Here is a 57360-nt window from a genome sequence, read left to right on the forward strand (position 1 = left end):
ACAACTGGAACAAGACGCTGTTCAATTCGGGGCCGCAGGCATCGACCTTCACCCTGGCGGCGGATAATGCCTATCTGATCCAGGCGCTGGGCAGCGCGGCGCTCGCTGGCGTCAGGTCGGTGACGCTCGGCACGTCGGCGGCCGATCTGCCCTATCGCAAGAACAACAGCAGCCGCGAGGTGCAGCGCTATGCGATCGGCGCGGGCGGGGAGTTCCAGATGTTCGGCAACAAGGCCGTGTGGGACGCCTATGGCCAATATGGCCAGACCGACACGCATGAGTTGTTGCGCGACATCATGAACACGTCGCGCATGGCGCTGGCGACCGATGCGGTGTTCGCGGGCGACGGGTCGATCGTCTGCCGGTCGACCCTGACCGATCCGACCAATGGCTGTATCCCGCTCAACCGCCTGGGCGTCGGCGTTGCCGATCCCGCCGCGGTCGAATGGGTGCTGGGCGATCCCTATCGCGACCAGCGCTTCAAGCAGACGGTCGCCGGCATCAACCTGTCGGTGACGCCCTTCGCCACCTGGGCGGGCGATGTCAGCGTCGCGCTCGGCGGGGAATATCGCAAGGAAGAAGTATCGGGCTATGTGCCCGAGGAATATCAGAGCGGCTGGTCGGTCGGCAATTTCCGGGCGACCTTCGGCAGCTACAATGTCAAGGAAGCCTATGTCGAGACGGTGGTGCCGCTGGGGCTGGGCGCCGAGTTCAACGGCGCGGCGCGCCTCACGGACTATTCCACATCAGGGACGGTCACGACCTGGAAGGCGGGCCTGACCTGGCAACCGATCGAGGACATCCGCCTGCGCGGGACGCGGTCGCGCGACATTCGCGCGCCCAATCTGAACGAGCTGTTCCAGTCGGGCACATCGCGCACCAATACGTTCAGCACCAGCACGGCGGTCGGCGAATATGCCGGCGCGACCTTCCGCGAGCTGACCACGGGCAACCTTTCGCTGCGGCCGGAGAAGGCGGACACGCTGACGCTGGGCGCGGTGTTGCAGCCGCGCTTCCTGCCAGGCTTTTCCTTCTCGATCGACTGGTTCCGCACCAAGGTGTCGGACGCGATCAGCCAGTTCTACGCCGACGACATCGCGCAGCGCTGCACCGAGGGCTATCAGGATTTCTGCGCGGCGATCATCCCCGATCCCGAAGGGGTGCGCGACTATTTCGTGTCGGCGAGCCCGTTCAACTTCGCCCGGGTGAAGGTGCGCGGCATCGACTATGAAGCCAATTATCGCGTGCCGCTGGACCAGATCTTCAACAGCAGCGCCAGCACTCTGACGCTGCGCGGGACGGCAACCAACTATCTGGAAAATCTGGTCGACAATGGCATTTCCGTGCCGGTGGACACGGTCGGCCAGAATAGCGGCCAGTCAAGCACGCCGGACTGGATCTTCCGCCTGTCGGCGACCTTCGACACGCCGACCTATTCCATCACCGCTGTGGGCCGTGGGGTGAGTTCGGGCACCTACAGCAACACCTATATCGTCTGCACGACCGACTGCCCGACGAGCACGGCGACCAACCCGACGACCAACAGCAACCATATCGACGGCACCTTCTACACCGACCTCAACTTCACCGCGAAGATCAACGTCGGCGGGTCGGACGGGCAGCTGTTCTTCAACATCACCAACCTGTTCGACAAGGACCCGATCCTGCTGCCGGAAACCGGCCTGTCGGCCAATTCGACCTACAGCGACCTGCTGGGCCGCGCCTTCCGGGTGGGTGTGCGGTTCAAGACCAACTGAGCCGACGCGCTGGCGCGACGGAAAAGGGGCGGAAAACCAGCGGTTTTCCGCCCCTTTTCCTGTTCAGGCGACGTGCCGAATATGGACAGCGAACGCGACACGCATAAAATATGAGAGGTCGTTAGTTAGCTAACTAAGCTTTAGCGCGGTGGACAATGGGCCGGCGTGGGGCGCAGCAGCGCGCGGCCGGCGGTGGCGCCGGTGGTCTGGCTATCACGGACCGCGAGCGCACCGTTGACGAACAGCCGGGTCACGCCGACGCTGAGTTCGCGCGGATGCATATAGTCGGCGCGCGGCGCATAGCGGGCGGGGTCGATGACGACGACATCGGCATAATAGCCGGGGCGCAGATAGCCGCGATGGTCGATCTTGTAGATGTCCGCCGTCCGCCCCGTCGACTGGCGCACGAAGGTCACAAGGTCGATGACCGGCCGGTCGCGGACATAGCGGACATATTTTTCGGGGAAGGTCGCGAACATGCGGGGGTGGCCGTCCGACCCGTCCGACGAGGTCACGATCCAGGGCTGCCGCATCAGCAGGTCGACATCGGCCTGCGCCATGTTGAAGGAGGCGACGGCGGTCCCCCGGCCCTTTTCCTTCTCGATGCTCTGGCGGATGATCCGCAGCGCGGCGTCGCGCGGGTCGAGGCGCCACTGGGCTGCAACCTCCTCCAGCGTCTTGCCGGTCCAGGGAAAGCCCTGGGCGATCAGCAGCAGCGACTGGGGGCCGCCGCGCCGGCGCATATTTTCGCTCATCTCGGTGCGGATCCGCGCCAGGGTCGCCGGATCGTCCAGCCGCCTGAGCAGCGCCACGCCGCCGCCATCCACCGCCCAGCGGGGCAGCAGCGACGCGTCGAGGCTGGAGCCGGAGGCGAGCCAGGGATATTGATCGGCCGTGACGTCCTGGCCCGCTTTACGCGCGGCCTCGATTTCCGCGATCACGGCCGGCGCCTGTCCCTGCACATCGACGCCCAGCGCCTTCAGATGCGCGAAATGAACGGGCATGCCGGCCTGGCGGCCGATCGCAATCGCTTCGCGGACCGAGCCGAGCAGGCCGATCGAATAGCTGGATTCGTCGCGCTGATGCGTGTCGTACAGCCCGCCGCGGATGGCGGCTTCGCGCGCAACGGCGACGACCTCGTCGGTCTTGGCGAAACTTTGCGGCGCGTAGAAGAGACCGGCGGAAAAGCCGGTCGCGCCTTCGCACATGCCTTTGGCCACCAGCGCCTTCATCGCATCCAGTTCCTGCGGATTGGGGGCACGGGCATCCTGACCCAGGACTTGCTGGCGCACCGCGCCGAAGCCGACGAAGGGGATGAAATTGGTGCCGACGCGCGAAGCTTCGATTTTGGCGGCATCGGCGCCGACATCGGGCGTGCCATAGCCATCGACGCCGATGACGACGGTGCTGACGCCCTGGTCGAGCCAGGCGGCATTGACGCGCTGGGCCGGGTCGGGCGAGCGCAGGAAGCCATCGGCATGCGTGTGGGCGTCGATGAAGCCGGGCGCGACGATCATCCCGCGCGCGTCGATCCGCTGCGCCGCCTGCATCGGCGCGGCGCGGCCGACATAGACGATCCGGTCGCCCTTCAGCGCGACATCGCCGACATAGGGCTTGCCTGTGCCGCCATCATAGATGGTGCCGCCGGCGATCAGGACGTCGGCCTGCGGCGCCGGGGCAGCGCCACCCGCCGCGGCCGCGCCGGCCAGGCCGCCCGACAGCAGCAAAGCGCGGACCGCGCGGCGAAAGGAACGGCGGGCGAGCGAATGCGGCATGAGCGGGGTCCCTTGCTGGGTAAACCAAAGCGGCACCATGGCGCGGACAGGCGCGCGCCGTCCAGAGGCGCTCGGTTGCGCGGGCCATAACCCGATGGCATAGGGGTAAGATGCCGCCGGGTCGTTGAACCAGAAATACAGGCCGCAGCCAGAGGGGACCGACCGATGAACCTGCGCCAGATCGAGATTTTCCACGCCGTCTACCTGCACGGCACGGTCAGCGCCGCCGCCCGCGCGCTCAACGTGTCGCAGCCCGCGGTGACCAAGGTGCTGCGCCATGCCGAGCGCTCCATCGGCCTGCCGCTGTTCGAGCGGGCCAAGGGGCGGCTGATCCCGACGCAGGATGCCCGCACCCTGTTCGACGAGGTCGCCGACATTCAGGAGCGCGTCCGGTCGCTGCGCCAGGCGACGCAGAATATGCGGCACGGGCGCGGCGGACTGCTGCGCATATCGGCCCTCCCTTCGCTGGGGCTGGGCGCCATTCCCGATGCCGTCGCGCGCTTCCTGCAGGGGCATGAAGACATCATGTTCGACCTGCAGACGCTGCATCATGATGAAATGGTGCGCAAATTATATGAGCGCGAGACCGACATCGCGATCAGTTTCGAAGTGCCGCTGTCCGCGCCGGTGGCGCATCAGGTAGTGGGCGAGGGCGAGCTGGTCGTGCTCTATCGCGAGGAGGATATGCCCGATGCGCCGAGCCGGCTGCATCTGGAGGAACTGCGCGATCACAAGTTCATCAGCCCGGTGCAGAGCGGGCCGATCGGTCGGATGCTGTCGAGCGAATTGAAGCGCCAGGACGTCGAGCTGAACGAAGTGGTGTCGGCGCGGACCTATTATATCGCCGCCGCGCTGGTGCGGGCGGGCGTGGGCATGGCGATCGTCGACAATTTCACCGCCCATGCCGCGCCCGCGCCGGGCCTATCCAATCGCCCGCTGCAGCCGGCCATCACCTTTGACATCAACGCGGTCTATCTGCAGAACCGGCCGCCGTCGCGGACGGCGTCGGAGTTTCTGGACCTGCTGTCCGAAGTTATAGAGAGCCTATAGCGCCAGGCTATAGCCTATGCGGACATGGATATTGGGGCGGCGGGCGGTCGGGCGATAAGGTCCGCTTCCCATCATCATCCAGGTTCGCACATTCATGATCGCCACCCCCTATCTCCTCTATCTCGGCCACAGCAATGACGAGATCGGCATCAAGACGTCGCGCGGGCTGGCGGTGTTCCGTCCCGACATCTGCGTCGGCGAGTTCCGCCATGACGATTGCGGGCTGACGCTGGGGCTGCCGCGGCTGGACTTCGCCGCCGCTCATGACGCGGGCGCGCGCACGCTGGTGCTGGGCATCGCCAATGCCGGCGGGCGGCTGGGCAACGACCTGGTCGAGGATGCGCTGGCGGCGATGGAGGCGGGGCTGGACATCGCATCGGGCCTGCACCAGCGGCTGAAGGACGAGCCGAGGCTGGCGGCGGCGGCGGCGCGGCTGGGCCGCACGCTGCACGATGTGCGCGATCCGCGCCCCGACATTCCGGTCGGCACGGGCCGGCGGCGCGCGGGCAAGCGATTGCTGACCGTGGGCACCGATTGTTCGGTGGGCAAGATGTACACGACCCTGTGCCTGGCCCGCGCGCTGCAGGCGCGGGGCGTCAAGGCAGACTTCCGCGCCACGGGACAGACCGGCATCCTGATCGCGGGCGATGGCGTGCCGCTGGACGCGGTGGTGGCGGACTTCATTTCCGGCGCGATCGAGCAGATTTCGCCCGAGCGGACCGACGGCGGCTGGGACCTTATCGAAGGACAGGGATCCTTGTTCCATCCGTCCTTCGCAGGCGTGTCCACCGGCCTGCTGCATGGCGCGCAGCCCGACGCGCTGGTGCTGTGCCACGACCCGATGCGCCGCACCATGCGCGGCCTGCCCCATTATCAGCCGCCGCGCCTGGACGATTGCCTGGAAGCGAATCTGCGCGCGGCGCGGCTGACCAACCCGCAGGTGCGGGCGGTGGGCATCGCGCTCAACACGTCGGCGATGGACGCGGCGCAAGCGGCGGACCTGTGCGCGCGCACCGCCGACATGTTCGGCTTGCCCTGTTCCGATCCCTATCGCATGGGGGTGGACGCGATGGTCGACCTGCTGCTGGCCATGGACGCGCCCGCCGCCACGGAGACGATCTGATCCTCATGCGCCGCACCCTGACCGTGATGGGCGAGACATTCCCCCTCGCCACCCCCTTCCGCATTTCGCGCGGCGTCAAGACGGCGGCCGAGGTCGTGACCGTGACGCTGGCGCAGGGCGACGTCGTCGGCCGGGGCGAATGCGTCCCCTATCCCCGCTATGGCGAAAGCGTCGCCGCCAGCATCGCCGAGATCGAAGCAGTGCGCGTGGCGATCGAGACGGGGGTCAGCCGGCGCGGGCTGTTGGAGATCTTGCCCGCCGGCGCGGCGCGCAACGCGGTGGATTGCGCGCTATGGGACCTGGAGCTGCGGCTGGCCGACAGCAGCCTGGCCGAAGCGACCGGGATCGAGAGGCCGCTGCGCCCCATCGCCACGGCGATGACGGTGGGGCTGGACACGCCCGAGCGGATGGGCCAGGCCGCCGCCGCGCTGGCCGACGCGCCGTTGATCAAGGTCAAGGTCGACGCCAATGACCCGGTCGCGCAGCTGCGCGCCGTGCGCGCCGCCGCGCCCGCGCCGCGCATGATCGTCGATCCCAATGAAAGCTGGACGATCGCACAGGTGGAGGCGATGCAAGGGTTGGCCGAGGCCCTGCGCATCGACCTGCTGGAGCAGCCGCTGCCCGCGCAGGAGGATGCGGCGCTGCGCGGATACCGCTCCGTCATTCCGATCGCGGCCGATGAATCGGTGCACGTCGCCGCCGATCTCGACACGCTGCCCGACGGCTATGGCGTGGTGAACATCAAGCTGGACAAGGCGGGCGGGCTGACCGCCGCGCTGGCGCTGGCCGAGGCTGCGCGGGCGCGGGGGCTGGGCGTCATGACCGGCTGCATGATCTGTTCGTCGCTGTCGATCGCACCCGCCTGGGCGATCGCGGCGCGGAGCGATTTCGTCGATCTGGACGGTCCCTTGTGGCTGGCGGCCGACCGGGCCGGCGGCGTCACCGGCGCGGCGGGCTATCTGATGCCGGCGCAGGCGGGCTTCTGGGGCGGGCTTTGACGATGGGGCCGGCGCGCCGCTGGTTCGCCATTCCGCTGTGGCGGCGCGTGGTCGGCGGGCTGGTCATCGGCGTGCTGCTGGGGCTGTTCTGGCCGGCCGCCGCGCCGGGAATCGCGTTCATCGGCGAGCTGTTCGTGCGGCTGATCCGCATGCTGGTGGTGCCGATCGTGTTCGTGTCGATCGCATCGGGCGTGACGGCCCTTGCGGACCCGCGCCGGCTGGGGTCGGTGGGCGGGCGCACCGTCCTGCTGTTCGCCGCGACCACCGCCTGCGCGGTGTCGATCGGCATGGCGCTGGGGTTGCTGGTGGAGCCGGGGACCGGCGCCGCGCTGGGCGGGGCGACGCCCCATGCGCTGGGCGAGGCCAAGTCGCTGCACGACCAGCTGGTCGGCATCGTGCCGGTCAACATCGTGACGGCCCTGGTCGAAGGCGACATGCTGGCGATCATCTTCTTCGCGATGCTGTTCGGCTTCGGCGTCATCCTGGCGGGCGAGGAAGGCCGGCCGATGGCGGCGGTGCTGCAATCGGCCGGGCGCGTGCTGTTCCACCTGGTGCGGATCGTGATGGAAGTGACGCCCTTCGGCGTGCTGGCGCTGATCGCGCAGGCGGTGGCGGACAATGGCGTCGCGGTCTTCACGAACATCGGCTGGCTGGCGCTGTGCGTCGTGCTGGGCGTGGCGGCGCAGATCATGCTGGTGCACCTGCCGCTGATCCGGCTGGTCGCGCGGCGATCGGTGCGGCGCTTCTTCCGCGCGGCGGTGGACCCGCTGGTTGTCGCCTTTTCCACCGCATCCTCGGCCGCGACGCTGCCGGTCGCGCTGCGGGTGGCGCAGGAGCAACTGGCGATCGAGCCCGCCATCGCGTCCACCGTGCTGCCGATCGGGGCGAGCATCGGCAAGGATGGAACGGCCATGTATGTGGGGCTGCTCAGCGTCTTCAGCCTGCAGGCGCTGGGCGTGGCGCCCGACCGGGCGATGCTGGCGATCATGCTCCTGACGGGATCGCTCGCCGCCTTCGGGACCGCGCCGATCCCGTCGGCTTCGCTCTTCATGCTGGCGGCGGTGCTTTCGACGGTCGGCGTCGCGCCGGAACAGACGGCGCTGGTGGTCGGCTTCGTGCTGCCGTTCGACCGGCTGCTCGACATGACACGAACGGTCGCGAGCGCCAGCGCGAACCTGACCGTCACCGTCGTGGTGGCGGGGCAGGACAAGACGCCGCCGGCCGGGACGGACGATGCCATCCTGGCCGACGACGGGTCGATCAGTCGAGCGCCTTGACGATTTCCTCCACCATCTTCTTGGCGTCGGCCAGCAGCATCATCGTATTGTCCATGTAGAAGACGTCATTGTCGACGCCGGCATAGCCAGCGCCGCCCATGGAGCGCTTCACGAACAGCACCGATTTGGCGTTGGCGACATCGAGGATCGGCATGCCGTAGATGGGCGAGCTCTTGTCGGTCTTGGCCGCCGGGTTGGTGACGTCATTTGCACCGATGACGAAGGCGACATCGGCCTGGCCGAATTCGCTGTTGATGTCCTCCAGTTCGAACACCTCGTCATAGGGGACATTCGCTTCGGCCAGCAGCACGTTCATATGGCCGGGCATGCGGCCCGCCACGGGGTGGATCGCATATTTGACGCTGACCCCTTCCTTCTTGAGCATGTCGCCCATTTCGCGCAGGGCGTGCTGCGCCTGGCTGACGGCCATGCCATAGCCCGGCACGATGATGACGCTGTCCGCCTGGCTCATCAGGAAGGCCGCGTCCTCCGCGCTGCCGCGCTTGTAGGGGCGGTCGACCGCCGCCGCGCCGCTGGCCCCGCCGCCGCTTTCCGCGCCGAAGCCGCCGGCGATGACGCTGAGGAAGCTGCGGTTCATGGCGCGGCACATGATGTAGCTGAGGATCGCGCCCGACGAGCCGACCAGCGCGCCAGTGATGATCATCGCGCTGTTGCCCAGCGTGAAGCCCATGGCAGCGGCAGCCCAGCCCGAATAGCTGTTGAGCATCGACACGACCACGGGCATGTCCGCGCCGCCGATCGGGATGATCAGCAGGAAGCCGATGACGAAGCTCAGGGCCGTCACCGTCCAGAAGATCCAGGGCGACTGATCGGTCGTGAAATAGGCGACGAGACCCAGGATCGCGGCCAATGTGCCAAGGTTGATGAGGTGGCGGGCGGGCAGCAGGATCGGCTTGCCCGACATGTTGCCGTTCAGTTTCAGGAAGGCGATGACGGAGCCGGAAAAGGTGATCGCGCCGATCGCGACGCCCAGGCCCATTTCGACGCGGCTTGCCGGATGGATCTGGCCGGTGAGCACGTCGAGAATGCCGAAGGCGCCGGGATTGAGGAAGGCGGCCGCGCCCACCAGCACCGCGGCGAGGCCGACAAGGCTGTGGAAGGCGGCGACCAGCTGCGGCATTGCGGTCATGGCGATGCGCCGGGCGATGACGAAGCCGATGCCGCCGCCGATCAGGATCGCGCCGATGATTTCCGGCAGGCTGGCGATGTCATGGGTGTAGAGCGTGGTGACGACTGCGATCGCCATGCCGATCATGCCCATGCGGTTGCCGCGCCGGCTGGTCGCCGGGCTCGACAGGCCGCGCAGGGCCAGGATGAAGAGGATGCCCGCGATCAGATAGGCGAGCGCGACGAAGGGGGAGACGGGCGCGAGTTCGTGCATCACTTGCGTTCCTTCTTCTTGTACATGGCGAGCATGCGTTCGGTGACCGCGAAGCCGCCGAAGATGTTCACCGACGCCAGCACCACGGCGAGCAGGCCGAGATATTTGGCGGCCGCGCTGCCCGCCTCCGCCGAAGCGACCAGCGCGCCGACGATGATGACCGAGGAAATGGCGTTGGTGACCGCCATCAGCGGCGTATGCAGCGCCGGCGTCACCGACCAGACGACATAATAGCCGACGAAGCACGCCAGCACGAAAATCGACAGGATGGAGATGAAGTCCATTCTAGTCCTCCCCTATGAAATCATTTGCCCGCACCTCGATCGCGGTCACAACATTGTTCAATTCGTTCAATATTTCCCCAGCCGGGATACGCAGGATCGCGACACCCCGAGCTGCGAACCAAGCGTCTCGCACGGCATCCCGCCGAGGCGCATCGCCCCTGTCATGGGATTCGCCATCCACTTCGACGACGAGGCGGGCCTCATGACAGTAGAAATCCGCGATATAGGGGCCAGCAGGATGCTGGCGGCGGAATTTCAAGCCGCTGGGCCGTTGCCTGAGCGCCTGCCACAGCAGCACTTCGGGCAAGGACATTTTCCTGCGCAGCATCTTCGCGCGGCCGCCCGCCCCTTGCAGCACAATCATCCTCCCCTGGAAGGGGAGGGGGACCAGCCGCAGGCTGGTGGAGGGGTGTCGCGCCATCGACAGGCTGACACCCCTCCGTCAGGCTTCGCCTGCCACCTCCCCTGACAGGGGAGGAACGGCGGGATCCGAAGCCGGCTCACCCCAAAAGCCGTTCGTTGACGATCTTGCCGCCCTGGGTGAGGCGGATGGCGGTGCCGATTTCGTCGTCCAGCACCGGCGCGTTCTTTTCCTTGTCCCAGAAGGCGGAGAGGAAATTATAGAGGTTGCGCGCGAACAGGGCCGAGGTGTCGGCGGCGAGGCGCGAGGGCATGTTGCGATGGCCGACAATCTTCACGCCGTGGCGTTCCACAATCTCGCCCGCGACCGCGCCTTCGACATTGCCGCCCTGCTCGACCGCCAAGTCGACGATGACGCTGCCGGGCTTCATCGTGGCGATCTGCGCGTCGGATATGAGACGCGGCGCGGGCCGGCCCGGGATCAACGCGGTGGTGATGACGATGTCCTGCTTTGCAATATGACCCGAGACGAGTTCGGCCTGCGCCGCCTTATATTCGTCCGACATTTCGGTAGCGTAGCCGCCCGCGCCCTCGCCTTCGATGCCGGCGACCTTTTCCACGAAGATCGCCTTGGCCCCGAGCGATTCGATTTGTTCCTTCGTCGCGGCGCGCACATCGGTGGCGCTGACCTGCGCGCCCAGACGCCGGGCGGTCGCAATCGCCTGAAGCCCGGCGACACCCACGCCCATGACGAAGAGCTTCGCCGCCGACACGGTGCCGGCGGCCGTCATCATCATCGGGAAGGCACGGCCATATTCGGCAGCCGCGTCCAGCACCGCCTTGTAGCCCGACAGGTTGGATTGGGACGAGAGAATGTCCATCGACTGGGCGCGGGTGATGCGGGGCATGAATTCCATCGCCAGCGCCTCGAAGCCAGCGGCGGCATAAGAGGCGATCCTCCCCCGATCGCCAAAGGGGTTGAGGCCCGCGACGATCCAGGCGCCCGGCTTCGCGCCAGCAATGCTGTGGGGCGCTGGCCCCTGGACGCCCAGGATGATGTCGGCGCTCGCCACCGTTGCCGCGCGGTCCGCGACGGTCGCGCCGGCGGCGGCATAGTCGGCATCCGCGATCGAGGCGTTGAGGCCCGCGCCCGCCTCTATCGCCACGTCGGCGCCGAGCGCCCCGAATTTTTTGACGGTTTCCGGCGTCGCAGCGACGCGGCGTTCGCCGTCCGCCTGTTCCCGCACGATCGCGATCTTCACTGGCCCCTCTCCCTCTTCCTGCCCAACAGGCACGCCGGGCGATCCAGCAGGGCAACCGGGGCCCATGATCCCATCATGCGCCCATCGCCCCGCTCCTCCGCCGCCGCCTCTATTTCTGTCCTTTTGAGACGGCAAGACGCATCATGCGTATCCTTTCTATCCACCGCCAAGCAATATCTTTATGCAGGGAGGTGGATCGACACGCCTGTCCGGCGAGGGAGACAGGGGATCAGCGCGGCGCCATGCGGATCGCGCCATCGAGGCGGATGACTTCGCCGTTCAACATCGGATTGCGGATGATCGATTCCACCAGCTGCGCATATTCGGCCGGATCGCCGAGACGACTGGGGTGCGGCACCTGCGCGCCGAGCGCGTCCTGCACATGCTGCGGGAAGCCCTCCACCATCGGCGTGCGGAAGATGCCCGGCGCGATGGTCATGACGCGGATATGGTGCTGGGCCAGATCGCGCGCGACCGGCAGGGTCATGCCGACGACGCCGCCCTTCGACGCGGCATAGGCGGCCTGGCCGACCTGGCCATCATAGGCGGCGACCGACGCGGTGTTGACGATGACGCCGCGTTCGCCCGACACATCGTCCGCAGCCACGGCGCGGGCGGCGAATTGCGAGATGAGGTTGAAGCTGCCGATCAGATTGACCTCCACCGTGCGGCGGAACAGGTCGAGCGCGTGCGGCACATTGTCCTTGCCCACGGTCTTGGCCGCAGGCGCGACGCCGGCGCAGTTGACGAGGATGCGAGCGATGCCATGCGCCCGCTCGGCCGCATCGAGCGCAGCGGCGACGGCCGCATCGTCCGCCACGTTGAGCGCGAAGGCCAAGCCGCCCAAATCCTGCGCGGCGGCGCTGGCGGCCGCTTCGTTGAGGTCGAGGATGGCGACGCGCGCACCATGGGCGGCGAGCATCGTCGCCGTCGCCTTGCCCAGGCCCGATGCGCCGCCGGTGACGATGGCGGCGATATTGTGCATGTCCATGGATCAGCCCTTCCTGTTCAGACCAGTTCGACGGCCATGGCGGTGGCTTCGCCGCCACCGATGCACAGGCTGGCGATCCCCTTCCTGAGCCCGCGATGCTCCAGCGCGGCGATCAGCGTCGCGAGGATGCGCGCGCCCGACGCTCCGATGGGATGGCCGAGCGCGGTCGCGCCGCCATTGACGTTGAGCTTGTCGGCCGGGATAGCGAGATCGCGCGCGGCGATCATGGCGACGACGGCGAAGGCTTCATTGACTTCGAACAGGTCGACATCCTCGACCGACCAGCCGGCCTTGTCCAGCGCCTTGCGGATCGCGGGCACCGGCGCGCTGGTGAACTTCGCGGGCTCCTGCGCATGGGCGGCGGTGGCGACGACCTGGGCGACGATCGGCAGGCCCAGCCGCTCGGCCACGCTGCGGCGCGTCATGACCAGCGCGGCGGCGCCGTCGGAGATGGAGGAGGCGTTGGCCGCGGTGATGGTGCCGTCCTTCGCGAAGGCGGGGCGCAGCGACGGGATCTTGTCGGGCCGGGCCTTGCCGGGCTGTTCGTCGGTGTCGATCAGCGTGTCGCCGCCGCGGCCCGGCACGGTGACCGGCGTGATCTCGCGCTGGAAGGCGCCCGACGCGATCGCGTCATTGGCGCGGGAGAGCGAGCGGATGGCATAATCATCCTGATCGGCGCGGCTGAACTGATAGTCGCGCACCGCCTCCTCGGCGAAGACGCCCATCGCCTTGCCGGGTTCATAGGCGTCCTCCAGCCCGTCCATCATCATCGTGTCGATGATGCGATCATGGCCGATGCGCGCGCCGGCGCGATGCTTGGGGAGCGCATAGGGGGCATTGGTCATGCTTTCCATGCCACCCGCGACGATAATGTCCGCCGCGCCGGCGGCCAGCGCCTCATGCGCCATGATGGCGGCCTGCATGCCCGATCCGCACATCTTGTTGACGGTGGTCGCTTGCGTATTGAGGCCAAGGCCCGCGCCGAGCGCGGCCTGGCGCGCGGGCGCCTGGCCCAGGCCCGCCGGCAGGACGCAGCCCATATAGATGCGCTCCACCGCATCGGCGGCGACCCCGGCGCGCTCGACTGCCGCCTTGACCGCAGCGGCGCCCAGATTCGTCGCCTTGAGCGGCGCGAGCGCGCCCTGGAAGCCGCCCATGGGGGTGCGGGCATAGCTGGCGATGACGACTGGATCCTGGTGCATGATGGTTCCTCTTCCCGGGCGGCGCATTGCGGTTGCGCCGACAAATCTACTGGTGAGTATATTGCTTATCGCCGCGTTTTTTGTCAAGCTGATGACAGGAGACGCCGCATGCAGACGCTAGAGACCAAGGACGCGCCCTCCCCGTTCCGGACGCGCGCGGAAAAGATGCAGGATCGCGCGGACAAACGCGAGGCGGTGCTGCGCGCGGCGGTGCGGATGTTCAATGCGCATGGGTTTCATGCGACGTCGCTGGACGATGTGGCGGCGTCGCTGGGGATCAGCAAGCCGACCATCTACCATTATCTGGGCAACAAGGAGCAGGTGCTGATCGAATGCGTGACGCGCGGGCTGGAGCCGCTGCGCAGCGCGGCGGAGCAGGCGCGCGCGCAGGCGGGCAGCGGACTGGAGCGGCTGCGGCGCTTCCTGATCGACTATGCGCGCACGAACATGGATGATTTCGGCCGCTGCATGGTGCGCACCGGCGACGAGCTGCTGTCGCCCGCCAGCGCCGCCAGCATCCGCGCGCGCAAGCGGGAGATCGACGCGACGCTGCGCGCACTGATCGCGGAAGGGGTCGCCGACGGATCGATCGCGCCGGTCGACGTGAAGATGAGCGCCTTCGCCCTTGCCGGCGCGCTCAACTGGCCGGCGCGCTGGCATGACCCCGCCGGGCCCGACAGCCCGGAGACGATCGCCACCGGGCTGGTCGACATGCTGATCGGCGGGCTTGCGCCTCGCTGACGATCAGTCGTGCGGTTCGACCGGGAGCGCGACGGACAGATGCGGCGGCTGATTATAGGCGCTGTTCTGCCAGGCGACGCCCAGGCGATAGACCGGGTCGTGCATGAGCGTGGCGTGGCGAATGGTGGTGGGCCAGGGGGTGGCGTAGATGCGCAGTTCGCGGCTGTCGGCGCTGCGCAGAACCAGTTCCTCGCGCCAGTCACCCACTATGTCGGCTGAAAGGGCCGGGTTGCGCTTGGTCCCGTTGTTGGATGCGACGCCCTGCGGCAGGAGCAGCGGGTCTTCCTTGCTCGCCTGCCAGTTCCATTTGGTGATGCGGTCGCCATCGAGCAGTTCGCGCAGCGCGTCGCCGTCCCACCAGATGCCGAAATTGGCGGCGCGCGGGTGGCCGCCGGGGATGACGTTACCCTTCGCATCCCAAAGGTCCGCGGAGTTGGATGCCCAGGCCTCCGCACCTGGATGGCGCGGATCGATGTCGATGGCGATGCCGCGCCCGGTGTCGCGATCGGCCGGCTTGGTCCAGAGCCGCTCGCCCGTGCGCGCGTCGAGCATGGCGGCGCCGATGTTGCCGTTGGCGCGCATATCCTCATGCACGCCGAAACGCTCCAGCCCCGGACGGGACGGGTCGAGATCAGCGACGTGCAGCGCGTCGCCATGGAACAGCCGGGCGGTCCAGAGCCCCTTGCCGTCTTCATCCACCGCCATTGCGCCATAGATGATCTCGTCCCGGCCATCGCCGTCCACATCGGCGACAGACATCTGGTGGTTCCCCTGGCCGCCATAGCCCTGATGGCCCGGGGCGCTACTGTCAAACAGCCAGCGACGCGTCAGCTTGCCATCCCGCCAGTCCCAGGCGGCGAGCACGGAGCGGCCATAATAGCCGCGCGCGAAGACCAGGCTGGGGCGGCGCCCGTCGAGATAGGCGACGCTGGCGAGATAGCGTTCGGAACGATTGCCATAGGCATCGCCCCAGCTTTGGACCATCGCCTCGGGCGTCGGATCATCGCCGCCCGGGCCGCGCGTCGGCGCATAGGGCTGGCTGGCGAGCGCGCGGCCGGTGCGCCCGTCGAAGATGGTGAGATATTCGGGGCCGCGCAGGATTCGGCCTTGCAGGCGAGCAACCCTGCGTCCGTCAGGCAGCAAGGTGGCGCCGGTGCGGTCGGCCTGGGGCCGTTCGCCCACAGTCTCGCGCCAGTCGGCAGCGGCATCGCCAAGCGCCTTGCCGGCGCCGTCGATCGTGCCGTCCGCGGTCTTCATCGCGATCTCCGCGCGACCGTCGCCATCCAGATCATAGACCATGAACTGAGTATAATGCGCGCCCGAGCGGATATTGCGCCCCAGGTCGATGCGCCACAGGCGCTTTCCGTCCAAATTATAGGCATCGAGCAGCGTTTCGCCGCTATAGCCGCCAAAGGCATTGTCCTTCGCGATCGAGGGATACCATTTGACGATCAGTTCATAGCGGCCATCGCCATCCAGGTCGCCGACGCTGGCATCATTGGCGCTGTAGCTGTAACGCTCGCCATCGGGCGTGGTTCTATCGGCCGGCGGGTCGAGCGGGATGGAAAGATAGCCGCCGGTCCAGGGCGCAGCGTCGGCAAGCGGCCTGCCGCGCGCGTCGCGAAGGCTGTAGCGGCTCTCCGCCCTGCCCTGCGGATCGGCGAGGCTGGTGGCGTCGGACGCCGCGATCGTGCGGAGGGGCTTGCCGTCGCGCAACAGGGTGAAACGGGTATTGGCGGGATCGGTCGCGAGCAGCCGCCAGCTGACATGCATGCCCTGCCCCGTCGAAAGCGGCACCACCACCAGCGCGCGGTCGAGCCGCTCCATCTGACGCCCGCCCGTCGGCGCCGATGTCGCCGCAGTGGCGGTTATCGTCGCCATGAGCGCCACCGCGCCGCCCCGGATCGCCAGCCCTGTGCCCATTCGCCTCATCATCCCGCTCCCTGATTTTGGAGCAGGCTATAAGAGGGTCGCGGCTATGACAAGCGTGTGCCACATTTATATAACTCGCACCATCATGTGGGACATGGGACACGCACCTATTTCGTCACCTTGACGGCGTAGACCTGGTTGCTGCCGTCCATGTTGGAGCGGAAGACCATCCACTGGCCGTCGGGGGTGAAGGTGATGTTGGGTTCCAGCCGATAGTCGTGGCGGCGCATGTCTACGATCTTTTCCGCTTCGAAGGTGCCGGGCGCGACCAGATCGGCGGCGTTGTCGGCGTGGATGCCGGCGACGTCGGGGATGTCGCGGGGCGTGAAGCGATAGAGATATTTGCCGTCGGGCGCGTGGGCGACCATTTCGCTGTCGCCGCCGTCGCCCGAGAAATGCGCAAGATCGGGCGCCTGGTTGTAATGGACCGACCACAGGTTGCGATCGACATGATACCAGCGGCGACGGCCGGTCGCGAGTTCATAGCCCGCGAGCCAGAAGACCTCGCCGCGCGGCGTCTGGAGATCATACCAGATCCATTTTCCGTCGGGCGAGAAGAATTCATGCCCGGCGATTTCCATGTTCATGAAGCGCTTGTGGACCAGCTGCTTGCCCGTGCCGTCGGTGCGGATGGTCCAGATCCGGTCGACCTTGTGCCAGGGGCCTTCATGGCAATACATGATGAGGCCGGGATCGGTGGGCGAGAACTGGACATGGTTGAGCCAGTCGGTCGAGGCGACGACGACCTTTCGCTCGCCGGTGCGAATGTCGATGGTGAAGATTTCCATCGGTATCTTCGCCTCCAGCCGCTCGTTGAGGCGCACCTCCTTGGCTTCGGCGAAGGTCAGCGGCTGGCCGTCGGGGCCGGTGGCGGCATAGTTGGCCTGGCCGAACTGCTGCTTGATCTCGGGCTCGCCGCCCTTCTTCGTGCCGTCGGGCTGCAGCGGCCGGTCGCTGGCCGCCCATTGGCCGAGCAGCAGGGTCTCGTCCGCGTTGATCGAGCCGATCGAGCCCTTTGCCACCGTGGCGATGCGGCGCGTCCTGCCGCTGTCGATGTCGGCGGCGAAGATGGTGGTGGCCCCGCCCGCATCGTCGCGGCGGCGGCTGGCATAATAGGCGCTGCGCGTCCGGCGTCCGGTGAAGAGAAGTTGCAGATCGCGGCCCTTGACCAGCGGCGTCACGCTCCAGTCGGCGAGCGTCACGACGCTGATGCCATCGGGCGTGGAGATGACCATCTTGTCGCCCTGGGGCGTGTAGCTGTTCTGGTGGAAATAGAGGCTGGCCGCGCCCGCGGGATCATTGGTGATCTGGACGATCCGATGCCCGGTGGTGGCGTCGGTCCACTCCCTGACCGGCTTGGCGAAGGCGGCGCCGGTCCAGGCGAGCGCCGCGAGCGTTATCAGCGAAATGCCGCTTTTCATCGAGAGGTCCTTCTTCAGCCTTGCGCGGGCAGCGCGTCGGGGATGAGCGCCAGATTTTCGATCGCGGCCAGCCCCCATTGGGCGGCCGCGTTGGTGGAGACGTTCGGCCATTCGACGGTGGGGCCGAGATAGCGGGAGCCATCCTGCGCGACGCGCGGGTCGCCGGTCGAGAGGCCAAGACCCGCCTCGCCGGAGAAGAACTCCTCCCAGGCGCGGCGCGCCATGGCGGCATCCTGCGTCTCATGCGCGAGATAGGCGGTGAGGCGCGAATGGCCTTCGCGCAGGTTGCGTCCCTTCCAGGGGAAGGGAAAGGCGGCCTCCCACTGCGCGCGGGGCGCATTGAACCAGCGGCAATAGTCGAGCCAGGCCGCGCGATAGGTCGGCACGTCGAGCAGGTCGAGCAGTTCGGCATTGAGTTCAAGCGCGCCGAAGACGGCGTTGAGATGCGAGACGGCGATGCTGTTGCCCGCCACCAGGAAGCGGCCGGTCGACAGGTCGAAGGGCGCGCTGCCCACCAGCCAGCCATATTTGAGGCCGCCGATGCTGGTCATGCCCGCGAGCAGCCGGTCCCGCCATGTGCGGTCGCCCGTCCGCTCCCATTCGGCGAGCCAGGACGAGGCGACCGCGCACCAGGTGGTGCCGAAGGTCATGTCGATCACGCCATCGGGCAAGGGCTTGCGCGCGGCCCCCGGCACCTTGCGGCCGATTTCGACATGAGCGAGCGTCCGGTCGGACAGGATGAGGTCGCGCATCAGATCGCCGACGCGTTCGTCGGCGGTGAGATAATAATAGATGCGGCGGTAGATGGCGTTGGAGACGCGCGGCTGCTTGCTGCTGTCGCTCCAATGCTGGACGCCATGGCGCGTGCCCAGTCCCTTGAAGCGGCCGAGATGATAGACATCCACTTCGCCGGTGTGCCGCGTCATGGCTTCGGCGAAGCGGAACAGGCCCGCGTCGCCGGTTCGCAGGACGCTGAGCCACAGCCACAGGTCGGGCGACAATTCGCTATTATCCCAGGCGAAGCCGCCAATATCGTAGCGCCACTGGTGCCGATCCGCGTCATAGGTGTGCATGACGTCGCCATGGTTCCAGAAGCCATACCAGCGGCGACGATCGACTTCGGCCTCGTAGAAGGCGGCGAGATTGCGGATCTGGTCCTCGATCCGCGCCTTCATCGGGGTGGAGCGATCGGGCAGGCTCCAAGGGCCGAAGACGTTCGCGGCGTGGATGCGGCGTGGTTCGACCATCAGCTGCGGCGGCACGGCATTGGCCTGCGCCATGGCGGCGAGCCGGTCGGCGTTGGGCGTCGCCGCGCAGGCCCAGAGTGTCAGTTCGCTGGTGCGGGCGGTGCCGGTCGCACTGTCCCAGCCGGGTTCATAATCCTCATAGGTGATGGCGAGCCCTTCATTCTGGGCGTCATAGCCCTCCATGCCGAGCACGCCGCGATAGGGGCGCATGTCCATCGGCGGCGCATCGGGCGACCAGAGCCACAGGGCAAGCCGCGCCTGATCGGACGCCGCATCGCGAATGTCGATCTGCGTCGGATGCCGCTGCCAGAAATAGCGCGCGGCGAGCGCGACGCCGCCCTGGGGCGAGCCGACATAGCCAAGGCCGAGCGCGCGCGTGCCCGCGGTCGCATCGATCCAGGCATGGCCCGGCTGGGTGCGCTTCACCAGCGCGAAGCCGTCGGCGCTGTGCTGCCGCAGCGAAAAGTCGCTCCAGGTCGGGATGCGATCCAGCAGCGGGCGGACGCTGTCGGCCATCGCCTCCATCGGCACGGCGCGGCCGGCGATCTGCGCGGCGCGCACGGCGTCGCCGGGATCGCGGCGAAGGCCCGTGAGCGGCCGCACGGCTTCGGAGAAGAGATGGCCCGACGTCGTCGCGAGGCGCACATGCCGGTCATGCGGTTCGCCGGCCATCGGCACGGCGGCGGCCAGGCCAAGGCTGCTGACGAAATCCTTTGCCGGATCGCCATCGAAGATGAAGCTGTGGACGATGCGCAGATGATCGCCGCCGGCATAGGCATAGAGGCGCAGGGTGAAGGGGAGCATGCGCCGCCCTGCGCCTTCATGCGTCCCGTCGATCTTGACGACGACGCGGACCGGCCCCTTCTGTTCGATGGTGACTGTGTCGATCCGGCCGGTGAGAGCGACGCGGCGCCCCCGTTCGGGCGCGTCGTCGACGCTGGCGACGAGGGTGAGCGGCCCCATCACCTGGCGATCGCCCGACCAGGCGCCGGCGATGGCGACCGCGCCGCTGCGCGGGATGCGCCAGCGCGTGGCGCCGCTGACGATGTCGATCGCATCGGCGGCTTCGCGCAGCAGCACCGGGCTTTCCGGCGAATGCGGGCGACCGGGGACGACGTCGAGCGCGCCGGGCTGGTCCGTGCCGGCTGGCAGCGCGTGCGCGGACCATTTGAGCGAGCCGTCGGGCCAGGTAGCAAGCGTCCAATGCTGCGAGGGCAAGGGCTTGCCATCGCCGCGCAGGCTGAGCGGCGCCCCTGCCCTTACAGCGCCGCGCGGCCAGGGCACGCCGAATGTCTGGCCGAGGCTGAGCGGCGGGGCGCCCTCATCGATCCAACGGATCGGCGTCTGCGGCGGCCGGGGCGTCGCGGCGCTGGCGGGGGACGGCAGCAGCGCGGCGGCGCTGCCGAGCAGGCTGGCGCGCAGCATGTCGCGGCGGCCGATGCTGAAATGGCTGGTCATGTCCCCTCCTTCGCCGGTCTTACAGCCGGATGATCGAGAAATTGCGTAGCTGGATGTGGCTTTGGGTCGTGCGGACGCCGAAATGGCCGTGGCGATAGGGATGGCGATCCGTCATGGCGAACAGGGTCTCGCCGTCGCGCTCCACCGCGATATGCCCGCCATCGGCGATGAGCCGCAGGTGGAACCAGCGATTGGGCGTCAACATGGCGGCGGGATCGAGCCGTTCATGGTCAGGGAGCAGCGGCCGGTCGCCCGCGCGCCCGACATAGCGGCGCATGCGCGTGGTGCTGTTCCGGTTGCCGCCAATGCCGACATAATAGGTGCGCAGGCTGTCATACTCCTCGAAGACGCCGCTGCGCTTGCCCGCCAGAGCCGATCCGTCCGGCATAGCGGGATCCTGCGCCATCCAGAAGGCGTTGACATCGCTGACGGCGTCCTGCGGCCCGCCCGCCTGCACCGCGCGCACATCATAGTCGATGGCGACAGGGCTGGAGAGCGGCTGGTGGAACCAGAGAGTGAGGCCGGCGGGCGTGTCGATGTCGAGCACGCCATCTCGCGCCGCCACCTGCGCGCGGGGCGAAGCGGCTTCCAGGCGCCACTGGCCAAGGCCATGGCGGAAATCGTCGCCAAAGAGCCTCGTGTCGGTGGCGCGCGCCGCGACTGGCGTGGCAGCCAGCGCGGCGAGCATCGTCCGGCGCGTGAGGCCGATCACAGTTTCAGGCGGACACCGCCATAGACGCGGCGACCGAAGGTTTCGATGATCGTGCGGCGATAGACGCTGTTCGCATTTTCCTTGCGCGTGGCGTCGAGCAGGTTGACGCCTTCGAGGAAGAAGGAGACGCCGGGCATCACGGTGATGTTGAGCGAGGCGTCAAGCTGGCCATAGGCTTCGCCAAACTCCGGATTGCCGCCGCGACCGGCCGCGTTGATCAGATATTTGGAGCGCCAGTTGTAAGCGCCGCGCAGGCTGACGACATCATCCTCATAATAGGCCGAGATATTATAGCTGTGGCGCGAAAGGCCCTGGAACGGCAGGGAGTCCCCAGTGAAGCGGTCCACGCCTTCATAACCGCTGTCCTTCGAATAGGTATAGTTGGCGATTACGCCCATCTGCTTGAGGAACGGTACGTCGATAAAGTCGAAGGCGATTTGCGCGCCCGCTTCCACGCCGTTGATCGTCACCTTCTGCGTGCCGTTGGTGGGCACGGTGATGGTGTAGGTGACGCCGGTGGCGGGATCGGTATAATCCTCGGTCGTGTTCTGGATGAAGCTGCTGATTTCCTTGCGGAAATAAGTGACCGACGCGAAGCTGGTCGCGTTGATATAATATTCGAGGCCCGCATCATATTGGCGCGCGCGGAAGGGCTCGAGCCCCGGATTGCCGCGCGACCCGGTGAGGCCGACGACATCGAGCGTGAAGCGCGGCGCAAGCTGCTGCGGCAGGGGCCGGGCCATGACTTCGGTCGCGGTGACGCGCGCCATCAGCTTGTTCGGGATGAGTTCCGCCTTCAGGTTGAGCGAGGGCAGGAATTCCGTGTTCTTGCTGTCATAGGCGACCGGCGAGACGACGCCGGCCTGGCTGAGATAGCCCGAGGTATCGACCTGCGTGTTCACCACGCGTGCGCCGATCACGCCGCTGACGGGGACGGCGCCCACGTCGAAGGCGAAGGACGCCTGGGCAAAGCCGGCGATGTTGCGCTCGCCCACTTCCCAGGTGTCTGTGAAGACCTGGCACGTGCCGCCGGGGCGGGTGGGGCAGCCGCCCTCCTCGAACGGATCGGGCACGCCGATCGCGTTGGCGACGCCCTGCGTCATGTTGAGCCACGCCTGATAGCCGTCGTTGAAACCGAGATCGCCGGTGTGGAAGAAGGGCGAGCTGCCGAGCGACGCATAGCCGAGGGCAGCATTGATCTGCGCCTGCGCCGCCGGATCGGAAAAGCCGTTGAGCACCGTCGAGCGATTGAAGAATTTGCTGGTGACGGTGAGGTCGCGATACTGGCCGCCGATCTTGATCGAGGTCAGGACGCCGCCGTCGGGCTTATATTCCGCATCGAGCTTGGCCATTTTTTCGGTCTGATTGTCGTAGCGCGGGCGGCGCAGGACGGTCAGCTGGTTGATGCCGGCGCGAGTCGTGGGATCATTGGGCAGGATGATGTTGGGCGCATTCTGGCCATTGGCATAGTCGACGATCAGGCTGTCCATGCCAGTTACCGCGGCGGTGGCGTTGATCTCGTTATTATAGGCCTTGGCCTTGGCGTAGGAGATTTTGGGCGTCAGCGTCAGCTTGCCCGTGGTCCATTCCGCGCCGAGCGCCAGATTATAGGTGGTGCGGCGAATGTCGCCCAGGATGTTGCGGTAGGAAACGCCCAGCTGACTGGTCTGCGCCAGCGCGGGATTGTTGGTCATTTCCAGATGCTGGACCGTATTGTCCGGCCCGATGATCGTGTTTTCGGTGTCGACGATGCCGCCGCTGGTGCCGGTCTGCAGATATTGCGAGGTGACCGACTGGTTGGAGCGGGTCCAGTTGGCTTCCAGATAGGTCTTGAAGTCGTCGCTCGGGCGCCATTCCAGGATACCGTTCAGCGCATAGCGCCGCGTTTCGAGGCGGTTGATGACATAGCGCGGAATGTCGGGGAAGAAGTCGCCGACGCCATCCTCGTTGAGGTCGTAGAGATCGCCATCGGGATCCCGTAGCTGCACCCAGCCGGTGGTGCGGGCCTGATGGCTTTCGACATTGCGGTTCTCGAACGTGCCCGACACCAGCACGCCAAGCGTGCCGTCGGCGAAGGTGTCGCTGCCGATGATGGCGAGGCGCGGGTCCATATGGTCGCCAATGTCGGCATAGATGGCCTGGGCGGAGCCGGCGAGATAGGGCTTGCCGCCATTGTCGAACGGCCGGCGCGTGATGATGCGCACGGTGCCACCGACGCCGCCTTCGGTCATGTCGGCGGTCGCGGACTTCACGACTTCCAGCCGGTTGACGAATTCGGACGGCAGGTCGCGGAAATCGACGTCGCGGCCACCGCCGACCGTGGTCGAGAGCGCGGTCGTGCCGTTGATTTCGACGCGGTTGAGGCTGGGATCGGCGCCGCGGATGGTGACGCCCGCGCCTTCGCCATCGGCGCGCGAAATCTGCACGCCGGTCACGCGCTGGAGCGCTTCGCCGATATTCTTGTCCGGGAACTTGCCGATATCCTCGGCCGAGATGGCGTCGAGCACCTGGGGCGCGTTGCGCTTGGCGTTGAGCGCGCCCTGAAGGCTGGAGCGGATGCCGGTGACGACGATGTCGGCGACCGCATCATCCTGCGCGGCCTGATCCTGGGGCGCGACCTCCTGCGCGGCGAGGGCAAGCGGCGTCACAGCCGCCAGCGCCGCATAGGAAATTGTCGCAAGTTTCACATAACGCAACCGCACCGGTCATCCTCCCTAATACCAATATTCCACATATTGGACATTGATTGCGTTATTTGGAAAACATCAGAGGGGGTTGTCAAGAAAGAGTTTCGCGGAAGTCGCCCAACCGCCAGCGACCGCGATCAAATGAGCCGCGGCGGCGACGAACGTCAGCGATGAGGCGAGACCCATATGCTGCACGCAGGCCCGAACAGCGCAGAAGGTTGCAGCCCTAGGCCTGGATCGCGTCTGAGCTGGCGCGCAGGATCGGCGTGTCGAGGCCGAAGATCCGCCCCGACCCGCGCAGGTGCCGCTTGGCCTGATACAGCGCCAGATCGGCGCGGCGCATCAGTTCCATCTGCGTGGCGTCCGGCCCGTCCGCCAGCGCGGCGCCGACGGTGGCGGAGACGGCGCGCGTCTCGCCATCCTGGGTGATCGACACCTGAAGCTGATCCAGAACCCGCTGGACGTAGGTGCCCAGCTCCGCGCAGTCGCGCGGGCGCGTGACCAGCAAGGCGAATTCGTCGCCGCCCAGCCGTGCCGGGAAGGCGTTGGCCATGGAGCCTGCGCGCATTCGCTGCGCGATCGCCTTCAATATCTCGTCGCCCGCGGCATGACCGAAACTGTCATTGACCGCCTTGAACCCGTCGAGGTCCATCAGCAGCAGCGCCACCGGTTCGCGCTGCGACTTCGATGCCGCCAAAATCTCGGCGAAGCGCTGTTCGAAGCAGGCGCGATTGGGCAGGCCGCTCAGGCTGTCGGTGCTGGCGCTGTGGCGCAGTTCCTCCTCGCGCAGATGACGGTCGGTCACGTCCTGGAACACGCCGATGATGGCGGCCGGCCGCTCATGCCGGAACTCGATCTCGCCGATGCTGCGGACACGGCGCAGGCGACCGTCGGCAGCGATCATGTCGGATTCGAAGTCGAACCCTTTGCCCGTGCGCATAGCCTTCTGCAGGCGCTTTCGGATCAGTCGCCCCTCCTCCGCCGTGTAGAAGCCAAGCGCTTCCTCCAGCCCAGGGGTGGAGCCGATCGGCAGGCCATGGATGACATAGACCTGATCGGACCATTGCAGCACGCCATCGTCGAGCGAAAGCCGCCAGGAACCGATGCTGGCCAGCTTTTCCGCCTGGCGCAACAGGCGGTGCTGGCCATCGAGTATCTCGGCGCGCTCCTCGGCCAGTTCAGCGAGATATGTCGCGTCCTCCGCCGTGGCGTGCGCGCGCAGCAGGCTTTCGGCGACCGCGGCAAGATCGCGCAGCGTGGCCAAGTCGCGCGACGAGAGATGGCGGGGCTTGGTGTCGATGACGCAGAAGGAGCCGAGGGCCGGCAGCGTGTCGGAATGGCCGTCATGATGCGGGCGCAGCGGCACGCCGGCATAGAAGCGGATATGGGGTTTGCCCAGCACGAGCGGATTATCGGCGAAGCGCGGATCGGCGCGGGCATCCTCGATCAGCAACACATCATCTTCATGGATGGTGTGCGCGCAAAAGGCCTGGCTGCGGGGCGTTTCGCGCACCTGGCCCAGGCCCTGGGCCGATTTGAACCATTGGCGGTCCTGATCCACCAGCGATACCAGCGCAATGGGACAGTCGAGCAGCCGCTGCGCCAACGCGGTCAAGGCGTCGAATTCCCGCTCCGGCGGCGTATCGAGGATGTGGAAGCTCGCCAGCTTGCGCAGGCGGGCGTCCTCCAACGTCTGGTGCATGCGCCCTGAATCCTTATTGTCGAATAGTTTAGCCTATAATCCTAAGATATGATTACTGATCCGTCGGATCATCGCCGATCCAGCTCCGCCGATCCTAACGTCTGTTCGCCTGCGCTTGTCACTGTCAGCGGTTTTTCCGATTTCTTCCATAGTGGAAAGGGGGCGTATAACCCGTGCGCCGCCCAAGTGAGCGGCCGACCGAGAGAGGAGTCAATCCATGGACGCAAGGACGAGTGGAAGCCCCCTGAGCGATCCTCGCAAGGAGCCCGCCGCGATGCGCAGCCTGCTGGGCCGCACCAACCGGGACTGGTGGCCCAACCAATTGTCGCTGGACATCCTCCATCAGCAGGGCCGCACCGGCAATCCGATGGGCGATGATTTCAACTATGCCGAGGAATTCCAGACGCTGGACCTGGCCGCGGTGAAGCGCGACCTGACCGCGCTGATGACCGACAGCCAGCCCTGGTGGCCGGCGGACTATGGCCATTATGGGCCTTTCTTCATCCGCATGGCGTGGCACAGCGCGGGCACATACCGCACCGGCGACGGGCGCGGCGGCGCATCGTCGGGAACGCAGCGCTTCGCGCCGCTCAACAGCTGGCCCGACAACGCAAATCTGGACAAGGCGCGTCGCCTGCTCTGGCCGATCAAGCAGAAATATGGCCGCAAGCTGAGCTGGGCGGACCTGCTGATCCTGGCGGGCAATGTCGCCATCGAGTCGATGGGCGGACCCGTCTTCGGCTTTGGCGGCGGGCGCGAGGACGTGTTCGAGCCGGAAAAGGACATTTACTGGGGCACGGAGGAATTCTGGGTCGGCCAGGAAGGCAATCTGACCCGCATCGACGAGGAAGAGGGCCGCGCGCTCGAAAGCCCGCTCGCCGCGATCCAGATGGGCCTCATCTACGTCAACCCCGAAGGGCCCGGCGGCAAGCCCGACCCGATCCAGTCGGCCCGCGACATCCGCGAAACATTCTCCCGGATGGGGATGAACGACGAAGAGACGCTCGCGCTGACCGCGGGCGGCCATACATTCGGCAAATGCCACGGGGCGGGCGACGCGTCGCTGGTCGGCGCGGAGCCAGAGGGCGCGGACATCGCGCAACAGGGACTGGGCTGGCAGAGCGGCCATGAAAGCGGCATCGGCGACCATACCATCACCAGCGGTCTGGAAGGCGCCTGGACCCCGACGCCGATCCAATGGTCGATGAACTATTTCCGCATGCTGCTCGAATATGACTATGAGCTGGTGAAGAGCCCGGCGGGCGCGCATCAGTGGCAGCCCATCAACCAGAAGCCGGAAGACATGGCGCCCGGCGCGCACAGCCCCGACAAGCGGTTGCCCACGATGATGACGACCGCCGACATGGCGTTCAAGATGGATCCCAAATATCGGGAGATCGCCGAGCGTTTCTACGCAAATCCCGATCAGTTCGCGGACGCCTTCGCCCGCGCCTGGTTCAAGCTGACGCATCGCGACATGGGGCCCAAGGTCCGGTATCTGGGGCCGGACGTGCCCGAAGAGGACCTGATCTGGCAGGACCCGGTGCCTGCCGGTCCGGTGCTGAGCGACGCCGATGTCGCGACGCTGAAGGACAAGATCGCGGCGAGTGGCCTCAGCATCAGCCAGCTCGTCAAGACCGCCTGGGCATCGGCCGCGACCTATCGCGACTCCGACAAGCGCGGCGGCGCCAATGGCGCGCGCATCCGCCTGGCCCCGCAAAAGGACTGGGACGTCAACGAACCCGAAGAGCTGGCGAGCGTGCTGGCGGTCTATGAAGGCATCCAGAGCGATTTCGGCGGCGGCGTCAGCATCGCCGACCTGATCGTGCTGGGCGGCAATGTCGGCGTCGAGATGGCGGCGAAGGCAGCCGGCCATGACCTCAGCCTGCCCTTCGCATCGGGCCGCGGCGACGCGTCGCAGGACCAGACCGACGCCCACAGCTTCGAGCCGCTGGAGCCTAAGGCCGATGGCTTCCGTAATTATCTGCAGGTCAGCTTCAACGTGCCGACCGAGGAGCTGATGGTGGATCGCGCCCAGCTGCTGGGCCTGAGCGCCCCCGAAATGGTCGTGCTGGTCGGCGGGCTGCGCGTGCTGGGCGCCAATCATGGCGGCACGCCCCATGGCATGCTGACGGATCGGCCGGGGCAACTGACCAACGACTTCTTCATCAACCTGCTCGACATGGGCACGGCGTGGAAGGAAGTGGATGATCGCGGCGACGAGGTGTTCGTCGGCACCGACCGGGCGAGCGACGAGGAACGGTGGACCGCCACGCGCACCGACCTGGTGTTCGGGTCCAATTCGCAGCTGCGTGCGCTCTCCGAAGTCTATGCCGCGGCGGACGCCGGCGACAAGTTCGTCGCCGATTTCGCCCGCGCCTGGACCAAGGTGATGAACGCCGACCGCTTCGACCTCAAGGCGTGACGATCGGCCGCCGGGACTCCCTGCGCGCCCCGGCGGCTTTCCTTATTGCACGGCGGCGATCAGGTCCGCCACCTGGTGGACGACCCCGTTCGCGACCACCGTCCGCACCTTGAACGTGTTGGCGATGTCCTCGCGCGGATCGCCCTCAATCAGCGCGATGTCGGCGAGCTTGCCCGGCTCCAGCGTGCCGGCGTCGAGATTGAGCGCGCGGGCGGAATTGATCGTCGCCGTCTGCAGCGCCTGGAACGGCGTCAGGCCGCCATCCACATAGGAGGCGATCTCCGCATGGAGATTGGTGGCGATCATCGTGTCGGTCCCCGCCACCACCTGGGTGCCGGCATCATACATCTTCTTCATGGAAAGGAGACCGCCTTGCAGCAACGGCCCGACGATGCGCGCCATCGCGTCATCATCCTTCGTCACGGTTTCCCGCGCCCAGCTGGGGTACAGCTTGACGCGCGGATCGTCGCGATAGGCGGGATGCTTTTGCAGATAGCCGGTCAGCGCCCCGAAATTGGTGGGGGTGAGCGTCCGCCGGCTCTGCCCGAACAGCTGGATCACATCCTCATAGGCCATGCCGCCCGGCCCCTGCTTGGGCGAATAGCCGCGCCGGCTGGTCGCGCCCATATGTTCGGTGCCGTCGACCCCGGAATAGGCGGCGGGGAAGATTTCATGGCCTGACACGGGAATGCCCATGGCGTGCGCCGCCTCGACAATGCGCCGCTGATAGATGTCAGGCATGCGCACATAGCTTTTCTGAATGTCATATTTAAGCGCGCGAGCGCGGGCCAGTTCGCGTTCAAGATGCGCCGGGCTGGAGACGGCGATACCCATCTTGTAATAGACGCGCTGCCATTCGAGCAGGGGCCCGCCGGTATAGAGGCGCGGGCTGATCCGCACGCCCGCCTCCGCCGCCTCGCGATCCTCGACCGCGTCATAGACTTGGGTGCCCGGATCGCGCACGGTGGTGATGCCATAGGCGAGCCACGCCTTTTCGAGGTTCGATCCGAAGTCCTTCTGGATATGGGAGTGAAATTCGATGAGGCCGGGGATGGCGGTCAGGCCGCTGGCGTCGACATAGCGCGCGCCCGCATCGCTTTTCGCCGGATCATGATCGCGAATGGCGGTGATCCGGTTGCCGTCGATCACGATGTCCTTGTTCGTCTGCGTCACGTCGCGCACCGAATCGACCAGCGCGCCGACATGGATGATGGTGCGGCCCGTGGGCTTGGCGAGGCGATAGCTGAGGTCGATCGGCACGTCGGTGATGACGCCAGTTTCCATGTCGATCGTCTTGAGCATCTCGTTCGACTGGAAGAGGATGGTCTTCGCGTCCCGGCTCCAGGTCGGGTAGAAGGCGATGTCGGACGTGTAGGCGCGGGCGGGACCCATCGGCCTGGCGTCCGCGTCCACCGACCAGATTTTCAGCAGCCCTTCGTAGATGCCCGCCATCTTCGTCCCGTCGGGCGACCAGACCGGGCCGCTGCCGCTGCGCGTGTCGAGCGACATATTCTCCTGCGGGACCTGCCAGAAGGGCTTGGTCTTGCCATCGACGGGGATGACATAGACTTGGTTGGTGCCTTCCCGGAAGCTGTTGGAATATTTGTAGGACAGGCTGATCGCGAGATATTTGCCGTCGGGTGACCAGCTGGGGCTGCCGGGCTGTCCCAGCGACGTCTGAAGCCGAGTCACGGCGCCGGTGGCGACATCGACGACGCACACGCCCGCCACACCCCAGCGGCCATCGACGTCCATGAAGGCGATCTGCCTGCCATCGGGCGACCAGGCCGCGCCGAGCGGCTGGGTGTCCATGCTGGTCAGTTGCCGGTCCTTGCCGGTCCTCAAGTCCCTAATGAACAATTGCGGCAGGCCGCCTACGCGATCGGAGGAAAAGACGATGCTCTGGCCGTCGGGCGACCAGTCGGCATCGGCGTCGAGCGCGGCGTCCTTCGTCAGGTTTTCGGGCGTTCCGCCCTTTGAAGAGACGACATAGAGATCGCCGAGCGCGACGAAGGCGATGCGGCTGCCATCGGGCGACAGGCGCGGGTGCGTGATGCCCAGCGCCTTGCGCGGCTGGGTGGAATCCCAGTCCCGCTTGGCGCGGGCATAGACGGGGCGGACGACTTCGAGCGTGGCGGCGAAATCGACGGTGGACTTGCGCGAACCGCCATGGCGGATCCGGCCGTCCGACACATAATGATAGTCGCCGCGCGCGCCCCAGGAGACGCGAAAGGGAAAGACATTTTCCGTGCCGCTCACCATCTGGTCGTCGATGTACAAGTGGCTCCCCGACGCGTCCTGCACGACATAGGCGAGTTGGCCGGCCGGGCCGAAGGCGGGGGCGTCGGCCTTGCCATCCACCTTGCGGAGCAGGCTTTCCCGGCCGGTGGCGAGATCAGTGGCATAAAGCGCGCCGCCCATCATGCCCTCCGCCCCGACATAGGCGATACGCCTGCCGTCAGGCGACCAGCTGGGCAGCCGGTCCTCGCGCGGGTCGCGGCTCACCTGCTTCAGCGCGCCGGTCGCGACGTCCATGATCCAGATGTCGTAATTGCCGCTACGGTCGGAGGAAAAGGCGATGGTGCGGCCATCGGGTGAATAGACCGGCTCGCGATCGTCATAGGCGCCTTCGGTCAGCTTGCGCATGTCGCTGCCGTCGGGCCGGATCGTCCAGAGATCATAGCCGCCGTCGCGATAGGCGAAATAGAGGAGGTGCGATCCATCGGGCGCCCAGACGGGCTGGCGCGCATCATTGAAATAGTCGGTGATCCGCTTCGCCTTGCCACCGGCGGCCGGGATGATCCAGAGGCTGCCCTGCAGGTCGACCGCCAGCCATTTGCCGTCGGGCGAGGCCGACACCGCCATGGACGTGCCTTCATGCACGTCGAAGGCGATCGGCTTTTCACCGCCAGGCGGTGGGAGATTGGCAGGGGGGAGATTGGCGGGCTGGGTCTGTGCCACGGCAGGCGCGATGGCGCCGATCCACAACAGGCAGGCGAGCGCCCTGAGCGATGATGTCATGCCGTTTCCCCCTTCACCAACCAAAGACATAGCGTTCGCGGCGGACGTCCGCTGCGCCGCGCAGGGTGCCGGTTTCGGGCACGACGCCCGCCGCGACGATGCCGGTGGAGACGCCGAACGGCCCGAGCACGTCCAGCTTGTGCCCGCGCGCCGCCAGGCCATCGCGCACCGCCTGGGGCACCCGATCCTCGATCTCCAGCACGCCCGGCTCATCCTTCTTGATCGCGAAGGAGCCATGGAAATGGCTGGAATTGATGCGCGGCGCCTCGATCGCGGCCTGGAGCGGCTGGCCGAAGGCGAGCACGCGCAGCAACACGTTCATGATCTGCTGGTCCTGATTGTCGCCGCCCGGCGTGCCGATGGCGAGATAGGGCGCGCCGTCCTTCATCACCAACGAGGGCGAGAGGGTGGTGCGCGGCCGCTTGCCCGGCGCCAGGACATTGGGGCTTTCGGGATCGAGATCGAACACGGTCATGCGGTTGCTCATCGGCACGCCGGTGTCGCCGGCGATATAGGCGCCGCCCAGCATCCAGCCCGAGCTGGGCGTGCAGCTGAAGAGATTGCCGTGCCGGTCCACCACCTCGATCGCGGTGGTGTCAGCGGTGGGCACCGGCGGCTTTTTGAGCATGTGCGGCGTGAAGGCGGGCGTCGGGCGCTCTCCCCCTTCCATCGCCCAGGGGTCGCCATAGCGATGGTCGAGCGAAGCCTTGACCCCGATCAGCTTGGCGCGCTGCGCGGCATAGGCCTTGGACAGCAGAGCCTTGCCCGGCACGCGCGCGAAGTCGGGATCGCCGAAATAGGCGTTGCGATCATCGAAGGCGAGCTTGATCGCCTCGGCAAGCGTATGGAGATAAGCTTCGCCGCCCGGCTCCATCGCCGCGATGCCGGCCGCCTCCGCAATATTGAGCGCGATCAGCAGCGCCGGGCCCTGGCTCCAGAAGCCGCCCTTGCAGACGGTATAGCCGAACACGTCAGTGGTCAGCGGCGCTTCCACCTTGCTCTGATATGCGGCGATGTCGGCATAGCGCATGAGGCCGCCATCCGCCTCCATCGCGGCGCCGATGGTGCGGGCGATATCGCCCTTGTAGAAAGCGTCGCGCCCGGCCTGGATCGCGGCGTTGCGATCCTTAGTCCGAGTGAAGGCGGCCTTGTCCGCCGCCGCGATCGTCCGCATCGTGCGGGCGAGATTGGGCTGGCGGAAGATGTCGCCAACCCTGGGCAGCGCCCCGCCGGGATAATAGGTGTCATAGGCGGTCTTGTATTTGGCCGTCGCCTTCTGCTGGCTGGCGAACACCTCCGCCAGGAAATTATACATGACGAAGCCATCGGCCAGCTGGATCGCCGGCTGCATGACCTGGTCGAGGGTCATCGTGCCGTTGAGCTGCAGAGCTCGCGCCATCGCGTCGACCATGGCGGGAATGGTGCCCCCCATGGGGCCGTTGCCGGGGATCATGCCGAGGCTGGCGAAGCGGTCAGGCGTGGCGAGCGCGGGGGCGGTCCCCTGCCCGTTGATGACCGATATTTTCCTGGCGCCGCTGTCGTAGATGATGGTCGGCGCTTCGCCGCCGAAGCCGAAATGGGAGATTTCGGTGACGGCGGCGGCAAAGACGGCAGCGACGCCCGCGTCCGTCGCATTGCCGCCGGCCATCAGCATCTGCGTGCCCGCGGCGACCGCATAATGACGCCCGGCGGCAACGATGCCGAAGTCGCCGACGATTTCGGGGCGCAGCGTCTCCCCGGCGCTGACCAGGCGCGTGGGTTCGGGCGGCGGCGTCTGCGCCTGGGCGGCAGGCGCCAGCGGCAGGCCGGCCGCCAGCGCGGTGCCGCCGCTCACCGCCCAGGCACCAAGCGCGCGGCGGCTCATTCCCGCAAGCGAGTCATCTGTCTTCATGGTCGCGTCTCCCCCGCTCCACATGCGTGCGTGGAGCCCAAATTTGGTCCAGCCCGATGGATCAGGTCGGGCTGATCAGGATGCTGTTGCCATCGATCCGGGCGACGACCCCCAGGCTTTGGGCCACCGCCTCGGCAAAGCCGCGCGGATCATTGGCCACGAACAGGCCCGTGATCGTTTCCTGCGCCAGCGCCGGATCGGCGATGACGATGCGCTCGTCATTATAGCGCGCGAACTGGGCCGCGGCGCTGGCGAGCGTGGTGTCGCGAAAGGCGATCTTGCCTTCGCGCCAGTACAGCTCCTGCTCGATCGTTTCCGGCGCGATCGCGGCGGTTTCGATCGGCGTGGCGGCGCGCGGGTCGACCATGGCGCGCATCCCTTGCGCCACGCGGACCGGGGCCGCGCGCGCCTCGCTCACCTCGACCACGCCTTCGCTGACGATGACGTCGATAGGGCGGCGCGCTTCGTGCCGCACGGTGAAGGCGGTGCCGACGGCGCGCACCCGCGCATCGCCGGCGACCACGACGAAGGGCCGCGCCGCATCCTTGGCGACATCGAACAAGGCTTCGCCGCCACGCAGGTAAATGGTGCGCTGTTCGGCGGTGAACTGCACATCGATGCCGCTCGCGGTGTTCAGGTTGACGATGCTGCCGTCGTCGAGCGCGATGCGCAGCATTTCGCCCTTGCCGGTCGCATAATGCTGGCCCTGTCCAAGGAGGCCGAGGCCCACCGCCCCGACCGCCGACGCGGCGAGCGCCATGCCTGCGTTACGCAGAAGCGTGCGGCGATCGAGCGCGGAAGGGCGCGTCGCGACCGGCGCATCCTCATGCGGCGCGTCGTCCTGGGCCGGCTGCGCCAGCTCCACCCGCGCCAAGGCCGCGCGCGCCATCGCCCAGGCGCCGAGCCTGCGGCTGTCGCCCGCCAGCCAGGCATCGAGATCGGCCGTCTCCGCCGCAGTCAGGACGCGCGCGTCAAGCCGGGCCGCCCACATGGCCGCCTGTTGCTCGATCTGCGCACTGCTTTCCCTGACTGTCATATCGCTCCGCATCTGGAATTTGGTCATTAGACGCGGCTTGGCCGGATTTTCCGCCACGTCCGAAAATATTTATCAGATGCCGGATGCCGCGGCCGACATGCTTTTCCACCGTGCTTTCGGAAAGGCCCAGCTTTTGCGCGGTTTCCCGCTGCGAAAGGCCCTGCACCTTGCGCAGGAGGAAGGCTTCGCGGCATTTGGCCGGGAGCTGGGCGATGGCATCGGCGACGAGGCGAAACTCCTGGCGCTGTTCCGCCTGGATGTCGGGCGGCAGGTCGTCCGCCCGGAAGCCTAGCTGTTCGATCTCGCTGAGCGAGTCCAAGGACACGACCGGCGCGCGGCGCACTTCGGTGGCGACGACCGACAGGGCGGCGCGGAAGAAATAGGCGCGCGGATTTTCGATATGATCGACCGCCGCCAGGCCGGCGAGCTTTGCATAGGTTTCCTGGATCACGTCATCGACCAGGAAACCATGCTGGATGCGCCCCGACAGCCAGCGCCGGAGCGCCGGTTCATGCGGACATATGTGGCGCGCCAGCCAGAAGGCCCTGCTGTCCTGAATCGGTTTGTCCCTTCCCCTAGAAGATCGTGACTATCAACGAAGCGCCCCCACAAATCCGCCGTAGCGCAGCGAATAGATGCGCATGAAAAAAATGTGACGGCGGCAATGGCGGATAATCGGCCCGCCGCTGTCTTTCAGAATGAGACCAGCGGCCATGCGGGCTGGTCCGGGAGGATGCCGAGGCTTTCCACGAGGAAAGCCGCAAGGGCGTCGGCCGGCAGCAAACCGGCGCGAAAGCAGTGGGATTTCTAGTCGAACAGCCGGTCCGGCACGCGGTGGAGGCCGCGCGCCCGGAGGATGGCGCGCGCCGGTGCGGCGCAATGAGGGGGAAGCAGAGACATGACCAGTATGAGAAGCATGGCCATCATCCTGAGCGGCGCCAGCGCGCTGGCGCTGAGCGGGAACACGGCCCTGGCGCAGCAGCGCAATTTCGACTTGCCCGAAGGCCGCGCGGCCGATGTGCTGCCGTCCTTCGCCTTGCAGAGCGGCTTGCAGATCATCGCGCCGGCCAAGAAGCTGCGCAACACGCGCACACCGCGCCTGCAGGGCGCCTATGATGCGCGCCAGGCGCTCAAGCGCATCATTCGCGGCACCGACCTCGTGATCGTGTCCGACCGCAACGACGTGGTGACGCTGCGCGACAAAAGCCTGTCGGCGCTGCGCGGCGACAGCGCCGCGATGCGCCCGATCGCCTTTGCCGAAATGCAGGTCGGCGGCGCCATGTCGGACGTCGCCCCCGCTCCCCTGCCCGCCGAGCCGCAGGGCGATGACGGCGCGGAGATCGTCGTCGTCGGCACGCAGATCAAGGGCGCGAAAACGACTGGTGCGCTGCCGGTCAGCGTCGTCGGCCAGGAACAGGTGGACGCCGTCGCGGCCGTGTCGGGCGGCGACCTGTTCCGATCCATCCCGCAGCTGGGTGGCGTGACCTTCAACGAGCAGGTGCTAGGCGGCGGGTCGGGCAATGCGGCGCGCGGCGACGTGTCGACCGTGTCGCTGCGCGGCTTGGGACAGGGCAATACGCTGCTGCTGATCAACGGCCGCCGCACCGTGCTGCACCCGACGTCGCAGGCGATCACGGGCGTGGTCGATTCGGGCGTCCCGACCTTCGGCTTCAACGCCAACACCATCCCTGTGGGCGCGATCGAGCGCGTCGAGGTGCTGCGCGACGGCGCGGCGGCGCTCTACGGGTCGGACGCCGTCGCAGGCGTGGTCAACAATGTGCTCAAGTCCAACTTCACCGGCGCCACCTTCGACGCGCAATATGGCGCGGCCGAAGGCACCAATTTGCGCGAATTCACAATCAACGGACTGGTCGGTTTCAACTTCGGCGGCGGGCGGGGCAACATCTCGCTCTATGGCGGCTATGCGCAAAAGTCGAAACTCTATCTGAGCGACCAGGATTATACAGCCAGTCTGGACCGCCGCTCCTATGTCCAAGGCACCGCGTTCGAGGGCAATGCCGCGTTCAACAGCACGTCGACCAGCACGCCCTGGGGCACGTTCCAGGCGAGCGGATCGGGCATCATCACCAGCAATGGCGTCGCGCTCACCAACGCGTCGCGCCAGTTCCACATCCAGCCTTCGACCAACGCCAGCTGCCAGGTGGCGGCGACGACATCGGGCATGTGCTGGGACGATGGCAGCGGCACGACGCAGATGGCCAATGTCGATTCCAACCTTCGCTTCGACGCGAACCAGACCTTCCCCGATCTGACCACCCAGCCTTCTGTCCGACGCATCAACCTGTTCAGCTTCATCAATTACGAGCTGACCGACAATCTGGATTTCTTCGGCGAACTGGGTTTCTACCGCGGCAAGACCGAAGCCTTTATCGGCAGCGGCGGGTCGCTGGGCAATATCCCGATCACGGTGGCAGCCGACGCCTATTGGAACCCGCTGGGCCCCACGCTGCTGGCCGACGGATCCGTTAACCCCAACCGCCTGCCGGGGCTGGTCGGCGTGCCCGAGGAGGGTCTGCCGGTCACGATCCGCAGCCTCAACTATGTCGATGCGGGGATGAAGACGGTCAACGTCACCAATTACCAATATCGCTTCCTGGGCGGGCTGCGCGGCAGTTTCGGCGACTGGAACTGGGAATCAGCGGGCCTCTACACCTGGGCGACGGTCAAGGACGTCATGGACGGCACGTCCAGCACGCTGTTGCAGGCGGCGATCAACAAGACCACGCCCGATGCCTACAATCCCTTCAATGGGGGCTGCGTGGACACGCCGTCGGTGGGCGACTGCACGGTCAATGACCCGTCCGTGATCGACAGTTTCCGCATCCAGTCGACCCGCCGCAACAAGACGACGCTGGCGCTGTGGGACCTCAAGATTTCCAATGCCAATCTGCTGGACCTGTGGGGCGGCAACAGCATCGGCATTGCGAGTGGCGTCGAATTCCGTCGCGAAACCTACAGGGATGACCGCGACCCGCGCCAGGGCGGCGTCGCGGGTGTGGACATCACCTATACCGATGCGGTGACCGGCATATTCTACGGGTCGGACCTGATGGGCGCGAGCCCCAGTCCCGACGTGTCGGGCCGGCGCAAGGTGTGGTCGGCCTATGCTGAGCTCGCCCTGCCGCTTGTCAGCCCGGAGATGGAAATTCCGATGATCCGCTCCTTCGACATCCAGGTGGCGGGCCGATATGAAAGCTACAGCGATGTCGGCGACGTCGCCAAGCCCAAGATCGCGGCGAGTTGGGACCTGTTGCAGGGCTTTCGCCTGCGCGGTTCCTGGTCGCAGGGTTTCCGCGCGCCGAACCTGGAAGTGCTCAACACCGCGACGCTCGACCGTGTGAATGGCGGCACAGAGTATGTGCTGTGCGAAGCGGACTTGCGCGCCGGGCGGATCAGCAGCTTTTCGCAGTGCGCGCGCAGCGTGTCGGTGCTGCGGCGATCGGGCGGCAATCCGGACCTGAAGCCCGAGGAATCGACCAGCTGGAATTTCGGCGCGGTTTTCCAGCCGCCGCTGCCGGACGGGATGGGCCAGGTCACCTTCACCGTCGATCGCTGGCGCATCAAGCAGAAGGGCGTCGTGGGGCTGCTCGACTATCAGAATGCGCTCAACCTCGACTATCTGCTGCGCGTCCAGGGCAGCAGCAACCCGGCGGTCGTCCGGCGCGAGCCCACGGCCGACGACATCGCGCTGGTCGCGGGGACCGGGCTGGCGCCGGTGGGCGAGTTGCTCTACGTCACCGCGCCGTTCCAGAATCTGTTGCCGATCCAGGTCGACGGCATCGACTTCAACCTGGATTATCGGGTCACCACCAGCTCCTTCGGCAGCTTCGGCCTCAACGTCAACGCCGCGCGGCTGATCAAATATCAGGTCGATGCGCCGGCCGCGGTGCAGGCAGTGATCGACGGTCAGGCGGACGGCACGATCAACGCGGCCGTGCCGGTGTCGGGCGGCGGCGACGTCGTCAACCGCGACGGCCAGCCGCGCTGGCGGATTTCGGGCAATCTGACCTGGGATTACGGCCCGGTGCGGATCGGCGCCTTCACCCAGTTCATTTCCGACGTCTATCAGAATGACGTGTTCGATGCCGCCGGCAATAATTTCGTGGTGGATGGCCAGACCACGGTCAATCTCTATGCCACCTATAAGTTCGACCAGGGCATGATGAAGGGCACGGCAATCACCATCGGCGCGCGCAACATCTTCGACAAGAACCCGCCGCTGGCGTCGAGCGGCTATCTGTCGAGCCTCTACCAGCCGCAGGCGCGCTATTGGTATACCAGCATCAAAAAGAGCTTCTGATGCAGGATCAGGGCCTTGCCCGCCGCGAGCTGATCGCGGCGGGGCTTGCCGGCGCGGCGGTCGCGCTGCCCGTCGCCGCGCTGGCGCAGTCCGGCGCGCGCGCGCCCGATGCGCCGCGCAGCGCGCCGGCGGCCGTGCGGGCGCATCGGGTGGAAGTGCCGATGCCCCATGGCGGCGTGGCGGCGGGGCACCCCCTCGCCGCGATGGCGGGAACGCGGATGCTGCTGCAGGGCGGCAGCGCGGCCGACGCGGCGGTCGCCGCCATGGCGGTGATGAACGTTGTCGAACCCTGGGCCTCCAGCGCGGCGGGCAATGGCTTTGCCACCTGCCTCGACCGCAAGGCGGGAACGGTCCATTCGCTTGCCTTCACCGGGGGCGCGCCCGGCCTGTTCGATCCCGCCGTCGATCCGGCCGAGCTGGACAGCGGGCACAAGGCGGTGACGGTGCCCGGCGCCTTTGGCGGGTGGATCGCACTGGCCCGCCGGTTCGGCCGCCTGCCCCTTTCGACGCTGCTGGAGCCGGCGATTGGCTATGCGCGCGATGGCCATCCGCTCGACGCGTCGATCGCGATGTTCATCCGGCGGCAGCAGGCGGTGCTCGCCCGCTATCCGACCAGCGCCGCGATCTTCCTGCCCGGCGGCCAGCCGCCCGCGCCGCGCGCGCTGTTCCGCAACCTGCCGCTGGCGCGCACGCTGCAGGGCCTGGCCGACGCGGAGTCAAGCGCGCTGCAAGCCGGCGCCGATCGCGACAAGGCGCTGATGGCGGCCCATGCGCATTTCTATACCGGGCCAGTAGCGAGGGAGATGACGCGCTTTTCGGAGGCTAACGGCGGCTGGCTGCGCATGGCGGACCTGGCCGCTTATGCGCCGCTGTGGGAAGCGCCGGTATCGACCGGCTACCGGGGCCTCGACATTTATTGCAGCCCGCTGACATCGCGAACCGGGCTGGAGCTGTGCGAGCAGCTCAACATCGTCGAGGGATGGGACCTCTCATCCATCGCGGCTGACGACCCGCAGCTGACGCATTGCCTGATCGAAGCGATCAAGGTCGCGAAGGCCGACATCTATCGCCATGCGGGCGACCCGCGCTTCGTCACGGTTCCGGTCGATATGCTGCTGTCCAAGGCGTTTGCGGCCAAGCGGCGCGCGATCATCGACCGGGCGCGGGCGATCGCCTTTCCGCGCGGGGCGGACATCGCTCGCGCGGGCGATCCGTCGCTGCTGGCGCTGGCGGACGACCGGTCGCGCGGCGGCGACACGACCAGCCTGTCGGTCGTCGATGCCGATGGCAATGCGATCGCCGTCACCACGACGGTGGGCGGCGGCTTCGGCACGTCGGTGGTTATGGGGGACACCGGGCTGCTGTGCAATAACGGGCTGCGCATCGGATCGACCGCGCCCTATGACGGCCACCCCAACCGCGCCGCACCGGGCAAGCGCGCCCTGCTGGGCAATGGCCCGGTGATTGTGCTGGACAAGGGCCGGTTGAAGCTCGTCTGCGGGACGCCGGGCGGCGAAACGATCGGCCAGACGCAGTTCCAGTTCCTCATCAATGTCATCGACCGGGGCATGCCGATCCAGGAGGCGATCGAGGCGCCGCGCTTCGCGCTGCAGGCCGATCCCAGCTTCTACAAGGCGGGCGCGGCCATCAGCGTGCAGATGGAAAGCCGATTTGCCCCCGCCGTCACGCAGGGTCTGAGCGCCATGGGCCACAGGCTGGAGATGGTCAGCCCCTTCGCCATCGGCAGCATTCAGGGCGTGCTGGTCGACGAGTCCGGCGCGCGCATGGGCGGCAGCGATCCGCGCCGCATGGGCTACGCGGTGGGCTATTGAGCGGGCTGCGCGGGGAGACGATGGTCAGATCGGCAGTTCGTTGGTCGATTTGATCTCGGAAAGCGCGACCGTCGAATGGATTTCCTGAACGCCCGGCAGCTTGCTCAGCCGTTCGAAGAAGAAGCGTTCATAGGCGTCGATGTCCTGCGTGACGATGCGCAGCATGAAGTCCATCGTGCCCATGAGCACATAGGCGTCGAGCACTTCGGGAAAGGTGCCGATGGTGGCGCTGAATTCGTCGAGATTGGCGCGGCCATGGGCGTTGAGCTTCACCTGCGCGAAAATCTGCGCGTTGAGGCCGACCTTGCGCCGGTCGATCAGCGCGACCCGCTTGCGGATCAGCCCTTCGCGCTCCAGCCGGTCGATGCGCCGCCAGCAGGGGGACGGCGTCAGCCCCACCCGCTGGGCGATTTCGGCCGTGGTCAGGCTGGCGTCGCGTTGCAGCTCGCGGAGAATCTTGCGCTCGAAGGGATCAAGGTCGATCATCCTGTGCTGCATAACGCGATAATGGGGATAGATCATCCGTATTGCGCAGAGTGGATCGTGATATTGAGCAAGACTCTTCGCGGCGCAGCGTTCATAAGCCGCCGCGCAAACGCCCCCTTGAGGAGAATATGATGGTCGACCACGCCCCTTCCCCCAGCCAGACGATGCGGACCGTGCGCCTGCTCGACACGGCCAGCGGCCTTGACGGCGTGATCGCCATTCATTCGACGGCGCTTGGCCCGGGCGCGGGCGGTTGCCGCTTCTGGCGCTATCCCGATATCGAGGCGGCGACGCGGGATGCCTGCCGCCTGGCCAAGGGGATGAGCTACAAGAATGCCATGGCCGAGCTGCCGCTGGGCGGCGCCAAGGCGGTGTTGCGCTATCCCGAAGGCGATTTCGATCGCGCGGCGCTGTTCCGCGCCTTCGGCAAGGCGGTGGATGCGCTGGGCGGCGTGTATGTGACGGCCGAGGATGTCGGCACCAGCGTCGCCGACATGGCGCAGGTGTCGACCATGACGCGCCATGTCGCGGGCCTCGACCCGACCGAGGATATGGCGGGCGGCGATCCTTCGCCCTGGACAGCGCTGGGCGTGTTCGACGCGATGCGCACGGCGGCGCGGCTGACACTGGACGCGGAGCTGGCCGACCTGACCGTCGCCGTGCAGGGCGTCGGCAATGTGGGCGCGAGCCTGTGCCGCCAGCTGGCCGAAGCGGGCGCGAAGCTGATCATCGCCGACATTGATGCGGCACGGTGCCAGGCGCTGGCCGGCGAACTGGGCGCGACGATCGTCGATGTGGCGGAGATCGCTGCGGCCGACGCCGATATTTTCGCGCCCTGCGCGCTTGGCGGCGCGCTGACGCAGGAGAGCGTCGCGGCGATGAAGGCGCGGCTGGTCTGCGGTGCGGCAAACAACCAGCTGGCGACGCCGGAGGTCGCCGACGCGCTGCTCGCCCGCGGCATCGTCTATGCGCCCGACTATGTCGTCAATGCCGGCGGCATCATCAACGTGTCGGCCGAATATCTGGGCGAAGATGAAGCGAGCGTGCGCACCCGCGTCAGCCGCATCGGCCCGCGCGTCGCACGGCTGCTGGAGCAGGCCGCGCGCGAGGGCCGCTCGGCCGCCATGGTCGCCGACGAGATGGCCGAAGCGATCATCGCCGGCGCGGCCGAAAAGGCGGCCTGACGCGCGTCACTGACGGATCGGGTCGACGGGCGGCGCGCCATAATAGTCCGGCGCGCCGTCCAGCCGCACGTCGATGCGGTCGAGCAGGAAGCCGGGGTCGAGCGCTTCCAGATCGATCCGGTGCGCGGCGGCGGGCAACTGCGGCAGGCGGATGTCGCGCGTAGCGCTGTTGGACAGGACATTGCGCTTCCATTCCTCGCTGCGGCCGAAGCTCTGATAATCGAGGATGGTCGGATCGCCGCCATCGACACGGACAGCGATGCGCAGCCGGTTGGCCGATGTCAGCGGATGGACGGGCAAGGCGACGATGCGCAGCGTCACGTCGGTGCGCTCCTGCGTCGTGAAGCGATAGGATAGCGGGTGAGCGCCGGACGGGCCCGGTCGCGAAGGCAGGTCGAGCCGGCTGCGCAGTGCGGCGCCGCCCGAGCCGAGGCCCGGCGCCGCTTCCCAATCCGCGCTGCGCGCCGCGATGGCGGGGAGCGAGAGGATGCGGTTCGTGAGGATCGCGGGCGCCGGGCTACGGCACGAGGGTGTCTGCGTCCGCGCGCAATCTTCGCCGGCGGGAATGTCCCATTTTGGATAGAAGGGTTCCTGGAAGACTGGCAGGTCGCGCTGCGTCATGCTCATCATGTGGCGCCATTTGCCGTTGCGCTGTGCATTATAGGCCGCGGTGTCGGCGACGATCCGGGCATGCGCCGCGCGCGCCTGGTCGGACAGCCGGTTCATGTCGGTGCGATGCTGTTTGGCGTGCACGACGGCGAGATCGAGCCTGAGCATGCGATCGTTGATGTTGGCGGCGCTGCGGACATTATAGCCCACCATCTGGAAGAAGGCGTCGCGGCGATCGGCGGGAAGCGCGGCCGCGAGGCGATCGGTCCGGTCGACCAGCGCGGCATAGTCGGCGAGCCGCCGTTCCGCCTCCTCCCCGCCGGTGCGCACATAGTCGCTGATCGCGTTGGGCCGCGTCGGTTCGGTCTGACCCCAGCCCATGAATTCGGGACGGCGCGGAAAGGCGAGGTCGAAATGGGTGCCCATCACATCCGCGACGGCATCAGCCGCCTGCGGCCCGAACTGCCGTTCCGCCCAGCGCCGCAGATAGACGCGCGGTGGATCGGCGAGCAGGCGCGCATCGAAAGCAATGTCGAGAAAATATTGCATCAGAAATTCGCCGGGCTTGATGTCGCCGACATTGGCGACCCAGAGCCTGCGCGCCTGGGTGCGCCAGGCGCGATCGAGCTGTTCGCGCACCAGCGCGGGGTGGGTGCTCGACAGCCAGGTATAGTCATGCGGCCGACCCCAATAGGAAAGATGATAATAGATGCCGGCCCCGCCCGGTCGCTGCTGCTCCTGCGCGGCCGACAGCTGGTGCAGATAGCCATAATTGTCGTCGGGCCAGACGATTGTCACGTCGTCCGGGATGTTCAGGCCCGCGCGATAGGTGTCGAGCACTTCCTTGTAGAGAGTCATGACCTGGGGCAGTTGCGCCGCGGGCCGGCCGGTTTCCTGCGTCAGGATGCGGCGCTGCTGCGCGACCACGTCGGCGGTGACGTCCCGCGCCGCCTGCGCGCTGTCGACGCCCTCCATGCCGCTGTCATGCCGGCCCCGCAGGCCCAGCGTGTAGATATTCTCATGGCCCGCGACCTCGCGCACTCGTTCGCGCCAGTAGCGCAGCAGGGCAGGCTTGTTCTCCACATAGTTGAACGCGCCCCACGCATCGCGCCATTCGCGCACATTGTTGCGCATCATCGGTTCGGCATGAGAGGTCCCGACGACGATGGCATAATCGTCCGCCGTGCGGGCATTGCCCGCCACCGTGTAGAAGGGTCGGGTGACATCATGCATGGCGGGCCAGATCATATTGGCCTTGAGCCGCCAGAGCAGTTCGAAGATCTTCGCGTAGGTCTTGGGGCCGATGTCGCCGGTTTCGGGCTCGAAGGTGCGGGCGGCCCAGGGCTGCAGCCCCCAATCCTCGTCATTGAGGAAGATGCCGCGGTAGCGCACCGAGGGCGCATCGGACAGCCGCCACGCCCCGTCGATCACCAGCCGGTCGGTCCGGCGCGGCGTGACATCGGCCCACCATTCCCAAGGCGAGACGCCAAGGTCACGGCTGAGATCCGTGACGCCCCAGACCGCGCCCCGCGGATCGGAGCCAGCGATCAGCAGATAAGCGCGTCCCGGATGGCGGCGGGATGGGACGAGGACGCGGACATAGCGTTCCCACTGGCCCTCCAGCGGCCGCAGATCGACCGCGCCGTCGGCCGCCACGGCGCGAACCAGCGCCGAATCCTTTTGGCCGATGACGATGCAGAGGCTGGAGCAGGATTGCAGCGAGGTAGCCGTTGGTGGAGATACGCCCGTGAGCGCGGCAAGATCGCGCTGCAGCAGTTGCGCGGCGAGCGCCATGGTGCGGCCGGGCTCATGCAGGACCGGCGCGACGGCCCCGCCATCGAAGAGGGTGACGGGCTGCGCGCGCGCAATGTGCGGCGCGGCGAAGGCTGATAGCAGCAAGGCAAGCCCGGCCCATTTCATCTACGCCGCTCCCGGTCCACATTATGATCATTCGGTCCATATTTTAGCGGAACGGGCGTGGCAAGTCGTCGCGGGCGCGGCGCGCTTTGGTATGCGTCGATCTAAGAATTGTCGGCGTTGTAGAGCCGCTGGACCGCGACGCGTTCGCCCGCGACTTGGTCCAGCAGCAGATAGGCGAGCACCCTGCCCTCGCGCGCATAGATGGCGAGCAGGCTGCCGTCGGCCTGCCGCTCAGGCGGCTGATCGATGGTCCAGCCCGACGCGGGCGCCTGGGCGAGGCTGGCGATAAAGGGCTGAACCTGCGCGCGCGGCAGCAGATAGACGCGCGCCTCCAGCGGCCCGGCGTCCGGTTCGATCCGGTCGCGCGCCGCAAGGCTCGCGCGCGTCAACCGCGCGGACGCCGCGTCGCCCAGGGGCAGCTCGTCGCTGGCGATCAGCACAGCCGGCACGGGCGGCAGGTCGGGCCGCGGCGCGGCGTCGCATGCGGCGATCATCATCGCCGGCAACAGCCATGCCCAGTCAAGGCCCGACCGTACGATCAGGGCTGGGCCGTCCGGGTGACCGAAGCCAGCCGATCCTCGAAGGCGCTGGCCACCGCGTCGCCGACGCCCAGTTCACCGGTCTGCCCGTTGACCGGCAGCGCGCCGCGCTCCAGCCGGATGCCGGCGGCGGCGCCTTCATCCGCGATGGCGTTCTTGACCGCGATCTGCATCCATTCCTTGCCCACTGCCGCGCCCCCAGCCACGACCCGGCCGGTCGGACCGCCCAGCGAGGCGACCTTGTCCACCACGGTGAGCGCGGATTTCAGGATAGCGGTGACGGTTTCGCGCTGCTCGGCCACATCGGAGGACCGTGCCGTGGTTGCGGCATAGACGCCGCCGACGAAATAGCCGAGCGCGCCGGCATTGGCGCGCCGTTCCTGATCGGTGCCGACGACGGTTTCCACCTGGTTGAGATAGTCGACCGGATTTTCCGTCGCATGATTGCCGACCTGCAGCCGGCCCATCTGCTGGCCCAGTTCCTGCTCGCGGCCCTGGTTCAGCATTTCCTTGGCATAGGCGGCGAAGCTGGAGCCATCCATCGTCTGCTGGTTATAGGTGAGTTCGCCCATGACGCCGGTGGTGTCGCTGTCGATTATGGCGGTGAGGCCGTCGGTCATCTGGCGCAGCGTTTCATCCTTGCCGACCACGGTCAGGCCGCCGAGGACGCTGTCGGTGTCGCGCACCGCGCGCAGCGTCTGGACGCCCGCGTCGAAGACCTGCGCCTTCAGATCAGGATCATAGGTGCTGGCGGCGGCGCCCATGATGGCTTCGAAACTGTCGGCGTTCCAGCTGATCGAGTTGCTGGCGCCGGCCTGGCTGGCGATCGTCATCAATTGGCCGTCGGTGGCGGAGGTCAGCACATCGGGCAGCTTGTCGCCGATCGCTTCGAACCCCAGCTGCGCATAGCTGCCGCGCAGCGAGCCGAGCACGTCGCCCACCGCCGTGGCCTCCGCATCCTGCATCTGGCTGCTGGAATAGCCGAGGCCATAATGCGCCTGGGTCGCGTCATCGACGCCGCCCTTCATCGCGGCGATATAATCGACCTTGGCCTGGGACGATCCATGGGTGGCGACCGCCTGGCCCAATTCGGTGACGGGATCAAAGCCGCCATTGTCCGCGCCGGCAAAGGCGTCGCTCAACGCAGCCAGGCTGTCGCCGTCCAGCTTGCCGGCCATGTCGGCGAAGAAGGCGCGGCGCTCGTCGCCCGACAATCCCCCATTGCCGAACCAGTCGCCATCCATCACTTCATGCGCGACGCGATCCAGATCGCCTGACTGGGCGAGGCGATCAACCACCTGGTCGGCCTGATCCGCGGGCAGTGCTGTCAGCGTGTTGACGACATCATGGGTTTCGTCGTTGCTGACGGTGTTGAACCAGCCCGACGTGTCGAGCTTGTCATGGATGGTGTTGACGGCATCGCCGACGGGATCGGTCATGGCGGGCGCTCCGATGATGGTTGCGACTGGCCCTGTTGTGGCGCAGACGCGCGCGATTGGCGCTCGGCGATCCGACTAGACGGGCTAGTCGATCCGATTAGGCAGGGTCGATGGGAGGCGGTGGTGCGGCGCGCCGCGCCGTTCACAAGGAGGCGAGACGCTGGGCGATCTATCGCGAGCCGGCTCGATGGCCAGCGTCAGTCGTCATAATCGACATGCAGGTTGAACGTGCCGTCGGGCTGGAGCGTGAAGACGAAATGCTTCCACTTCGCGCGCCCCTGCTGCTGCATGCGATCGCGCAGCTTCGCCAGTTCGGCGTGAATGGTTTCATTCTGCTCATAGGACGGCACGAAATAATTGCGGTCCTTGTCGGGCGAGGCATAAGCGAACAGAAGGTCGCTATAGCCGTCGCCCACTTCGCCTTCGGTCCACAGCTTCTGCCATCCCGCCGGCGCGGCCTGCGCCAGTTGCCGGGCGATGGTCAGATGCGGATCGGCTTCGCTCACTTCTGTCCTCCGGGCACATTGTCGAACATGCGCGTGCGCGGCACGCCGTCGATGCTGTAGGTTACCCGAAAATTGTCGGGCCGCTGACTGTCGGACCCATATTTCACCTCGATCTTCACATCAACCGTCTTGCCCTCGTTGAGCGCGGTCTGGAAGGTGCGCTCCAGATCGCGCCACGAGCCCATGTTGAAGTTGCCGTTCATCGGCACGAGATTCACGCGGTCGCCCGGACCGTTGAAGATGGAGGCGATCAGATGCCCGCCCTGGTCGTCGGGCAGGCGATCCTCGCGGCCGGACACGCCCTGCTGATAGCTGTTGCGGTCGGCGGTGTGGAGATCAAGCTGGCCCTCGACATCAGCGACCCGGCCTTGCGCATCGGTGCGATAGGTATAGCCGTTGACGACATAATCGGCGTTGGGCGTCAGGTTGCGGGCGTTGAGTTCGGGCGACCAGTCGCCCTTGCTGCCGCCATCCATCTCGATCCGCGGGCGCGCCGCATCGGCGATCTCGTCGCTGTGCCGGGTCGCCTCCTGCGCCACTTCGCTGCCGGCGTCGAGCGCCTTTTCGCTGCCCCGGATCGCGCCCTTGGCCAGATCGCCCACGCCCGGCACCCAGGCGACCGCGGCGAGACCGAGATTGCCCCAGGCGCCGTCCTTGCCCTGGATCACGTCGCCGATGGCGGAAACGGTGTCGCGCGCGTCGCCAATCTGCCCGACGACGGGAATGAAGCCGCCGGTCACCTGGCCAGCGGTCGCCGACCAGCTGTCATTGTCGCTGAAGTCGCCCTTGACCAGGCCATCGAAGAAGGCGCCGACGCCTTCTTCCGATTGCGCGTCATGCGGCGTCGCATCCGTCACGACCGGCTGCGGCGCGGCCTGGGGCGAGGGTTGCGGGGTCGGTTCGGGCGTCGCCTCGATCGTGATCGGCGCGAGGGTCGTGACGTCCGACGGCGGCGTCAGCTGGGCTTCGATCGCGGCGGTGATGGCGGCGGGATCGGTGGTGCCGAGCCGCGCGGCGGTGGCGTCCCATGCCTCCTTGTAGCCCAGGCCCGCAGGCTGGCTGCCCCAGGTGGAGGCGGCGGGCGCATCGGGGAAGTCGCCGACGGCGAATTCCTGCCCCTCGATCGACACGCCGAAGGGCGCATTGTCGTTCGCGGCCTGCATCGCCGCGCTGAACTGGCCCTGTTCGACCGGAGTCAGCTGCGCTTCGATCGCGGCGGCGAGATCCGCCTGAGCCTCGGGATCGTCGGGGGTATGGGCGCGGACATCGGCGGCGAGCGCGGTTGTATCGAGGGTGCCTGCGGTGCGATGTTCGCTCACCATGTCGGCCGCAACATCTGTCGATGTGGACGTGCTCGAACCAATGCCAGCCGAGCCCTGGCCAATGCTGTCTGCAGCTTCCGTACCCATGATTACACCCTCGATACCTCTGGGTCTGGAGAAAGGGGGAGCGGCGTGAAGGGGATGAGAGAAGCCGCTCCCCGCGCGGTGCGCGTCAGCCGCGCGCCGCGTTGGTGAGCGCATTGACCAGGCCGAACAGCAGGAAGGAGGAGAGCTGCTGCGTGATCTCGCCCATGCTCGGCATATCGCTGCCAGGGCCGTAGATCGCGCCGACCTTGGTCAGGTTGAGATCGGCCTGGGTGGCGATGTCGCCGGTCAGTTCCGAACGCCAGCCGGCGCCGGTGGCATTTTCCTGAAGCACGAAACCATCACGGGTCAGCATGTCGAGCATCTGGCCATTGTTGGACTGAGTGATCGACAGGTCGCCAATCTGGTTCTGGCTGATGCCGTCGACCACAATCGCCTGATCGCCCTTGGTGATGGTCAGCTTGCTGGCCACATATTCATTGGGATTGGGGGCATATTGCTCGGTGTCGATGGTGATCTTGGTGCCGTTTTCCAGTTCGAAACTGGTCGTGCCCCAGAAGTCGAAGGCATGCTTGCCATCAATGTCGACATGGGGATCGCCCCAGACGCGCGTGGTTTCGCCGGTGCTGCCGTTGTAGATGCGGATTTCCGAGTTGCGCTCATCCAGTTCCAGCGAATAGCCGTCGCCCAGATCGATCGACGCCTGGCTTTCGCCCTCCATCGATGCGGACCAGTTGGCGCCTTGGGTCGGGGCAAAGGTCGACGCCTGGCCGCCCGTGCCCGGCAGCATCGTGCCGCCCTGCATCTGGAACATCATCGGCAGCGCGGCCGAAGCGAAGGCGCTGGCCATGAGCGGCTGGAAATAGCTGGCCATGATGCCGCTGGCGAGTTGCAGCGTCATTCCCCCGGCCAGCGGGTTCGCCCCGAAATTGTTCGTGACGTTGAGATTGAACGTATTGTTGATGATCGTTGTCATGTTCATTCCCTCTCGTTGCAAAGAACCGGCGCAGGCCGGCCGTTCATGCGGGACGCGCGCCTTCCAGAGCGACGCGCGCCTGATCCAGTCCATCGATGATGCCGGCGATGTCGCTCGCCGATCCGAGTGTCGAAGCGCGGATCGCGCGGTCCGCCAGATCGAGCGTGCGGCCATCGGCATAGGCCGCCATGTCGGTCGCGACGGCGCTGGCGAAAGCCTCGACCGCGCGCGTGAGCGCGCCGGCATCGGCGGCCGACCCGCCAAAACTCGCGCTCATCTGGTCCGCCAGGGCGCGAAGGCCGTAGACGTCGCCCTGGCCGGGGGCGCTGATCGGCAGCAAGCCGAAGCTGCCGGCGATCTGGCCGACGACCTGGCTGGCGAGCGCGCGGACCTGATCGACCGGCCCGGCGCTGGCGGCAGGGCCGCCCGTCGCGCCAAGGGCGCCGATCGCGCTGGCGCTGCTGATATGGGGGTCGATCGTCATGGGTCCTGTCTCATCCTGTCGACGGCCCGCGCCGTCCTGTCGCTGAGCATAAAAGCAGATCGGGCGGGCGGATGCGCTCCGCGATCCGACTAGCGGGCTAGTCGATCCGATTAGCGGTGACGGAAACCGTCATCGGTGAGGAGCATATCGACAGGATCGGCCTGGAAAATCTGCCGTCCGCCGCGCCGCGCCATGTCGGCATAGCGGGCGAGCGCGGCGCTGTCGCCGCTGCGCAAGGCGGCCTCATGCGTGCCCGCCATGATCGCGCCCTGGATCATCAGCATCTCGCCAAATTCCTGGCGCAGCGCATCGCTGTTCACCTGGTCGGCGACACGGGCGAAGGCGTTGGCCGCACGCCCGCGGCCTGCGCGCGGGTGATGTCGGGTCGATGGTCGTTGGCGACGCCCCATTGGGCGAGCATGTAGAAGGCGAGCCCGTCGATCGCGTCATTGGCGCTGTAGCCCAGCCGGGGCGCCACCTTTTCATATTCGGCGACGGCGCGGCCCGACAGCACGATCTGCCGCATTTCGGCCTCCTGGGCCGCCCCTTCCCTGCCGGCGGCTTCGCCCATGATGTCGGCCAGCTTGCGCCGCACCGCAGGATCGGGACGATAGCCGCCATCGACATCGGCAGCGACGCCCTGGCCGGGGGAGAGATCGAGCGCCGGCAGACTGCCCGGATCGAAGCGCGCGGTCGGCGCGCCCTGCTGAGGTCCGGCGGGCGCGAAGAGCGACGCCAGCAAGGCGGCGGCCGCGGTCAGGCTGTGCAGCATCATCGCTGTCGTCCCGCCCTCACGCCCGGTCGTCGGCGCGCAGGCTGAGCATCGCGCCGTCGCGGATAATGTCGATCCGCGCCGGCACCACGGCATCGGCATGGTCGGCCGCTACGCCCGCTTCGATCGCGATCGTGGTGCCATTGTCGAGCCCGAACCAGCTGTGCGCGTGCAGCGCGGCTTCGCCGCCCCAGATCGGGCTGCGCGTGTCGCTGGGTCGATGTTCGATCAGGACCTGCCCGGTCGCGCCGTCGAGCAGCAGCCGATAATCGGGGCCAAGATCCATCCCGGCGCAACCAGTGCCGGGCGCGAGCGTCAGGTCGCCGGCGGCTTCGGGATCGGCAAGGCCGCCGCCGACGGCCTCATAATGGCGAGCGATGCGGGGAAAGGCGGTGCCGCCATGCACGTCGCTGCCGAAGGAGCCGTAGATGCCGGGCCCCATTTGCTGGCAGCTGGTGTTGGCGCTGCGGTTCGCCGCGCTCTTGGGCGGCAGATACCAGGCCATGGTGTTGAACGGCCGGTCCAGCAGCGGAACCGCATCGCCGACCTGATTGGTGAGATAGCCCAAGAGCATCATGGCGGGTCTCCTGTCTCTGCCTGTGTCCGGCAGGATGGCGGCGGCCCGCCACCGTCGCACTCCGCTATCCGACTAGTCCCCTAGTCGATCCGATTAGAGGCCGACGCCCGCGCACAGCCCTTCCAGCTTGCGAACGCGCGGTTCGTTCGCGCCCAATTGCGCCCGGAAGCGCGGCAGGCTGGCGCAGGCGCGGCGCTGACCGGCCGTGGGAGCGGCGCTGGCAGTGGCGCTCGAACCGCCTTCGCGGATGCGGCGCGCCTGGCCTTCGGCGACGGAGCGGTGGAATATGCCCTCGGCCGCCTGGCCGGGGCTGATGACGGGCGCGATATCCTGGGCGGTTGCGACGCCGACCGGCGCCACAAGCGCCAGCGCGATGATTACAGTGCGGAACATGATCGTCCTCCTGTGCTGTCAAGCCCCTGATAAAAGAGGCGGAGGCCCGATCCAAGGGATGGGCCTCCAACCGTTTCCTTTGCGGGGTAAGCGGATTATTGCTTGCGCGCGGTGTTCGACATGGCTTCGCCGATCGTCTTGATGGCGTTGTTGGTCGCGTTCATCAGCATGCTGAACTGCTGCGACACGACGCCGAATTCGGCCGAGGCGCTGGCGTCGTCGCCCTTCAGCGATTCGGCGCGGCTCTGCATGTCCTGACCCAGACGATCCAGTTCCTCGCCCAGCGCCTGCGCCATCGCCATCAGCCAGCCCGGCGCACCGGTCGAACCGGCGCTGGAGCCCGCGACCTTGCCCTTGCCGCCCGAAGCCTTGGCGTCCTTGAACTCTTGGCTCTGGCTCATTTCCTCGATGAACTGCATCATCATCTGCTGGACGCCATTCTGGGCCTGGGCGATGTCCGAGGGGGAAGCGCCGACGCCGGCGCCGAACTGGTCGAGCGCTTCATCGACATTGCTGGCCGCACCCTGGAAGTCGCCGATCGAACCGGCGAACTGGCTCTGCGCCATGTCGATGATGCCCTGGGGCAGGCCGAGCTTGTCGCCGAACTGCTGCAGGATCTGCTGACCCATTTGCGAGAAGACCTGCTGCGCGAGCTGGGCGACGACGCCGCCGATCGGGCCGAGCATCGAGGTGGCGAGGAGGGAAATGGGGTTGAAGGAACCAATGCCGAACATCGTTATTCTCCTGTCCTTGAAAATCCGGCCCTCAAGGGGCGCTTGGGACGGCGGCGCGAACGGGTCGAACCGCCGTCGTCGCCATCCTGTATGACCCACCTGCCAGCCGTCCGCCCTCCCCGATCCGACTAGGGTCCTAAGCGATCCGACTAGCTGAGCGGGTGGAAGAGCAGGCCGGCAAGCGCGTTGAGTTCGCGCACGCCGTCCAGCTCCAGCTTGCGGCACATATTGTTGAGGTGCACGCGCACCGTATTTTCGCTGATGACCAGCAGGGTCGCGATGTCGGCATTGGCGCGGCCCCAGCCCAGGAAGCGCAGCACCGCCACTTCGGTGCGGGTGAGCGTGCCGATCGCCTGGCTATGCCGTTCGGGGACGCGCGAGCGGGGGATGCGAAACTCGCCGATCGGCACATCCTCCTCCGCCGCGCGCGCATCGGCCTGGCGCAGCAGGCGCATCAGTTCGCGCAGACGGGCTTCCTCGTCCGGCCCGTTGGTCATCGCGCCAGCGTCCTTGCAACCGCGCGCACGACGTCGCTGCGCGTCGAGAGGTCCATCAGCACCGCCTGCGCGAGCAGCGGCACAAGGATGAGGAGCAGCGCGGTCGCCGCCCAGCTCTTGATCGAGAGCGACAGGGAAAAGACGTTGAGCTGCTGCGCGAAGCGATTGAGCAGGCCGAGCGCGGCGTCGACGACATAGAGCATCACCAGGATCGGTGCGGCGAAGACCAGCGCCAGCGTCATCAGCCGGCCGAATTCCCCTTCGAACAGGATCAGCGACTGCGGGTCCAGCACGGGCCAGCTCTTGGCGATCGGCCAGATGACGAAGCTTTCCATGATGGTGCCGACCAGCAGCAACAGCCCGCCCCAGGCGGCGAAGAGGACATGGGCGAGCCGTTGGAGCAGCGATCCGGTGACCGATGTCATGGTGCCGCCATTGGGCTCCAATATCTGGCCGATGGTCGCGCCGACCTTGGCGTCGATGATCTCGCCCGCCGCCTCCATCGCCCAGAGGATGGTGGCGAAGAAGAAGCCGATGGCGATGCCGATCCCGGCTTCACGCACCAGCATGATCGCCCAGCCGAAAGTGCCGATATCCTGCACCATGAAATTGGGCTGAAGCGCGAAGGCGACGCCGCCGAAGGTGAGGATGATCGCGTTGCGGACCGTGGCGGGAATGGTGTTCTGCGCGAACAGGGGAATGATGGCGAAGGCGAAACCGAAGCGGGCCGAGGCAATGCCGACCAGCAGCAATTCCATCATCCATCCCGGCACGCCCTGCATGCCGCTTACCCCCGCGCCCGCCATCACTGGCGCACCATGGCCGGGAACTGGGTGAAGATGGTGTTGCCATATTGGTAGAGGCTTCCCGCCAGCAGCGAGGCGGTGAGGAAGATGGTGGCGACGATGGCGAAGAATTTGAGCGTATATTGAAGCGTCTGTTCCTGAAGCTGCGTCGCCGCCTGCACCAGCGCGACCAGCAAGCCGACCGCCGAGGCCGCGACGATCGGCGGGGCGGACAGCAGCAGCACCAGCCACAGCGCGTCGATCGTCATGCGGATGATGCTGTCAGACATAGCTGAGCACCAGTCCGTGCGAGAGCTTCACCCACCCGTCGACCAGCACGAACAGCAAGATCTTGAACGGCAGGGATATAGTGACGGGCGAGAGCATCATCATGCCCATTGCCAGCAGGATGTTGGAGATGACGAGGTCGATCACCAGGAAGGGCAGGAAGATGAGGAAGCCGATCTGGAAGGCGACCGTCAGTTCGCGCACGACGAAGGCGGGCACGACGACGATGAAGTCGGTGGCGCTCGCCGCCTGGGTGCCGCTCTGTTTGGCGACGCGCTGCTGCGTGCGCAGGAAGAAGGCGCGCTCGTCCGCGGCGCTGTGCTTGATGAGGAAGGCGCGCAGCGGCTCCTTGGCGCGGTCGGCGGCGGAGAAAATCTCGCTGGTCTGGGACGGGACGGCCTGCTGCCCCGATGCGGCCGCCATCTGCTGCATGGTAGGATACATGACATAGACCGACAGGACGAGCGCCATGCCGTTCAGCACGACATTGGGCGGCACCTGCTGCAGCCCCAGCGCATTGCGCAGCAACGACAGCACCACCACGATTTTGGTGAAGCTGGTCACCATCACCGCGAAGAAGGGGGCGAGCGCGATGAGGACGACGACGACAAGCGCGCTGCCGGGCGTGAAGGCGGACACGTCCATGGGGTTCAGCCTTCCTTGAGAACCGTCTCTATGAGCACGCCATAGCTGTCGCCGACCGAGACGATCTGGCCCGCCGCGATGGCGCGGCCGCCCGCGATGATGCGGACGGGGAGCGCGCCGTCGCGATCCTGCAAGGGCAGCACGCCGCCCTGCTGCACCGCCTGCAATCGGGCGAGCGGGACATCGGTCTGGTCCAGCTCGAAGCGCAGCTGCACCGAAAAATCGTCCGCCGGGAATATCGGGCTGGCGGGGGCTGGAGACATGGCAGGCGTATCGGCATCATCCATGATCTTCTCCTCTTTGGAACAAGTGGCTCAGTGCGGCCGGAAGCAGCGGGCGGCCGGATCGAGCCGGCCCGGGATCGCATCGCCGTGCGGCGGGCGCAGCGTCGCGCCGATGGGGGCAGGCCCGATCAGCAGCAGGTCGCCGGGCGCCAGCGTCGCCGCGTCGGCCGGGGACAGGCGCGGCCCCGCGACAGCGATCCCGACAGGCAGAGCGATATGGCCAAGCAGCGAAGGGGCGAGCGCCGCGGGCTGGGCCAGGATGGCGGCGCCGATCGGGACCGACAGCAGCAGGACGACCTGCTGGTCAAGCGAGTCGATCCGCACGGTCAGCCCGGCGGCGTCGGGACAGGGGCCGATGTCGATCGGGTCCAGCGTCACGCCGAGCGCGGCTTCGAGGGCGCTGAGCAGATCGTCGGCCGCGTCCAGCAAGGCCGCCATCGCCGGGCCGTCGCTGGCATCCATGGACAGCGCGCGGCCGCCGAGGCGGAGCGGGCGAAAGGCGATAGCGTCAGCGCAGCGGAACCAGGCGGCGGCATCAGCGTCGCGCGGCAGAAGCTGTGCACGCAGTATCCGGTCCTCGACGCTCAGACCACAAAGAGCGCCGAGCAGGCTCTGGCGCAGATGCGCCTCCTGCGCGCCCAGGGCGGGAAAGCGAGGCGGTTCGGGCGTCATCAGGGCCGTCCATCCGGGACGAGCGACGCGGCGCGGCCTTCGGGCCAGCGCGCGAGCAGGCTGATGTTGCCGCCGGTGACGCCGATCAGCATGACCTCACCCCGCACCTCGACCAGGGCGATGCGCTCGCGCTGGCCCACGGCCATGGCGCGCAGGAAGCGGATCGGCTGCTCGGTGGCTTCGCCGCCGCCCTGGAAATGATCGTTCCATCGCCGCAGCAGCCGCAGCGCCACCCAGGCCAGCCCCAGCACAACGGCGAGCGCCAGCACCACCGCCAGCAGGCTGAGGAAGAAAGTCCCTGCGTTCATTCCGCATCCTCCCGCACCGGGGCTTCCAGCCCGTCGCGCGCCCGGCGGGCCCACAGGATGATTTCGGCGATCGCATCGAACCGGTCGCGCGGGATCGGCCCGCCCACCTCGCTTTCGCCCCAGACGCCGCGCGCCAGGCCGATATTGCGCACGATCGGCACGCCTTCGCGTTCCGCCTCGGCGCGCATGGCGGCGGCGAGTGGCCCTTCGCCCTTGGCCGCGACCATGGGAACCGGACAATCTTCGGGATCATAGTCGAGCGCGATGGCGAGATGGGTCGGATTGGTCAGCAGCACATTGGCCCGGCCCGCTGCGGCCACGGCATTCTGATTGGCCCATTCCTCATGCAGTTGCCGGCGTTGCGCGCGCAGCATCGGATCGCCTTCATTATCCTTGTGCTCCTGCTTGATGTCGCGTCGGCTCATCCGCAATTTCTTGATGAAGCTGTGCTGCGCCCAGGCGCGATCGGCGGCGGCGACGAGCAGGAAGATGGCGCAGGTCCAGGCGAAGAGCTGGATCGACACCGACCGGATCAGGGCCAGCATCGCGCTCGCCACCTGGTCGCCATGATGATCGACCGGCGACCATCCCGCCGCCTGCACCAGGCTGACGAAAGCATCGGCCGAGCGCCAGAGGATAACGCCGGCGATCGTCAGGATCAGCGTAGCCTTGGCGACGGTCTTGAGAAGCTCAACCAGATTGTCCATGCTGAACATGCGCTTGAACCCTTCGATCGGGTTCAGCTTGTCGATCGAGGGCTTGAGCTTTTCGGTGGTGACGAGCGCGCCGACCTGCACGAATTCGGCGATCACGCCAATCAGCGCGGCGGGACCCAGGATCAGCAGGCTGACCGACACCAGCACGAGCAGCGCCGCCCAGCCCAGCACGGGGGCGGCCGCATCGAAGGGCATGCTGGTCGCCGTGCCGAGCGTGTCGCGCATCAGATCGGTGATCTGCGCGCCGGCATGACCGGCCGCGAACAGCAGCAGCAGGAACCACATGATCATGCCGAGCGCGGGCCCGACATCCTTCGACTTGGCGATGTCGCCCTTGCGGCGGGCGTCGCGCAGCCGCTTGGGAGTCGGCTTCTCGGTCTTGTCACCGCCGTCATTCTTTTGCGCCATGGAAACTCCACACCGTGCCTGGAGGCATGAACCTGGAAGAAGCTGTGCGGCAGTTACTGGGAACCGAGGCAGAACAGCTTCATGAAGTGCGTGTGTGGACCCAAGTAAAAGTTTAGATTAAGTGTCGCTTCGTCAACCCTCAATGACGGAATTGGGACGAGCCGTTCATCTTCGAAGATATTTCGACTTCGACATGGTAATTCATCTAGTCGTAACGATTATGTGATTGATTTGTCACGGTTCCATAGCAATTAACCAAGTGATTTCGCTTCATCGCCTCTCGGCCACAGCCTGTCTCGTTACAGTGGCTTCCCCGACATTGTAGCGCAACAAAGCCCCCGCCAAACCGCCGCTTTTCGGGCGGACAAGCGCAAGTATATCACGAAAATACCGTTAGATTACTACTGACTTAGACTGATCGAGAATTTGGTGTGTGGACGTCACCAGATAGGAGATCGTCAGGATGGCAATCGCAATTTTTCGCAATATTTCTATTGCGACTCTATTCGCATGTTCGTCGGCGGGCGGCATCGCCTGTGCCGAGGATAATGTCAGTTGGCGGGACATCGATTTCCGGTCCTGTCCGCTGAACGCCAATCTGCGCGTCGCTGATGGCGGCACCACGAACGGCTATATGGCGTTGCAGGGCTGTGCGGCGCGGATCGTCGTCGCTCCGCGCGCGCCGATCAGCACGACCCCCGACGTGGCGCGCATCATCGGCGTCAAGGAAGACAAGCCCAAGAAGGCGGAGCGCCGCCGCGGCAAGACCGCGCTGGCCGAACCGCCGCCGGGCACGCGCCGGGTCAGCGCCATGCTGGACCGTCCGATCAAGATCGCCGGCTTCGTTCCGGATTTCGACCCGCA

50 protein-coding genes (2 of these 50 running past the window's edge) are annotated in these 57360 nt (G+C 66.8%); 11 read left to right on the forward strand and 39 right to left on the reverse strand.

Annotated elements, in window-relative coordinates; translation table 11 throughout:
* Positions 1-1757, forward strand: partial view of a TonB-dependent receptor plug domain-containing protein gene (locus ACGGKE_RS15395; RefSeq protein ID WP_394442734.1) — the 3' portion only. Its footprint begins 1090 nt before the window's first position; only the last 1757 of its 2847 coding nucleotides appear in the window; its start codon lies beyond the left edge, outside the window; it ends in the stop codon at positions 1755-1757.
* 140 nt (positions 1758-1897) lie between these two features.
* Here ACGGKE_RS15395 and ACGGKE_RS15400 read toward each other — a convergent pair whose 3' ends face one another.
* Positions 1898-3532, reverse strand: a complete 1635-nt coding sequence (locus tag ACGGKE_RS15400) for an amidohydrolase family protein (protein ID WP_394442737.1) — start codon at positions 3530-3532, stop codon at positions 1898-1900.
* A gap of 165 nt (positions 3533-3697) precedes the next feature.
* Between ACGGKE_RS15400 and ACGGKE_RS15405 the strand changes: the two genes are divergently transcribed.
* The 4 genes from ACGGKE_RS15405 to ACGGKE_RS15420 all read left to right on the forward strand — a co-directional run bounded on the left by ACGGKE_RS15405 (position 3698) and on the right by ACGGKE_RS15420 (position 7980).
* A complete protein-coding gene (locus ACGGKE_RS15405) occupies positions 3698-4582 on the forward strand; it encodes a LysR family transcriptional regulator (RefSeq protein ID WP_228165238.1) in 885 nt (294 codons plus the stop codon).
* A 94-nt stretch (positions 4583-4676) separates the two neighbouring features.
* Positions 4677-5705: an N-acetyltransferase DgcN gene (gene dgcN, locus ACGGKE_RS15410; RefSeq protein WP_394442741.1), complete on the forward strand. Its 1029-nt coding sequence runs from the start codon at positions 4677-4679 to the stop codon at positions 5703-5705.
* A gap of 5 nt (positions 5706-5710) precedes the next feature.
* Positions 5711-6703: an N-acetyl-D-Glu racemase DgcA gene (dgcA, locus tag ACGGKE_RS15415; RefSeq protein WP_394442745.1), complete on the forward strand. Its 993-nt coding sequence runs from the start codon at positions 5711-5713 to the stop codon at positions 6701-6703.
* A gap of 2 nt (positions 6704-6705) precedes the next feature.
* Positions 6706-7980 (forward strand): dicarboxylate/amino acid:cation symporter, encoded by a 1275-nt coding sequence (locus ACGGKE_RS15420; protein ID WP_394443110.1) that lies wholly within the window; start codon positions 6706-6708, stop codon positions 7978-7980.
* On the opposite strand, the gene ACGGKE_RS15425 is transcribed toward ACGGKE_RS15420, so the two are convergent.
* The 6 genes from ACGGKE_RS15425 to ACGGKE_RS15450 all read right to left on the reverse strand — a co-directional run bounded on the left by ACGGKE_RS15425 (position 7964) and on the right by ACGGKE_RS15450 (position 13481).
* Positions 7964-9382 carry an NAD(P)(+) transhydrogenase (Re/Si-specific) subunit beta gene (locus tag ACGGKE_RS15425; protein ID WP_394442748.1) on the reverse strand — a complete coding sequence of 473 codons (1419 nt, stop codon included), beginning with the start codon at positions 9380-9382 and terminating at the stop codon, positions 7964-7966. The genes ACGGKE_RS15420 and ACGGKE_RS15425 overlap by 17 nt on opposite strands.
* Positions 9382-9666 (reverse strand): NAD(P) transhydrogenase subunit alpha, encoded by a 285-nt coding sequence (locus tag ACGGKE_RS15430; RefSeq protein ID WP_066518381.1) that lies wholly within the window; start codon positions 9664-9666, stop codon positions 9382-9384. Before ACGGKE_RS15430 ends, ACGGKE_RS15425 begins: the two co-directional genes overlap by 1 nt.
* 1 nt (position 9667) lies before the next feature.
* A complete protein-coding gene (locus ACGGKE_RS15435; protein ID WP_394442751.1) occupies positions 9668-10030 on the reverse strand; it encodes an endonuclease domain-containing protein in 363 nt (120 codons plus the stop codon).
* Positions 10031-10166: 136 nt separating this feature from the next.
* Positions 10167-11288, reverse strand: a complete 1122-nt coding sequence (locus ACGGKE_RS15440) for an NAD(P) transhydrogenase subunit alpha (RefSeq protein WP_394442754.1) — start codon at positions 11286-11288, stop codon at positions 10167-10169.
* Positions 11289-11517: 229 nt separating this feature from the next.
* The gene (locus tag ACGGKE_RS15445; protein ID WP_394442757.1) at positions 11518-12279 is read right to left on the reverse strand and encodes an SDR family NAD(P)-dependent oxidoreductase; all 762 of its coding nucleotides are present in this window, start codon (positions 12277-12279) and stop codon (positions 11518-11520) included.
* Positions 12280-12296: 17 nt separating this feature from the next.
* Complete coding sequence (locus ACGGKE_RS15450; protein WP_394442760.1) at positions 12297-13481, reverse strand: acetyl-CoA C-acyltransferase; 1185 nt, start codon at positions 13479-13481, stop codon at positions 12297-12299.
* A 108-nt stretch (positions 13482-13589) separates the two neighbouring features.
* Between ACGGKE_RS15450 and ACGGKE_RS15455 the strand changes: the two genes are divergently transcribed.
* On the forward strand, positions 13590-14222 hold the full coding sequence (locus tag ACGGKE_RS15455) for a TetR/AcrR family transcriptional regulator (protein WP_394442764.1): 633 nt from the start codon (positions 13590-13592) through the stop codon (positions 14220-14222).
* 3 nt (positions 14223-14225) lie between these two features.
* Here ACGGKE_RS15455 and ACGGKE_RS15460 read toward each other — a convergent pair whose 3' ends face one another.
* The 6 genes from ACGGKE_RS15460 to ACGGKE_RS15485 form a co-directional block, all read right to left on the reverse strand.
* Entirely contained in the window at positions 14226-16154 is a 1929-nt protein-coding gene (locus ACGGKE_RS15460) for a rhamnogalacturonan lyase (RefSeq protein WP_394443112.1), read from the reverse strand.
* Positions 16155-16261: 107 nt separating this feature from the next.
* Positions 16262-17575, reverse strand: coding sequence for an oligogalacturonate lyase family protein (locus ACGGKE_RS15465; RefSeq protein ID WP_394442767.1), 1314 nt, complete (start codon positions 17573-17575; stop codon positions 16262-16264).
* 14 nt (positions 17576-17589) lie between these two features.
* Complete coding sequence (locus tag ACGGKE_RS15470) at positions 17590-20280, reverse strand: Tat pathway signal sequence domain protein (protein WP_394442770.1); 2691 nt, start codon at positions 20278-20280, stop codon at positions 17590-17592.
* Positions 20281-20299: 19 nt separating this feature from the next.
* Entirely contained in the window at positions 20300-20968 is a 669-nt protein-coding gene (locus tag ACGGKE_RS15475) for a DUF6250 domain-containing protein (RefSeq protein WP_394443114.1), read from the reverse strand.
* Positions 20969-20988: 20 nt separating this feature from the next.
* Positions 20989-23694: a TonB-dependent receptor gene (locus ACGGKE_RS15480; protein WP_394442773.1), complete on the reverse strand. Its 2706-nt coding sequence runs from the start codon at positions 23692-23694 to the stop codon at positions 20989-20991.
* Positions 23695-23905: 211 nt separating this feature from the next.
* A complete protein-coding gene (locus ACGGKE_RS15485) occupies positions 23906-25381 on the reverse strand; it encodes a diguanylate cyclase domain-containing protein (RefSeq protein ID WP_394442777.1) in 1476 nt (491 codons plus the stop codon).
* 217 nt (positions 25382-25598) lie between these two features.
* Here ACGGKE_RS15485 and katG point away from each other — a divergent pair, with 217 nt between their 5' ends.
* Positions 25599-27806, forward strand: coding sequence for a catalase/peroxidase HPI (katG, locus tag ACGGKE_RS15490; RefSeq protein ID WP_394442780.1), 2208 nt, complete (start codon positions 25599-25601; stop codon positions 27804-27806).
* A 42-nt stretch (positions 27807-27848) separates the two neighbouring features.
* Here the strand turns inward: katG and ACGGKE_RS15495 are convergent, their stop codons facing one another.
* The 5 genes from ACGGKE_RS15495 to ACGGKE_RS15515 all read right to left on the reverse strand — a co-directional run bounded on the left by ACGGKE_RS15495 (position 27849) and on the right by ACGGKE_RS15515 (position 34469).
* The gene (locus tag ACGGKE_RS15495) at positions 27849-30827 is read right to left on the reverse strand and encodes an LpqB family beta-propeller domain-containing protein (protein ID WP_394442783.1); all 2979 of its coding nucleotides are present in this window, start codon (positions 30825-30827) and stop codon (positions 27849-27851) included.
* A 13-nt stretch (positions 30828-30840) separates the two neighbouring features.
* Positions 30841-32691, reverse strand: coding sequence for a gamma-glutamyltransferase family protein (locus ACGGKE_RS15500; RefSeq protein ID WP_394443116.1), 1851 nt, complete (start codon positions 32689-32691; stop codon positions 30841-30843).
* An 88-nt stretch (positions 32692-32779) separates the two neighbouring features.
* Entirely contained in the window at positions 32780-33754 is a 975-nt protein-coding gene (locus tag ACGGKE_RS15505; RefSeq protein ID WP_394442786.1) for a FecR family protein, read from the reverse strand.
* Positions 33690-34313, reverse strand: coding sequence for an RNA polymerase sigma factor (locus ACGGKE_RS15510; RefSeq protein ID WP_394443118.1), 624 nt, complete (start codon positions 34311-34313; stop codon positions 33690-33692). The genes ACGGKE_RS15505 and ACGGKE_RS15510 overlap by 65 nt, the downstream gene beginning before the upstream one ends.
* Positions 34314-34346: 33 nt before the next feature.
* Positions 34347-34469: a hypothetical protein gene (locus ACGGKE_RS15515; protein WP_394442789.1), complete on the reverse strand. Its 123-nt coding sequence runs from the start codon at positions 34467-34469 to the stop codon at positions 34347-34349.
* 564 nt (positions 34470-35033) lie between these two features.
* Between ACGGKE_RS15515 and ACGGKE_RS15520 the strand changes: the two genes are divergently transcribed.
* The gene (locus ACGGKE_RS15520; RefSeq protein WP_394443120.1) at positions 35034-38075 is read left to right on the forward strand and encodes a TonB-dependent receptor domain-containing protein; all 3042 of its coding nucleotides are present in this window, start codon (positions 35034-35036) and stop codon (positions 38073-38075) included.
* Positions 38075-39907, forward strand: a complete 1833-nt coding sequence (locus ACGGKE_RS15525) for a gamma-glutamyltransferase family protein (protein ID WP_394442792.1) — start codon at positions 38075-38077, stop codon at positions 39905-39907. The genes ACGGKE_RS15520 and ACGGKE_RS15525 overlap by 1 nt, the downstream gene beginning before the upstream one ends.
* A gap of 24 nt (positions 39908-39931) precedes the next feature.
* Here ACGGKE_RS15525 and ACGGKE_RS15530 read toward each other — a convergent pair whose 3' ends face one another.
* Entirely contained in the window at positions 39932-40393 is a 462-nt protein-coding gene (locus ACGGKE_RS15530) for an Lrp/AsnC family transcriptional regulator (RefSeq protein ID WP_394442795.1), read from the reverse strand.
* 131 nt (positions 40394-40524) lie between these two features.
* Here ACGGKE_RS15530 and ACGGKE_RS15535 point away from each other — a divergent pair, with 131 nt between their 5' ends.
* Positions 40525-41577 (forward strand): Leu/Phe/Val dehydrogenase, encoded by a 1053-nt coding sequence (locus ACGGKE_RS15535; protein WP_394443122.1) that lies wholly within the window; start codon positions 40525-40527, stop codon positions 41575-41577.
* Positions 41578-41583: 6 nt separating this feature from the next.
* Here ACGGKE_RS15535 and ACGGKE_RS15540 read toward each other — a convergent pair whose 3' ends face one another.
* The 20 genes from ACGGKE_RS15540 to ACGGKE_RS15635 form a co-directional block, all read right to left on the reverse strand.
* Positions 41584-44106, reverse strand: a complete 2523-nt coding sequence (locus ACGGKE_RS15540) for a glycosyl hydrolase 115 family protein (protein WP_394442798.1) — start codon at positions 44104-44106, stop codon at positions 41584-41586.
* A 101-nt stretch (positions 44107-44207) separates the two neighbouring features.
* Positions 44208-44603 carry a hypothetical protein gene (locus ACGGKE_RS15545; RefSeq protein ID WP_394442801.1) on the reverse strand — a complete coding sequence of 132 codons (396 nt, stop codon included), beginning with the start codon at positions 44601-44603 and terminating at the stop codon, positions 44208-44210.
* A 41-nt stretch (positions 44604-44644) separates the two neighbouring features.
* Positions 44645-46084: a hypothetical protein gene (locus ACGGKE_RS15550; protein WP_394442804.1), complete on the reverse strand. Its 1440-nt coding sequence runs from the start codon at positions 46082-46084 to the stop codon at positions 44645-44647.
* Positions 46085-46281: 197 nt separating this feature from the next.
* Complete coding sequence (locus tag ACGGKE_RS15555; RefSeq protein WP_394442807.1) at positions 46282-46590, reverse strand: immunity protein YezG family protein; 309 nt, start codon at positions 46588-46590, stop codon at positions 46282-46284.
* Positions 46587-47999 (reverse strand): DNA/RNA non-specific endonuclease, encoded by a 1413-nt coding sequence (locus ACGGKE_RS15560; RefSeq protein ID WP_394442810.1) that lies wholly within the window; start codon positions 47997-47999, stop codon positions 46587-46589. Before ACGGKE_RS15560 ends, ACGGKE_RS15555 begins: the two co-directional genes overlap by 4 nt.
* Positions 48000-48084: 85 nt before the next feature.
* A complete protein-coding gene (locus ACGGKE_RS15565; RefSeq protein WP_394442813.1) occupies positions 48085-48933 on the reverse strand; it encodes a DUF1521 domain-containing protein in 849 nt (282 codons plus the stop codon).
* Between the two features lie 43 nt (positions 48934-48976).
* Complete coding sequence (locus tag ACGGKE_RS15570; protein WP_394442815.1) at positions 48977-49417, reverse strand: hypothetical protein; 441 nt, start codon at positions 49415-49417, stop codon at positions 48977-48979.
* Between the two features lie 110 nt (positions 49418-49527).
* Entirely contained in the window at positions 49528-49737 is a 210-nt protein-coding gene (locus ACGGKE_RS15575) for a hypothetical protein (RefSeq protein WP_394442818.1), read from the reverse strand.
* Positions 49734-50192, reverse strand: a complete 459-nt coding sequence (locus tag ACGGKE_RS15580) for a hypothetical protein (protein ID WP_394442821.1) — start codon at positions 50190-50192, stop codon at positions 49734-49736. Before ACGGKE_RS15580 ends, ACGGKE_RS15575 begins: the two co-directional genes overlap by 4 nt.
* A gap of 16 nt (positions 50193-50208) precedes the next feature.
* Positions 50209-50766, reverse strand: coding sequence for a hypothetical protein (locus ACGGKE_RS15585; RefSeq protein WP_394442823.1), 558 nt, complete (start codon positions 50764-50766; stop codon positions 50209-50211).
* 93 nt (positions 50767-50859) lie between these two features.
* Complete coding sequence (locus ACGGKE_RS15590) at positions 50860-51159, reverse strand: hypothetical protein (RefSeq protein WP_394442826.1); 300 nt, start codon at positions 51157-51159, stop codon at positions 50860-50862.
* Between the two features lie 95 nt (positions 51160-51254).
* Complete coding sequence (locus tag ACGGKE_RS15595; protein ID WP_394442829.1) at positions 51255-51893, reverse strand: hypothetical protein; 639 nt, start codon at positions 51891-51893, stop codon at positions 51255-51257.
* A 149-nt stretch (positions 51894-52042) separates the two neighbouring features.
* Entirely contained in the window at positions 52043-52390 is a 348-nt protein-coding gene (locus tag ACGGKE_RS15600) for a helix-turn-helix transcriptional regulator (protein WP_394442832.1), read from the reverse strand.
* Positions 52387-53196: a type III secretion system export apparatus subunit SctT gene (gene sctT, locus ACGGKE_RS15605; protein ID WP_394443124.1), complete on the reverse strand. Its 810-nt coding sequence runs from the start codon at positions 53194-53196 to the stop codon at positions 52387-52389. Before sctT ends, ACGGKE_RS15600 begins: the two co-directional genes overlap by 4 nt.
* Positions 53196-53465 (reverse strand): type III secretion system export apparatus subunit SctS, encoded by a 270-nt coding sequence (gene sctS / locus ACGGKE_RS15610; protein ID WP_009823035.1) that lies wholly within the window; start codon positions 53463-53465, stop codon positions 53196-53198. The genes sctT and sctS overlap by 1 nt, the downstream gene beginning before the upstream one ends.
* Entirely contained in the window at positions 53458-54108 is a 651-nt protein-coding gene (sctR, locus tag ACGGKE_RS15615; protein WP_009823036.1) for a type III secretion system export apparatus subunit SctR, read from the reverse strand. The genes sctS and sctR overlap by 8 nt, the downstream gene beginning before the upstream one ends.
* A 5-nt stretch (positions 54109-54113) precedes the next feature.
* The gene (locus ACGGKE_RS15620; protein ID WP_394442839.1) at positions 54114-54395 is read right to left on the reverse strand and encodes a FliM/FliN family flagellar motor switch protein; all 282 of its coding nucleotides are present in this window, start codon (positions 54393-54395) and stop codon (positions 54114-54116) included.
* Between the two features lie 27 nt (positions 54396-54422).
* Positions 54423-55064, reverse strand: a complete 642-nt coding sequence (locus ACGGKE_RS15625) for a hypothetical protein (protein ID WP_394442842.1) — start codon at positions 55062-55064, stop codon at positions 54423-54425.
* Positions 55064-55372, reverse strand: a complete 309-nt coding sequence (gene fliO / locus ACGGKE_RS15630; protein ID WP_394442845.1) for a flagellar biosynthetic protein FliO — start codon at positions 55370-55372, stop codon at positions 55064-55066. Before fliO ends, ACGGKE_RS15625 begins: the two co-directional genes overlap by 1 nt.
* The gene (locus ACGGKE_RS15635; RefSeq protein WP_394442848.1) at positions 55369-56496 is read right to left on the reverse strand and encodes a flagellar biosynthesis protein FlhB; all 1128 of its coding nucleotides are present in this window, start codon (positions 56494-56496) and stop codon (positions 55369-55371) included. The genes fliO and ACGGKE_RS15635 overlap by 4 nt, the downstream gene beginning before the upstream one ends.
* 463 nt (positions 56497-56959) lie before the next feature.
* Between ACGGKE_RS15635 and ACGGKE_RS15640 the strand changes: the two genes are divergently transcribed.
* Positions 56960-57360 carry the 5' portion of a lytic transglycosylase domain-containing protein gene (locus tag ACGGKE_RS15640; protein WP_394442851.1) on the forward strand. 388 nt of this gene lie beyond the right edge of the window, so 401 of the gene's 789 nt are visible here — the first part of the coding sequence; it begins with the start codon at positions 56960-56962; its stop codon lies off the right edge, out of view.

The sequence above is a fragment of the Sphingobium naphthae genome, assembly GCF_043589935.1.
GTDB lineage: Bacteria > Pseudomonadota > Alphaproteobacteria > Sphingomonadales > Sphingomonadaceae > Sphingobium > Sphingobium naphthae_A.

Bases quoted from the DNA above. Each gene is read 5' to 3' on its own strand.
- ACGGKE_RS15600 (WP_394442832.1), bottom strand. From the start codon at position 52,390: ATGACCAACGGGCCGGACGAGGAAGCCCGTCTGCGCGAACTGATGCGC.
- ACGGKE_RS15485 (WP_394442777.1), bottom strand. From the start codon at position 25,381: ATGCACCAGACGTTGGAGGACGCCCGCCTGCGCAAGCTGGCGAGCTTC.
- ACGGKE_RS15460 (WP_394443112.1), bottom strand. From the start codon at position 16,154: ATGAGGCGAATGGGCACAGGGCTGGCGATCCGGGGCGGCGCGGTGGCG.
- ACGGKE_RS15625 (WP_394442842.1), bottom strand. From the start codon at position 55,064: ATGACGCCCGAACCGCCTCGCTTTCCCGCCCTGGGCGCGCAGGAGGCG.
- ACGGKE_RS15435 (WP_394442751.1), bottom strand. From the start codon at position 10,030: ATGATTGTGCTGCAAGGGGCGGGCGGCCGCGCGAAGATGCTGCGCAGG.
- ACGGKE_RS15525 (WP_394442792.1), top strand. From the start codon at position 38,075: ATGCAGGATCAGGGCCTTGCCCGCCGCGAGCTGATCGCGGCGGGGCTT.
- ACGGKE_RS15445 (WP_394442757.1), bottom strand. From the start codon at position 12,279: ATGGACATGCACAATATCGCCGCCATCGTCACCGGCGGCGCATCGGGC.
- ACGGKE_RS15620 (WP_394442839.1), bottom strand. From the start codon at position 54,395: ATGGATGATGCCGATACGCCTGCCATGTCTCCAGCCCCCGCCAGCCCG.
- ACGGKE_RS15580 (WP_394442821.1), bottom strand. From the start codon at position 50,192: ATGATGCTGCACAGCCTGACCGCGGCCGCCGCCTTGCTGGCGTCGCTC.
- katG (WP_394442780.1), top strand. From the start codon at position 25,599: ATGGACGCAAGGACGAGTGGAAGCCCCCTGAGCGATCCTCGCAAGGAG.
- fliO (WP_394442845.1), bottom strand. From the start codon at position 55,372: ATGAACGCAGGGACTTTCTTCCTCAGCCTGCTGGCGGTGGTGCTGGCG.
- sctS (WP_009823035.1), bottom strand. From the start codon at position 53,465: ATGTCTGACAGCATCATCCGCATGACGATCGACGCGCTGTGGCTGGTG.
- ACGGKE_RS15455 (WP_394442764.1), top strand. From the start codon at position 13,590: ATGCAGACGCTAGAGACCAAGGACGCGCCCTCCCCGTTCCGGACGCGC.
- ACGGKE_RS15535 (WP_394443122.1), top strand. From the start codon at position 40,525: ATGGTCGACCACGCCCCTTCCCCCAGCCAGACGATGCGGACCGTGCGC.
- ACGGKE_RS15475 (WP_394443114.1), bottom strand. From the start codon at position 20,968: ATGCTCGCCGCGCTGGCTGCCACGCCAGTCGCGGCGCGCGCCACCGAC.
- ACGGKE_RS15520 (WP_394443120.1), top strand. From the start codon at position 35,034: ATGTCGGACGTCGCCCCCGCTCCCCTGCCCGCCGAGCCGCAGGGCGAT.
- ACGGKE_RS15595 (WP_394442829.1), bottom strand. From the start codon at position 51,893: ATGTTCGGCATTGGTTCCTTCAACCCCATTTCCCTCCTCGCCACCTCG.
- ACGGKE_RS15500 (WP_394443116.1), bottom strand. From the start codon at position 32,691: ATGAGCCGCCGCGCGCTTGGTGCCTGGGCGGTGAGCGGCGGCACCGCG.
- dgcN (WP_394442741.1), top strand. From the start codon at position 4,677: ATGATCGCCACCCCCTATCTCCTCTATCTCGGCCACAGCAATGACGAG.
- ACGGKE_RS15545 (WP_394442801.1), bottom strand. From the start codon at position 44,603: ATGATGATCGCCGCATGCGACGCCGCGCCGCGGCCCGACCTGCCGCCC.
- ACGGKE_RS15550 (WP_394442804.1), bottom strand. From the start codon at position 46,084: ATGACCGATCCCGTCGGCGATGCCGTCAACACCATCCATGACAAGCTC.
- ACGGKE_RS15590 (WP_394442826.1), bottom strand. From the start codon at position 51,159: ATGTTCCGCACTGTAATCATCGCGCTGGCGCTTGTGGCGCCGGTCGGC.
- ACGGKE_RS15505 (WP_394442786.1), bottom strand. From the start codon at position 33,754: ATGACAGTCAGGGAAAGCAGTGCGCAGATCGAGCAACAGGCGGCCATG.
- ACGGKE_RS15585 (WP_394442823.1), bottom strand. From the start codon at position 50,766: ATGATGCTCTTGGGCTATCTCACCAATCAGGTCGGCGATGCGGTTCCG.
- ACGGKE_RS15400 (WP_394442737.1), bottom strand. From the start codon at position 3,532: ATGCCGCATTCGCTCGCCCGCCGTTCCTTTCGCCGCGCGGTCCGCGCT.
- ACGGKE_RS15635 (WP_394442848.1), bottom strand. From the start codon at position 56,496: ATGGCGCAAAAGAATGACGGCGGTGACAAGACCGAGAAGCCGACTCCC.
- ACGGKE_RS15560 (WP_394442810.1), bottom strand. From the start codon at position 47,999: ATGGGTACGGAAGCTGCAGACAGCATTGGCCAGGGCTCGGCTGGCATT.
- ACGGKE_RS15420 (WP_394443110.1), top strand. From the start codon at position 6,706: ATGGGGCCGGCGCGCCGCTGGTTCGCCATTCCGCTGTGGCGGCGCGTG.
- ACGGKE_RS15530 (WP_394442795.1), bottom strand. From the start codon at position 40,393: ATGATCGACCTTGATCCCTTCGAGCGCAAGATTCTCCGCGAGCTGCAA.
- ACGGKE_RS15540 (WP_394442798.1), bottom strand. From the start codon at position 44,106: ATGAAATGGGCCGGGCTTGCCTTGCTGCTATCAGCCTTCGCCGCGCCG.
- ACGGKE_RS15565 (WP_394442813.1), bottom strand. From the start codon at position 48,933: ATGACAACGATCATCAACAATACGTTCAATCTCAACGTCACGAACAAT.
- sctT (WP_394443124.1), bottom strand. From the start codon at position 53,196: ATGGCGGGCGCGGGGGTAAGCGGCATGCAGGGCGTGCCGGGATGGATG.
- ACGGKE_RS15425 (WP_394442748.1), bottom strand. From the start codon at position 9,382: ATGCACGAACTCGCGCCCGTCTCCCCCTTCGTCGCGCTCGCCTATCTG.
- ACGGKE_RS15570 (WP_394442815.1), bottom strand. From the start codon at position 49,417: ATGACGATCGACCCCCATATCAGCAGCGCCAGCGCGATCGGCGCCCTT.
- dgcA (WP_394442745.1), top strand. From the start codon at position 5,711: ATGCGCCGCACCCTGACCGTGATGGGCGAGACATTCCCCCTCGCCACC.
- ACGGKE_RS15515 (WP_394442789.1), bottom strand. From the start codon at position 34,469: ATGGCCGCTGGTCTCATTCTGAAAGACAGCGGCGGGCCGATTATCCGC.
- ACGGKE_RS15495 (WP_394442783.1), bottom strand. From the start codon at position 30,827: ATGACATCATCGCTCAGGGCGCTCGCCTGCCTGTTGTGGATCGGCGCC.
- ACGGKE_RS15470 (WP_394442770.1), bottom strand. From the start codon at position 20,280: ATGACCAGCCATTTCAGCATCGGCCGCCGCGACATGCTGCGCGCCAGC.
- ACGGKE_RS15450 (WP_394442760.1), bottom strand. From the start codon at position 13,481: ATGCACCAGGATCCAGTCGTCATCGCCAGCTATGCCCGCACCCCCATG.
- ACGGKE_RS15405 (WP_228165238.1), top strand. From the start codon at position 3,698: ATGAACCTGCGCCAGATCGAGATTTTCCACGCCGTCTACCTGCACGGC.
- ACGGKE_RS15465 (WP_394442767.1), bottom strand. From the start codon at position 17,575: ATGAAAAGCGGCATTTCGCTGATAACGCTCGCGGCGCTCGCCTGGACC.
- sctR (WP_009823036.1), bottom strand. From the start codon at position 54,108: ATGGACGTGTCCGCCTTCACGCCCGGCAGCGCGCTTGTCGTCGTCGTC.
- ACGGKE_RS15430 (WP_066518381.1), bottom strand. From the start codon at position 9,666: ATGGACTTCATCTCCATCCTGTCGATTTTCGTGCTGGCGTGCTTCGTC.